The sequence below is a fragment of the Marivivens aquimaris genome (assembly GCF_015220045.1).
GTDB classification, from domain to species: domain Bacteria; phylum Pseudomonadota; class Alphaproteobacteria; order Rhodobacterales; family Rhodobacteraceae; genus Marivivens; species Marivivens aquimaris.
On record NZ_JADBGB010000001.1, the window covers coordinates 669,883 to 725,458 of the forward strand.

58 protein-coding genes and 1 tRNA gene (2 of these 59 running past the window's edge) are annotated in these 55,576 nt (G+C 60.6%); 31 read left to right on the forward strand and 28 right to left on the reverse strand.

The genetic code is table 11. The annotated features are described in order from the left end of the window. The 5 genes from IF204_RS03415 to IF204_RS03435 form a co-directional block, all read left to right on the forward strand. Positions 1-18: the end of a hypothetical protein gene (locus IF204_RS03415; protein ID WP_194094680.1), read on the forward strand. The gene continues 348 nt to the left of window position 1, outside the view; only the last 18 of its 366 coding nucleotides appear in the window; its start codon lies off the left edge, out of view; it ends in the stop codon at positions 16-18. Between the two features lie 73 nt (positions 19-91). Continuing rightward, a complete protein-coding gene (locus IF204_RS03420) occupies positions 92-1,168 on the forward strand; it encodes a peptidoglycan recognition protein family protein (protein ID WP_194094681.1) in 1,077 nt (358 codons plus the stop codon). After that, the gene (locus tag IF204_RS03425) at positions 1,165-1,410 is read left to right on the forward strand and encodes a hypothetical protein (protein WP_194094683.1); all 246 of its coding nucleotides are present in this window, start codon (positions 1,165-1,167) and stop codon (positions 1,408-1,410) included. The genes IF204_RS03420 and IF204_RS03425 overlap by 4 nt, the downstream gene beginning before the upstream one ends. Then, complete coding sequence (locus IF204_RS03430) at positions 1,343-1,591, forward strand: hypothetical protein (RefSeq protein ID WP_194098258.1); 249 nt, start codon at positions 1,343-1,345, stop codon at positions 1,589-1,591. The genes IF204_RS03425 and IF204_RS03430 overlap by 68 nt, the downstream gene beginning before the upstream one ends. Next, positions 1,591-2,016 carry a hypothetical protein gene (locus IF204_RS03435; protein WP_194094685.1) on the forward strand — a complete coding sequence of 142 codons (426 nt, stop codon included), beginning with the start codon at positions 1,591-1,593 and terminating at the stop codon, positions 2,014-2,016. The genes IF204_RS03430 and IF204_RS03435 overlap by 1 nt, the downstream gene beginning before the upstream one ends. A gap of 48 nt (positions 2,017-2,064) precedes the next feature. Here the strand turns inward: IF204_RS03435 and IF204_RS03440 are convergent, their stop codons facing one another. The 3 genes from IF204_RS03440 to IF204_RS03450 all read right to left on the reverse strand — a co-directional run bounded on the left by IF204_RS03440 (position 2,065) and on the right by IF204_RS03450 (position 5,041). Further along, positions 2,065-3,399 carry a class I SAM-dependent methyltransferase gene (locus IF204_RS03440; protein ID WP_194094687.1) on the reverse strand — a complete coding sequence of 445 codons (1,335 nt, stop codon included), beginning with the start codon at positions 3,397-3,399 and terminating at the stop codon, positions 2,065-2,067. A gap of 67 nt (positions 3,400-3,466) precedes the next feature. Next, entirely contained in the window at positions 3,467-3,826 is a 360-nt protein-coding gene (locus IF204_RS03445; RefSeq protein WP_194094689.1) for a hypothetical protein, read from the reverse strand. A 99-nt stretch (positions 3,827-3,925) separates the two neighbouring features. Continuing rightward, the gene (locus IF204_RS03450) at positions 3,926-5,041 is read right to left on the reverse strand and encodes a tyrosine-type recombinase/integrase (protein WP_194094691.1); all 1,116 of its coding nucleotides are present in this window, start codon (positions 5,039-5,041) and stop codon (positions 3,926-3,928) included. Positions 5,042-5,158: 117 nt separating this feature from the next. Between IF204_RS03450 and dusA the strand changes: the two genes are divergently transcribed. The 3 genes from dusA to IF204_RS03465 are packed head-to-tail and all read left to right on the forward strand — an operon-like array spanning position 5,159 to position 7,759. Next, a complete protein-coding gene (dusA, locus tag IF204_RS03455; protein ID WP_194094693.1) occupies positions 5,159-6,172 on the forward strand; it encodes a tRNA dihydrouridine(20/20a) synthase DusA in 1,014 nt (337 codons plus the stop codon). Between the two features lie 25 nt (positions 6,173-6,197). After that, a complete protein-coding gene (locus IF204_RS03460; RefSeq protein WP_407658883.1) occupies positions 6,198-7,016 on the forward strand; it encodes a sulfite exporter TauE/SafE family protein in 819 nt (272 codons plus the stop codon). Further along, positions 7,013-7,759 (forward strand): phytanoyl-CoA dioxygenase family protein, encoded by a 747-nt coding sequence (locus IF204_RS03465; protein ID WP_194094695.1) that lies wholly within the window; start codon positions 7,013-7,015, stop codon positions 7,757-7,759. The genes IF204_RS03460 and IF204_RS03465 overlap by 4 nt, the downstream gene beginning before the upstream one ends. On the opposite strand, the gene IF204_RS03470 is transcribed toward IF204_RS03465, so the two are convergent. From IF204_RS03470 to ccmI, 3 genes are read right to left on the reverse strand one after another with little or no spacing between them, the layout of a single operon-like run. Next, positions 7,749-7,994, reverse strand: a complete 246-nt coding sequence (locus IF204_RS03470) for a DUF1289 domain-containing protein (protein ID WP_194094697.1) — start codon at positions 7,992-7,994, stop codon at positions 7,749-7,751. The genes IF204_RS03465 and IF204_RS03470 overlap by 11 nt on opposite strands. Beyond that, positions 7,995-8,465 (reverse strand): Holliday junction resolvase RuvX, encoded by a 471-nt coding sequence (ruvX, locus tag IF204_RS03475; protein ID WP_194094699.1) that lies wholly within the window; start codon positions 8,463-8,465, stop codon positions 7,995-7,997. It lies immediately after the preceding gene. Continuing rightward, positions 8,462-9,670 carry a c-type cytochrome biogenesis protein CcmI gene (ccmI, locus tag IF204_RS03480; RefSeq protein WP_194094701.1) on the reverse strand — a complete coding sequence of 403 codons (1,209 nt, stop codon included), beginning with the start codon at positions 9,668-9,670 and terminating at the stop codon, positions 8,462-8,464. The genes ruvX and ccmI overlap by 4 nt, the downstream gene beginning before the upstream one ends. 215 nt (positions 9,671-9,885) lie before the next feature. On the opposite strand from ccmI, the gene IF204_RS03485 reads away from it, so the two are divergent. From IF204_RS03485 to IF204_RS03525, 9 genes are all read left to right on the forward strand, one after another. After that, positions 9,886-11,130 carry a sarcosine oxidase subunit beta family protein gene (locus IF204_RS03485; protein WP_194094703.1) on the forward strand — a complete coding sequence of 415 codons (1,245 nt, stop codon included), beginning with the start codon at positions 9,886-9,888 and terminating at the stop codon, positions 11,128-11,130. After that, the gene (locus IF204_RS03490) at positions 11,130-11,408 is read left to right on the forward strand and encodes a hypothetical protein (RefSeq protein ID WP_194094704.1); all 279 of its coding nucleotides are present in this window, start codon (positions 11,130-11,132) and stop codon (positions 11,406-11,408) included. Before IF204_RS03485 ends, IF204_RS03490 begins: the two co-directional genes overlap by 1 nt. Positions 11,409-11,422: 14 nt before the next feature. Next, on the forward strand, positions 11,423-11,752 hold the full coding sequence (locus IF204_RS03495) for a sarcosine oxidase subunit delta (RefSeq protein ID WP_194094706.1): 330 nt from the start codon (positions 11,423-11,425) through the stop codon (positions 11,750-11,752). Then, positions 11,749-14,748: a sarcosine oxidase subunit alpha family protein gene (locus tag IF204_RS03500; RefSeq protein ID WP_194094708.1), complete on the forward strand. Its 3,000-nt coding sequence runs from the start codon at positions 11,749-11,751 to the stop codon at positions 14,746-14,748. Before IF204_RS03495 ends, IF204_RS03500 begins: the two co-directional genes overlap by 4 nt. Then, on the forward strand, positions 14,741-15,307 hold the full coding sequence (locus IF204_RS03505) for a sarcosine oxidase subunit gamma (RefSeq protein ID WP_194094710.1): 567 nt from the start codon (positions 14,741-14,743) through the stop codon (positions 15,305-15,307). The genes IF204_RS03500 and IF204_RS03505 overlap by 8 nt, the downstream gene beginning before the upstream one ends. A 200-nt stretch (positions 15,308-15,507) precedes the next feature. Beyond that, positions 15,508-16,107: a superoxide dismutase gene (locus IF204_RS03510; RefSeq protein ID WP_167638443.1), complete on the forward strand. Its 600-nt coding sequence runs from the start codon at positions 15,508-15,510 to the stop codon at positions 16,105-16,107. A gap of 148 nt (positions 16,108-16,255) precedes the next feature. Next, on the forward strand, positions 16,256-18,163 hold the full coding sequence (locus tag IF204_RS03515; protein ID WP_194094712.1) for a methyl-accepting chemotaxis protein: 1,908 nt from the start codon (positions 16,256-16,258) through the stop codon (positions 18,161-18,163). Between the two features lie 121 nt (positions 18,164-18,284). After that, positions 18,285-18,500, forward strand: coding sequence for a hypothetical protein (locus tag IF204_RS03520; protein WP_167638445.1), 216 nt, complete (start codon positions 18,285-18,287; stop codon positions 18,498-18,500). Between the two features lies 1 nt (position 18,501). Then, positions 18,502-18,966, forward strand: a complete 465-nt coding sequence (locus IF204_RS03525; protein ID WP_194094714.1) for a host attachment family protein — start codon at positions 18,502-18,504, stop codon at positions 18,964-18,966. 31 nt (positions 18,967-18,997) lie between these two features. Here IF204_RS03525 and IF204_RS03530 read toward each other — a convergent pair whose 3' ends face one another. After that, positions 18,998-19,543 carry an LOG family protein gene (locus IF204_RS03530; protein ID WP_194094716.1) on the reverse strand — a complete coding sequence of 182 codons (546 nt, stop codon included), beginning with the start codon at positions 19,541-19,543 and terminating at the stop codon, positions 18,998-19,000. Between the two features lie 151 nt (positions 19,544-19,694). On the opposite strand from IF204_RS03530, the gene IF204_RS03535 reads away from it, so the two are divergent. The 3 genes from IF204_RS03535 (at position 19,695) to IF204_RS03545 (ending at position 24,389) form a co-directional block, all read left to right on the forward strand. Beyond that, on the forward strand, positions 19,695-21,251 hold the full coding sequence (locus IF204_RS03535; protein WP_194094718.1) for a LysM peptidoglycan-binding domain-containing protein: 1,557 nt from the start codon (positions 19,695-19,697) through the stop codon (positions 21,249-21,251). A 56-nt stretch (positions 21,252-21,307) separates the two neighbouring features. Further along, positions 21,308-23,128: an ABCB family ABC transporter ATP-binding protein/permease gene (locus IF204_RS03540; RefSeq protein WP_194094720.1), complete on the forward strand. Its 1,821-nt coding sequence runs from the start codon at positions 21,308-21,310 to the stop codon at positions 23,126-23,128. Positions 23,129-23,195: 67 nt separating this feature from the next. Beyond that, the gene (locus IF204_RS03545) at positions 23,196-24,389 is read left to right on the forward strand and encodes a multidrug effflux MFS transporter (RefSeq protein ID WP_194094722.1); all 1,194 of its coding nucleotides are present in this window, start codon (positions 23,196-23,198) and stop codon (positions 24,387-24,389) included. Positions 24,390-24,441: 52 nt separating this feature from the next. Here the strand turns inward: IF204_RS03545 and IF204_RS03550 are convergent, their stop codons facing one another. Continuing rightward, on the reverse strand, positions 24,442-28,053 hold the full coding sequence (locus IF204_RS03550; RefSeq protein WP_194094724.1) for an efflux RND transporter permease subunit: 3,612 nt from the start codon (positions 28,051-28,053) through the stop codon (positions 24,442-24,444). Then, a complete protein-coding gene (locus IF204_RS03555; protein ID WP_194094727.1) occupies positions 28,050-29,144 on the reverse strand; it encodes an efflux RND transporter periplasmic adaptor subunit in 1,095 nt (364 codons plus the stop codon). Before IF204_RS03555 ends, IF204_RS03550 begins: the two co-directional genes overlap by 4 nt. Positions 29,145-29,375: 231 nt before the next feature. Here IF204_RS03555 and IF204_RS03560 point away from each other — a divergent pair, with 231 nt between their 5' ends. Genes IF204_RS03560 through der form a run of 3 tightly spaced genes read left to right on the forward strand, consistent with a single transcriptional unit; the run spans position 29,376 to position 32,848 of the window. After that, positions 29,376-30,011, forward strand: a complete 636-nt coding sequence (locus tag IF204_RS03560; protein WP_194094730.1) for a hypothetical protein — start codon at positions 29,376-29,378, stop codon at positions 30,009-30,011. A gap of 20 nt (positions 30,012-30,031) precedes the next feature. Beyond that, positions 30,032-31,342, forward strand: coding sequence for an outer membrane protein assembly factor BamB family protein (locus tag IF204_RS03565; RefSeq protein WP_194094732.1), 1,311 nt, complete (start codon positions 30,032-30,034; stop codon positions 31,340-31,342). 48 nt (positions 31,343-31,390) lie between these two features. Continuing rightward, positions 31,391-32,848 (forward strand): ribosome biogenesis GTPase Der, encoded by a 1,458-nt coding sequence (gene der, locus IF204_RS03570; RefSeq protein ID WP_194094734.1) that lies wholly within the window; start codon positions 31,391-31,393, stop codon positions 32,846-32,848. Here der and IF204_RS03575 read toward each other — a convergent pair. Continuing rightward, a complete protein-coding gene (locus tag IF204_RS03575) occupies positions 32,841-33,542 on the reverse strand; it encodes a tryptophan-rich sensory protein (protein ID WP_194094736.1) in 702 nt (233 codons plus the stop codon). The genes der and IF204_RS03575 overlap by 8 nt on opposite strands. 94 nt (positions 33,543-33,636) lie before the next feature. Next, positions 33,637-34,929, reverse strand: a complete 1,293-nt coding sequence (gene serS, locus IF204_RS03580; RefSeq protein ID WP_194094738.1) for a serine--tRNA ligase — start codon at positions 34,927-34,929, stop codon at positions 33,637-33,639. A gap of 312 nt (positions 34,930-35,241) precedes the next feature. Between serS and IF204_RS20040 the strand changes: the two genes are divergently transcribed. From IF204_RS20040 to IF204_RS03605, 6 genes are read left to right on the forward strand one after another with little or no spacing between them, the layout of a single operon-like run. Further along, positions 35,242-35,544, forward strand: a complete 303-nt coding sequence (locus IF204_RS20040) for a DUF6525 family protein (RefSeq protein WP_228069047.1) — start codon at positions 35,242-35,244, stop codon at positions 35,542-35,544. Between the two features lie 44 nt (positions 35,545-35,588). Next, positions 35,589-36,158 (forward strand): ZrgA family zinc uptake protein, encoded by a 570-nt coding sequence (locus IF204_RS03585; protein WP_194094740.1) that lies wholly within the window; start codon positions 35,589-35,591, stop codon positions 36,156-36,158. A 3-nt stretch (positions 36,159-36,161) separates the two neighbouring features. Beyond that, complete coding sequence (locus tag IF204_RS03590) at positions 36,162-36,857, forward strand: ABC transporter ATP-binding protein (protein WP_194094742.1); 696 nt, start codon at positions 36,162-36,164, stop codon at positions 36,855-36,857. Then, positions 36,854-38,104, forward strand: a complete 1,251-nt coding sequence (locus tag IF204_RS03595; protein WP_194094744.1) for an ABC transporter permease — start codon at positions 36,854-36,856, stop codon at positions 38,102-38,104. The genes IF204_RS03590 and IF204_RS03595 overlap by 4 nt, the downstream gene beginning before the upstream one ends. After that, a complete protein-coding gene (locus IF204_RS03600) occupies positions 38,101-38,610 on the forward strand; it encodes a DUF3299 domain-containing protein (protein ID WP_194094745.1) in 510 nt (169 codons plus the stop codon). The genes IF204_RS03595 and IF204_RS03600 overlap by 4 nt, the downstream gene beginning before the upstream one ends. Next, entirely contained in the window at positions 38,610-39,095 is a 486-nt protein-coding gene (locus IF204_RS03605) for a DUF3299 domain-containing protein (protein ID WP_228069049.1), read from the forward strand. The genes IF204_RS03600 and IF204_RS03605 overlap by 1 nt, the downstream gene beginning before the upstream one ends. A 67-nt stretch (positions 39,096-39,162) precedes the next feature. Here IF204_RS03605 and IF204_RS03610 read toward each other — a convergent pair whose 3' ends face one another. The 13 genes from IF204_RS03610 to IF204_RS03670 all read right to left on the reverse strand — a co-directional run bounded on the left by IF204_RS03610 (position 39,163) and on the right by IF204_RS03670 (position 49,672). Further along, positions 39,163-40,542, reverse strand: coding sequence for a protein adenylyltransferase SelO (locus IF204_RS03610; RefSeq protein ID WP_194094749.1), 1,380 nt, complete (start codon positions 40,540-40,542; stop codon positions 39,163-39,165). A gap of 35 nt (positions 40,543-40,577) precedes the next feature. Continuing rightward, entirely contained in the window at positions 40,578-41,027 is a 450-nt protein-coding gene (locus IF204_RS03615) for a GNAT family N-acetyltransferase (RefSeq protein ID WP_194094751.1), read from the reverse strand. Continuing rightward, entirely contained in the window at positions 41,024-41,965 is a 942-nt protein-coding gene (locus tag IF204_RS03620; RefSeq protein WP_194094753.1) for a nucleoside hydrolase, read from the reverse strand. Before IF204_RS03620 ends, IF204_RS03615 begins: the two co-directional genes overlap by 4 nt. A gap of 138 nt (positions 41,966-42,103) precedes the next feature. After that, the gene (gene rimK, locus IF204_RS03625) at positions 42,104-43,519 is read right to left on the reverse strand and encodes a 30S ribosomal protein S6--L-glutamate ligase (RefSeq protein ID WP_194098132.1); all 1,416 of its coding nucleotides are present in this window, start codon (positions 43,517-43,519) and stop codon (positions 42,104-42,106) included. Positions 43,520-43,735: 216 nt separating this feature from the next. After that, entirely contained in the window at positions 43,736-44,809 is a 1,074-nt protein-coding gene (locus IF204_RS03630; protein ID WP_194094755.1) for a 2'-deoxycytidine 5'-triphosphate deaminase, read from the reverse strand. A 51-nt stretch (positions 44,810-44,860) separates the two neighbouring features. Beyond that, positions 44,861-44,937 (reverse strand) — tRNA-Pro (locus IF204_RS03635). A 77-nt stretch (positions 44,938-45,014) separates the two neighbouring features. Continuing rightward, a complete protein-coding gene (gph, locus tag IF204_RS03640; RefSeq protein WP_194094757.1) occupies positions 45,015-45,662 on the reverse strand; it encodes a phosphoglycolate phosphatase in 648 nt (215 codons plus the stop codon). A gap of 4 nt (positions 45,663-45,666) precedes the next feature. Beyond that, positions 45,667-46,230: a MerR family transcriptional regulator gene (locus IF204_RS20045; protein ID WP_228069051.1), complete on the reverse strand. Its 564-nt coding sequence runs from the start codon at positions 46,228-46,230 to the stop codon at positions 45,667-45,669. Positions 46,231-46,241: 11 nt separating this feature from the next. Next, positions 46,242-46,544, reverse strand: coding sequence for an integration host factor subunit alpha (gene ihfA / locus IF204_RS03650; protein ID WP_167638468.1), 303 nt, complete (start codon positions 46,542-46,544; stop codon positions 46,242-46,244). Positions 46,545-46,633: 89 nt separating this feature from the next. Next, positions 46,634-47,605, reverse strand: a complete 972-nt coding sequence (locus IF204_RS03655) for a beta-ketoacyl-ACP synthase III (RefSeq protein ID WP_194094759.1) — start codon at positions 47,603-47,605, stop codon at positions 46,634-46,636. 5 nt (positions 47,606-47,610) lie between these two features. Continuing rightward, positions 47,611-48,708: a phosphate acyltransferase PlsX gene (gene plsX / locus IF204_RS03660; protein ID WP_322743251.1), complete on the reverse strand. Its 1,098-nt coding sequence runs from the start codon at positions 48,706-48,708 to the stop codon at positions 47,611-47,613. Between the two features lie 40 nt (positions 48,709-48,748). Next, positions 48,749-48,955, reverse strand: a complete 207-nt coding sequence (gene rpmF / locus IF204_RS03665) for a 50S ribosomal protein L32 (RefSeq protein WP_167638470.1) — start codon at positions 48,953-48,955, stop codon at positions 48,749-48,751. Positions 48,956-49,123: 168 nt separating this feature from the next. Further along, complete coding sequence (locus tag IF204_RS03670) at positions 49,124-49,672, reverse strand: YceD family protein (RefSeq protein ID WP_194094761.1); 549 nt, start codon at positions 49,670-49,672, stop codon at positions 49,124-49,126. A gap of 81 nt (positions 49,673-49,753) precedes the next feature. Between IF204_RS03670 and IF204_RS03675 the strand changes: the two genes are divergently transcribed. After that, positions 49,754-50,227, forward strand: a complete 474-nt coding sequence (locus IF204_RS03675) for an outer membrane protein assembly factor BamE (protein ID WP_194094763.1) — start codon at positions 49,754-49,756, stop codon at positions 50,225-50,227. An 84-nt stretch (positions 50,228-50,311) separates the two neighbouring features. Beyond that, a complete protein-coding gene (locus IF204_RS03680) occupies positions 50,312-51,052 on the forward strand; it encodes a GNAT family N-acetyltransferase (protein WP_194094765.1) in 741 nt (246 codons plus the stop codon). 70 nt (positions 51,053-51,122) lie between these two features. Here the strand turns inward: IF204_RS03680 and ilvN are convergent, their stop codons facing one another. From ilvN to IF204_RS03700, 4 genes are all read right to left on the reverse strand, one after another. After that, on the reverse strand, positions 51,123-51,686 hold the full coding sequence (gene ilvN / locus IF204_RS03685; protein ID WP_167638473.1) for an acetolactate synthase small subunit: 564 nt from the start codon (positions 51,684-51,686) through the stop codon (positions 51,123-51,125). Between the two features lie 108 nt (positions 51,687-51,794). Beyond that, on the reverse strand, positions 51,795-53,537 hold the full coding sequence (locus IF204_RS03690) for an acetolactate synthase 3 large subunit (protein ID WP_194094767.1): 1,743 nt from the start codon (positions 53,535-53,537) through the stop codon (positions 51,795-51,797). Positions 53,538-53,806: 269 nt separating this feature from the next. Next, a complete protein-coding gene (locus tag IF204_RS03695) occupies positions 53,807-54,445 on the reverse strand; it encodes a response regulator transcription factor (protein ID WP_194094769.1) in 639 nt (212 codons plus the stop codon). After that, positions 54,442-55,576: the 3' portion of a cache domain-containing protein gene (locus IF204_RS03700; protein WP_194094771.1), read on the reverse strand. The gene runs 293 nt beyond the window's last position; 1,135 of the gene's 1,428 nt are visible here — the last part of the coding sequence; its start codon lies off the right edge, out of view — the gene reads right to left on this strand; it ends in the stop codon at positions 54,442-54,444. Before IF204_RS03700 ends, IF204_RS03695 begins: the two co-directional genes overlap by 4 nt.

Here is a 55,576-nt window from a genome sequence, read left to right on the forward strand (position 1 = left end):
GGTCCGCGTACCGACTGATCAAACCATCATTAACGATCACCCAGAGGGCGGCACTTCGGTGCCGCCCTTTTTCCTGTTTACGGAGGCCGATATGGCAACGGAAATGAAGCGCATCATTGCGCACTGGACGGGCGGCGCTAATCGCGCTTCCTCGCTCGACCGAGAGCACTACCACAAGATCGTCGAAATCGACGGAACGGTGGTCACTGGAAACGAGACCATTGCCGACAACATTGTCACGTCCGATGGCGATTACGCGGCTCACACGCTGCACCTGAACACCGGCAGCATTGGTGTTGCGGTCTGCGGCATGGCTGGCGCTGTGGAAAGCCCGCTGTCCTGTGGCGACCACCCCATCACCGAGACGCAGTTCGATGCCTTCTGCGAAACGATTGCGCGCCTCTGTCTGGACTACGACATTGAGGTCACGCCCCAGACGGTCCTGACCCATGCCGAGGTCGAGACCAATCTCGGCGTGAAGCAGCGGGGGAAGTGGGACATTACCGTGCTGCCGTGGCGCTCCGATCTGCGCGGTGCACGGGTCTGCGGCGACTACATGCGCGAGAAGGTCAAGCAGACGCTCGGCGCACGTCCGCAGCGTCAGGCTGACCCGCGTCCGATCCTCCGCACCGGCGATCAGGGCATTGCAGTTGCAGAGCTTCAGCACGACCTCGAACAGCTCCGCTACTTCGTCGGCCGCGTCGACGGGATCTTCGGCCCGCGTACCCGCGACATGGTGCTGGCTTTCCAAGCCGATCACGGCCTGCCCACCACGGGTGTGGCCGACCATGCTACGCGGCAGGCGCTCGATCACGCTGCTCCTCGCCCCGAGCGGGACGTGTCGCAGGAGGAAATCGACCAGAAGTCCGGCACCTGTCAGGACGCCCGCGTTACCGAGGCGGTCGGCGGTGTCGTCGGTGTCGGAGGCCCCGCTGTAATCGCCACACAGATCGACGACGTAAGCGCATCCATCGACACCGCATCCAACACCATGACGGGCCTGAGCGGGGCGCTCTCGCGCGCCTCCGAGCTGGTGACTGCGAACTGGCCCGCGCTGCTCCTGATCGGCGGCTGTGTCGCGGTCTGGTTCATCCTCCGCGCCAATGCTCGTCAGACCCGCGCCCGTCGCCTTCGCGATGCGCGTGAAGGCCGGAACCTGGCACGATGATGGGGGTGATCGTTGCCCGCATCTTCGGATCGCGGCTGGGCCGCTCCGTTACCCTCCTCCTCGGCCTCGTGGTCGCGGTGTTGGGCTACGGCGCGAAAGAGAAACTGAACGGGCGGCGCGAGGAACAGATGCGCCGCCGTATTCGTGACCTCGAACGCATGAAAGGAATGCAAGATGCGGGGAAAGCTGTGGATCGTTCTCGGGCTGGCATTGATGGCCGGCTGCGAGATGGTCGGTTCTGAAAAACCTATCGGCACGGCCTCGGTCGTGACCTCTGAGCCGTGGAAAATTGTCGACTATGACCCTGCGTTTCAGATCGCGGTGGCCGACGAGCTAATGGGGCTGCCGGAGGGCAGCCCCATTGCTGTGATGATCGCTGATTATGCTGTGCTGCGCGCTGAGCTGCGTGGCGATGCTGACTGATGATCACGCTGGCGTTCTATAAGGATGACAGTCGGTGGCTGGATAAGATTATCCAGCTCGCCACCGGCGGTCCCTATAGCCATGTCGAAATGATAGCAGGACCGGCGGAGGTGGACGAGTGCCACCTCTGCCTATCCTCGTCATGGCGGGATGGTGGGGTAAGGTCGAAGTATATCCGCCTGCGCAGTGAGGCGTGGGACGTGGTTCAGCTTCCCGTTCCCGCAGAATGCACGAGTTTCATTGAGACCCGATTGGGCCTCAAATACGACGTCGCGGGCGTACTTTTATCGCGCGTCTGTCCTTTGGACATTTTCGGTCCGAACCGCTGGTTCTGTAGCGAGATCATCGCTGCTGCGCTTGGCATGTCTCGGTACCACGCAATCAGCCCGAACGGGCTGTATGACATTGTGACCTATGACCCGTGATGGGTTGATGCCCCCGCTTTCGAGCGGGGGCTTTTTTGCGTTTCTGGGTCAGCGATACGCGCCGCATGTGAACAGTCCGGTAGGAACATTTGTGCCCGAGGCAGAGAACGAACCCACGGGGAGGTCATCCCATCTTCCGTCCGGCAATTTGCCGTGGTCGTAGTGCGCCGTGGCTGGCAGCACCGAAACCAGCCTGCCGGATGGTTTGAGGAACTTTCGGGCGTGGGCCAAGTGTTTGAGGTAGTGCTGACCATAGAACGGGGGATTCATCAGCACGAAGTCGTAGATCGGGTCGGGGTGAACCTTCAGGAAATTGGCGACCTGAACCGCATAGCCCTTCTGGCGGCACACCATCGCCCGCGCCTCGAAATACTCGATGCCGTCGACGATCACCTCGCAGGACCGCATCCGGGTTTCCTTCTGCATCGCGAGAAAGCTGTGCAGCGCGTCGATCAGGTGGCCCTCGCCGCAGCTCGGTTCGAGTAGGCGCACCGTTCCTTGGTGTGGCAGGTCTAGACGAGACACGGCTTTCATGGCGGCCTCCTGAGGTGTCCAGTAGAATTGCAGGTCCGTGGAGACTTCGCGCGAGCCTTCTGGTTTCATCCCCTCCGGTGCAGGGGCGTCCGGCAGCACTTGGCCGTAATACTCGGCCAGCGCCTCATTGATCTGACGCTGGGCGGTGCGGTCGAAGAGGATGTGCATATTCCCGTTTTTGAATCCGCGACATGTGCAGCCGAATATCACCGCTTCCTCGTCTGATTTTGCAAGCGCCAACAGCGCGGCCTTTTCCTTGTACTCCAGCTTTGGCTGATCGTTCAGGCGCGCCATCGCGTCGATAACGTTCCAGAACTGACCCGCGCGCCAACGGTCCTCGACATAGGCAGTGCACGCGCCGGAAATCACCATCCGTTTCGGCAATCCCTTCACCCCGATCGCCACCTTGCTGTGAGACTTGTAGGCCGGATCGAGGTCGGTGAATGCCTCGGCTACACCGCGCAGCATCTGAGCCCGCTCGTTGATGAGGAAGTCACCGAACAGCTCGACGATCTTTTCCTTCGTGAACTCGGGCGGGTTTTCGAGCATCCGGTCGAACTTGTCTTTGTCCTTGGCGGTGCAGCGGTCCCAGATTTTCAGATACGACATGGTGTACCGCCAAGCCGAAAGCAGCAGGGCGGCATTGGCTTGGCGCGCCTCGTATTGCGAGAGGAGGCTTGCTGCCGTCCAACTCCCTGACTGTCCGCTGACCTGCACCGCCTCGTTCATCCGCTTGGCGGCTGCGTTGTAGGTGTCGAACTCCTCGGATAACGCCAGCAACTTGGCGTCGTACTCCGCGACAATCTCTGAGGGCATTTTCTGGGGCGCAGGGACGCTATGTTGGTTCATTCTGGTCTCCGTACTAGGGAAAAAGAAAGCCCCGCCTGAGCGGGGCTGTTTTCGGGGTCTGAGGGGATCAGATGAACGCTGCTTCTTCGCCGGAGCAGAACTGCCAGTACATTTCCAAGCCGTGAACCATTCGCGTCAGAACCTTGCTGCGCGCAGTCTCTTCGAGGCCGATCCAGACCAAGCCGATTTTCTCGTCCTCGGTCATGAAGGCATCGTCGGCGTAGAAGTCGTCCTCGTCGTCGTGGTCGATAGGCTCGATGCTCAACGAGGTCATGTGATCAAGGTCGAGCGTGCTCTCCAGAGCAGCACCTACATCGGGGATGAGGGAAAAGTGCTCGGCCATCTTCACGGTGACTGTCTCGAAATCGTCCAGACCGATGATGGTGCTGAGGTTGATCGGGGCGGGGGTTGCAGCGACTGCGTTCATCAAAATCTCCAATAGCAACTGAGGAAAGCTCCTCTGAAATTGGAAATTAAGGTGTGATTCCCGCCCTGTAAACACTTCTGTTGGATTTTTTCCAACTATTTACTGAGGCGCGATCACATCCAGCCAGGGCCAGTCCGCCCATTTGTCCCCGATGGCGCGGAGGTGGCTATATCGCTGGAGCGATTGCCACGACTTGTGACCCGTCACCATGGCGATCTGCGGCACCGTTCTCCCCATCTCGGCCAGACGTGAGGCGCACTCGTGTCGTAGGGAGTGGAAAACCAGCTCTTCGTCATCCCCAAGGCCCAGCGCCTTCTTCGCGCGGGTGAACCGCGCCGACATGCTCTCCGTGTTGAAAGGGAATATGCGCTCGTCGTCACGCGGCATAGCGGCGATGATGCGCTGCGCCTCGGGTAGCAGCTCACACCACACGTCGTTGCCGAGCTTCTGGCCGGGATGTTTCATGTCTCGGACCAAAACCCGATCACCATCAAGGTCGGACCACCTGATGCGGCAAATCTCGTCGATGCGCCGCGCGCTGAATAGCCCGAACGCGGCCAGCTTCGACATTGGCGCCGACTGGGGATAGGCTCTCTCGCTGGCGTGGAAATGGTTCATGAACAGATCCATTTCCTCGACCGTGATCCGGCGCTCACGGGTGCCGCTCTTGCCGACCAGTTTCAGCGACTTCGCGGCCTCCATTCCATCCTGAAACTGGTTGCGGTCGAACTCGAAACCCCACGCGGATCGCGACACGCGGATCACGGCCCCGAGGTGGCTCAGGTAATTCTGGACCGTCTGTGGTGATCTCATTTCGCCGTGCTTGTAGTTCCGGTCCAGCTTCACGCCGTCTCCGTTCCGCAGGGATCGAGCCAAAGACACGACCTGCTGACTGTTGAAGTCGCCCGCGGGCATGTCGGCCACGGGTAGGGTGCGAAGCGTCCGCAACACCTGCGCCTTGGTGTCACCCATCTGGCCGGTCATGAACTCGGTGTAGAGGTCGATCGCCTCTCCAATGGTGCGACCCCCAGACTTGGACCGCGCCGCGCTCAGCCCCTCGTCGGTCGCCGTTTCCTTTTCGAGCTTCTTTATCCACCGCTTTGCCATGGCCTTCGAATTGAATGTCTGGCTTTTCCGAAAGACGATCCTGCCACCTTTCTTTCGCGTAACCTGAGCGGTATAGCTAACCGACCCGTCAGCACGGGTCCGTTCCATGATATTTCCCATATCGAGTCCAACAAAAGCAAAACCAAGTCCAACATTGTTGGACCGAGGGCGAAAAATAGTCAAGAAACCGCCGAAAAAGGTGGTGAATAGTGAAGGTGGATACTGATGCAACCAACTGATGATGCTCGGAAAACCCTTGTTTCTAAGGCCGCTCGGCTTTCTTTGGCTCCGATGATGGACTGGACCGACCGTCATTGCCGTTATTTCCACCGGCTGCTGAGCAAAGAGGCGTTGCTTTACACAGAAATGGTGACCTCGCCCGCTGTGGTTCACGGGAAGCGCGATCAGTTGCTGGCGTTCAACGATGCCGAGCATCCCGTTGCGGTTCAGCTAGGCGGATCGGACCCAAAAGAGCTGGCAGAGGCGACGCGGATTTCGGCGGAGTATGGCTACGACGAGGTTAATCTGAACTGTGGTTGTCCGTCGGACCGCGTGCAGTCGGGTGCTTTCGGCGCTGTTCTGATGAAATCGCCTGATCTGGTCGCGGCGTGTGTGGCCGAGATGATCGCCGCGTCTCCCGTTGAGGTCACTGTGAAGTGCCGCATCGGTGTGGACGATCAGGAACCGCATGAGGTGCTGCCTGACTTCATCGAAAAGGTCAGCGTCGCTGGTGTCCGCCGGTTCACCATTCACGCGCGGAAGGCTTGGCTGCAAGGGCTGTCGCCCAAGGAAAACAGGGACATCCCGCCGCTCGATTATCCTCTTATCCACCAGATAAAACAGACGTGGCCGGACCTCCATATCTCGATCAACGGCGGCATTGCCACGCTGGACGAGGCGGAAAAGCATCTGGCAGACGGACTTGATGGAGTGATGATCGGGCGCGCGGCCTATCACAATCCGGCCGATGTGCTGTGCGAAGCGGATCGGCGCATCTACGGCACGGGGGAGCATACCGACGCGGCGCAGGCTGTGCGTGATATGCTGCCTTACATCGAAAACCACCTGTCGCAGGGCGGGCGTCTGCACCAGATTACGCGCCACATGCTCGGCGCGTTTGCAGGCCGTCCCGGTGCGCGGGCGTGGCGGCGCAAACTGTCGGAGGAAGCCAATCGCGATGGCGCGGGGCCGGAGCTTGTCTTGGCCGCGCTTTCGGAAGTAACTGGCGTTGCCGAATAATTTCTGACCGAACTGGAGAGTGCCCGTGTCCGATCCGACGACTTTGATCATGGCGGCCGCGCTGCTCGCGGTTATCGGGGCCTTTGCGGGCGTGCTCGCGGGATTGCTCGGCGTCGGGGGCGGGATCGTGCTCGTGCCGGCGTTCTATTACACCTTCAATGCGCTCGGTTACGGGTCAGAGCAGCTCATGCAGGTCTGCCTCGCGACCTCGTTGGCGACCATCATTGTGACCTCTGCGCGGTCGGTGCTGAGCCACCACCGCAAAGGCGCGGTCGAATGGCCGATCTTACGCCAGATGGCGCTGGGCATCGTGATTGGCGCGATCATCGGCGTGTTCGTTGCGTCGCAATTGCGGACCCGTGAGCTTCAGCTGATCTTTGGCGGTCTGGCGACGTTCATTGGCCTTTATATGGCGTTCGGGCGCAATGACTGGCAGATCGGTGACACGATGCCGAAGGGACCCGTGGGCTTCATTTTCTCGCCTCTGATCGGGTTCCTGTCGGTCCTCATGGGTATCGGTGGCGGAAGCTTTGGTGTGCCGACGATGACTCTGTTCGGCGTGCCGATCCACCGTGCGGTAGCGACGGCTGCGGGCTTTGGATTTGTCATCGCGGTACCGAGTGTGATCGGATTTATGTTTGTCGATATGCCCAATGCACCGCCGTATTCGATCGGCGCAGTGAACATTCCGGCATTCCTCGTGGTGATCGCGATGACGACGCTGACTGCTCCGCTGGGCGCGAAGCTGGCGCACATGACGGACCCGAAACGGCTCAAGCGCATCTTTGGTGTGTTCCTGATCCTTGTGGCGCTCAACATGCTGCGGAAGGCGCTGGGCGCATGATCGAGGGCGGTTTCATCCAGTTCGAGGCGACACCCGAAACGACGGCTTGGGCCAAGGCGGCGAAAGTCGAGGCGGACAAGGTGCTCGCCGATCCCGCAATGCAGGCCAAGTGGTTGCGTCATGGCAAAACGTGGTTCGTGGGCGTTGATGCGCTGCCCAATGACGAGCAGGGCGCGATCAATGGCGTCCCTCTTCGCGGTCCGTGGGAGGGCATGATCCCCGGTCTGCCGCTGCATCCCGCGCAGCTATCGGTGGTCTACGACGGTTACCCGAAAAAGGACGAGGGCGAGAGCGACAAGGCCCACCAGTTCCGCCTGAAGCGCGACGCTGCCCATTTTGACGGTTTGCTGGCCGAGGGACCGCAAAAGCGTCGCTTTATGAAAGAGCCGCACGCCTACATCCTCGGGATCGCGCTGACCGATGCGGAGGCTTGTCCGCTCGTGGTCTGGCCGGGATCGGAAGAGATCATGCGCGAGGCGTTCACAGTGGCCTTTGCAGGAATGCCGGCCGCGATGTGGTCCGACATCGACGTGACCGAGATCTATAGTGATGCGCGGAACGAAGTGTTCGAGTGTTGCGAGCGTGTGGAGTTGCCGATGAAGGCGGGGCAGGCGGTGCTACTCGACCGTTTCGTCATTCACGGCACCGCGCCTCAGGGCAAATCGAAGCCGCCGAAGGACGGACGTCAGATCGCGTTCTTCCGACCGCAGATGGCGTCGATCCGCGACTGGCTCAGAGACTGAGACGGGCAGCGCGGCCACCGCGGCGCTGCTTGAGTTCCTGGTTGCGCTGCGGGAGTTCGTTCATGATCTCGCGGCGCTTTTCGGGCGTGTAGCGGCTCCAGTTACCGATCTCTTCCATCGTGCGCTTGCAGCCGACGCAGGTTTTCGTTTCCGGATGGATCGAGCACAGCTTCACGCAAGGGCTTTCGATCTCGGCCCGTTTCCAGATGTGGTCGGTGTTGTGCGGCTTGTTCACTCAGCTCTCCAGAAAACGCAAACGGTCCAGCATTCCCTGCAAGATAAAGCCCGCAGCGACGTGGTCGATCACCTCTCCGCGACGCTTTCGTGACGTATCCGCCTCCAAGAGCGCTCTTTCGGCGGCAACGGTGGAAAGCCGCTCATCCCAGAAGGTGATCGGGATGTCGGTCAGTTTCTCAAGGTTGCGGGCGAATGCACGGGTCGACTGGACGCGCGGGCCCTCTGAACCGTCCATGTTCAGCGGCAGGCCGAGCACGATACCGGCGAGGTTGCGCGCCTTGATGATCTCAAGGAGCCGCTGTGCATCCAGCGTGAACTTCTTGCGCTTGATCGTCTCCAGCGGGGTCGCGACAGAGCGCATCCCGTCCGACACCGCAACACCGATGGTCACGGTGCCAAGGTCGAGGCCGCAGATCGCGCGGAACGGGGGCAGGGCAGTCGCGAATTCTGCCGTGTCGTTGAGGATCATTCTGCGACACCTGCGGAAATGGCTGCATTGCGGATTTGGGCGAGGGCGTCGTCGCGGCCAGCAAAGACCTGCTGCGCTTCGCCCCAGATAGCTGCGGCGCGGTCGGTCTGGCCAAGAACGCCGAGCGCGCTGATAAGCTGCGCCCATTCCGCAGCAGAGCCGCCTTCGGTCGCCAGTCGCTCGGACAGGCCGTCGACCATGCCTTGGATCATCGCGGCTTGGCTTTCGGCGTCCATTCCGGCGGCGTCGTTGATCTGGTCCTGAGTCGGTCCACGCAGCGACGGCAGTTCGTAATCGGCGCCCGCGAGTTGCGCCGCTTCCATGATCTGGGAGCGTGCCCATTCGACGTAGGGCGCGTCAGAGCCGCTCTCCACGACTTCGCGCCACAAGCGGAAGGCGAGGTCGGGGCGGTCAGTCTGGCCGTAGAGCAGGCCGAAATAATAACGGGCAGCGATGTCGTCGGGGTCGCGGTCAACAAGGGTGCGCAGGACTGTCTCTGCCTCGGGCGAGACGAAACCGTTTGCCGCGCCGACCATCAGATCGGCCAGCGTGGTCAGCTCGCCTTGGGTTGCATCGGCGCCCTTGCGGGTGACGAGCTCCTGCTGGGCGACACGGGCGGCGACATAGTTGCCAAGGGCGGCTTCGTGGCGGGCGAGAAGCGCCCAGCCTTGCAGGTCGTCGGGGCGGGTCGGCACGATCTCGCGAAGCTGCGCGACCATGTCGATGTAATCCTGAGGGGCCTCAACCGGCGGAAAAGCGGACTGATCGATGAGGCTTTCGGCCTCTTCCTGACTGATGCGGTTCTCGCGCATCTCTCGGCCGAACTCGATCCGGGCCTTCTGCGGCATGTCGGGATACCCCGGCGCGCCGAGCGACCAGTAACCGTAGGCGGTGCCGGCAATCAGCAACCCGAAGGCGATAACCGACATAACAATGGCCGGAGTACGCGGCGCTTTGGGCGTGGCGCTCTGTTCGGCCTGATCGGCGGCAAGCAAGCGGCGGGCGATCTCTGTGCGGGTGCGCTCTGCCTCTTCGGCATTCAGGACACCGCGGGCAAGGTCGCGCTCAACCTCTGCGAGCTGGTCCTTGTAGATCGTCATGTCGTTGCGGTCTTCTTGGACCGCGGGCGCGCTGCGCCACAGAGGCAGGAGCAGCATAATCGCGACAACTGCCGCAATCGCGACTACAATGATCCAGAACAGCATGGTGCCTCCGATTTCCCTTGCCCCTCATTAGCGGGGGTCAGACCTATGTAAAAGAGGGAGAGCAAGGATGCACCCTTTGCTCCTGCGACAAGCTGTCCTCCACCTATGTCGCAAAGATGCAATATTACGGCGCCTCCAGTCGCCATTTTGTAACGGGTTCAGTCCACTTACGGGGCAATGGGACGCCCATGACTAACACTAGGGATTCGGTGCCGATGAAACGTTATTCCGTCTTTGCGGTCGCCCGAGAGGGCCTGCGCTATCACACGGGTTGGGGACGCGCATGGCGATCGCCAGCGCCGAAAAAGAAATACGATGTCATCATCGTCGGTGCCGGTGGGCACGGGCTCGCGACAGCGTACTACTTGGGTAAAAATTACGGCATCACCAATGTCGCAATTATCGAAAAGGGCTGGCTCGGCGGTGGTAACACCGGTCGTAACACGACCATCATCCGCTCGAACTACCTTCAGGACCCGTCTGCTGCGATCTACGACAAGGCGCTGAGCCTGTACGAGAACCTGTCGCAGGACCTGAACTACAACATCATGTTCAGCCCGCGCGGTCTCATCATGCTGGCCCAGACCCATCACGAGGTCCGCGGCTACAAGCGTACCGTTCGCGCCAACGAACTTCAGGGCGTGTCGACCAAGTGGATCAATGCCGAGCAGGTCAAAGAGCTCTGCCCGATCATCAACATCGATGGTCCGCGCTATCCGGTCATGGGTGGCCTCTATCAGGAACGCGGCGGCACCGCCCGTCACGACGCTGTGGCTTGGGGCTATGCCCGCGCTTGTTCCGACATGGGCATGGACATCATCCAGAAGTGCGAAGTCACCGACGTGCGCCGTGAAAACGGCAAGGTAGTTGGCGTTTCGACCACCAAGGGCGACATCGATTGCGACAAGCTCGGTATGGTCGTTGCTGGTCACACGTCGGTTCTGGCTGAAAAGGCTGGCTTCCGTCTGCCGATCGAATCCGTTGCGCTTCAGGCGCTCGTGTCCGAGCCGATCAAGCCGTGCATGGACGTTGTCGTCATGGCGAACACCGTCCACGGCTACCTGTCCCAGTCGGACAAGGGCGAGATGGTCATCGGTGGCGGCACCGACAGCTTTAACAACTACACTCAGCGTGGCTCTTTCCACCACGCAGAGGAAACCGTCCGCGCACTGGTCGAAACCTTCCCGATGATCTCGCGTCTGAAGATGCTGCGTCAATGGGGCGGTATCGTCGACATGACCGGTGACCGTTCGCCGATCATCTCCAAGACGCCGGTCGACGGCATCTTCGTCAACTGCGGCTGGGGTACCGGCGGCTTCAAGGCGATCCCGGGATCGGGTTGGGCGATGGCCGAACTGATGGCCAAGGGTCACAGCCCGCTGGCCGAAGAATTCGATATGTACCGCTTCCGCGAAGGCAAGTTCATCGACGAGTCGGTGGCTGCCGGGGTTGCACACTAATGCGAACGTTCGACCGTTTTCTCTTCATTGCCTACATGTTTGGCTACGGTTGCTTTTTAGGTGCGGGTCACGTTTATCGCGACCTAGATTTCTTCAACGTGGCCGGGACGCTTCTTATCGGCTTCGCTACTTTGTACGGCCTCATGCTGAACCGCCGCGCTGTGGTCGGCGAGGAAGATACCACGCCGACCAATCAATCTAGGCTGATTATTCTACAATTCGTCCTGATTGCGATCGGTACCGCAACGCTCGTGATCCCTCCTCTGGTTTACGGCTAAATAAGGTCAACAACATGCTCATCCTGCATTGCCCCTATTGCGGCATCGATGCCGAAGAAACCGAACTGGCCGCTGGCGGCGAGGCGCACCTGAAGCGTGCGACTGTCGGCGACAGCGACGCTGCCTTCGAAGAATACCTGTTCATGCGCGAGAACAAGAAAGGCGTTCATCTCGAACGCTGGCGCCATGCCTACGGCTGCGGCAAGTGGTTCCTTGCCGCCCGTGATACCGCCACGCTCGAAGTCTTCGGGACCTATCCGGCCCAGACCCAAGAGCCTCCGCAAGAAGTCAAAGACGCCATCCGCGCCAAACACCCCGGCTGGGCTTGGAAGGAAAACGCATGAGCACTCGTCTCTCCACCGGTGGTCGCCTGATCAACCGTAACAAGCCGGTCGAATTCCAGTTCAACGGCAAGCGCCTGAAGGGCTACGAGGGCGACACGCTCGCGTCGGCTCTGCTGGCCAACGACCAGATGATGGTCGGCCGCTCGTTCAAATACCACCGTCCGCGCGGCGTTGTCGCGTCGGGTGCGGAAGAGCCGAACGCGCTGATGAACCTGAACTCGGGCGGTCGTTTCGAGCCGAACCAGCGTGCCACCACGCAGGAAGTCTACGACGGTCTGACCTCGACCTCGCAGAACCACTGGCCGAGCCTCGAATTCGACATCGGCGCGATCAACCAGCTGTTCGCACGCTGGCTGCCCGCCGGTTTCTATTACAAGATGTTCATCCACCCGCGCGCTTTCTGGAAGCACGTCTATGAACCCTTCATCCGCCAGTCGGCCGGTCTGGGTCAGGTGCCGCAGGAAAAGGACGCGGACGTCTACGAACACTTCTACTTCTTCTGTGACGTTATGGTTGTGGGCGGCGGTGTCGCCGGTCTGACCGCTGCGATGGAAGCTGCGAAGTCGGGCAAGAAAGTGCTCGTGGTCGAACAGACCGCAGCATGGGGCGGCCGCGCTGTCGTTGACGGCGGCCTGATCGACGGCGAGAGCACCGAGGCATGGATCAACCAGACCCTCGCCAAGCTCGCCGATATGCCGAACGTCACCCTGCGTGATCGCACGATGGCTTCGGGCGTCTATGACCACGGCTACGTGCTGGCCTACGAGCGTCTGACTGACCACCTCGCTGACAAGTCCGGTGCCCGTCACCGCCTGTGGCGCATCCGCGCCGGTCAGATCGTCACTGCAACCGGTGCTATCGAACGTCCGCTGTCGTTCGCCGGCAACGACATTCCTGGCGTTCTGCTGGCTGCTGCCGTTCGCGACTACGTCGTGAACTGGGGCGTGTCTGTTGGCGACCGCACCGTTGTTGTCACCAACAACGACGACGCCTACCGCACTGCGCTCGCGCTCAAAAAAGCCGGTCTGTCGGTGCCCGCAATCGTCGACGCCCGCGAAGGCGGTGCAGGCGCGATTGGCGCCGAAGCCGAAGCTGCTGGCATCCGTGTCCTCAAGGGCAAGGGCATTGCCAAGGTCAAAGGCGGTAAGCGCGTCACCGGCGTCGCGATCTGCTCGCAGGCTGGCGAAGGCGCTGTCCTCGAAGAGATCGCGTGTGAATGCGTTGCGATGTCGGGCGGCTGGTCGCCTGTCGTGCACCTCTGGTCGCACTGCGGTGGCAAGCTGGTCTGGGACGACGCCAAAGTCATGTTCCGCCCCGACGTCGACAAGGGCCCGACGGGCGCTGACGGCAAACCGTTCGTCATCGCTGCCGGTTCGGCAAACGGCTACCTCGGCATGGCCGAAGGTCTGGCTGACGCTGCTGCCGCTGGCCGCGCTGCTGCGGGCGTCAAAGGCGAGGGTGCTCCCTCCGCCACCGACGCTGCCGAAAAGGCCGTCGCTCCTGTCTGGCTCATGCCGCAGGGCGCAGGTCCGAAGAAGCGCATGAAGGCGTGGCTCGACTACCAGAACGACGTGAAGGTGTCGGACGTCATGCTCGCCGCTCAGGAAGGCTACGAGTCCGTCGAACACACCAAGCGTTACACCACGCTGGGTATGGCGACTGACCAAGGCAAACTGTCGAACATCAACGGTCTGGCCATCCTGTCGAAATCGCTCGACGCGCCGATCCCTGCTGTCGGCACCACCACGTTCCGTCCGCCGTATACCCCGATCTCGATGGGCTCCATCGGCGGTTCGGCACGCGGCGATCTGTTCCAGCCGCTGCGTCGCACTCCGATGCACGACTGGCACGACGGCAACGGTGTGGATTGGGAGCCCGTCGGTCACTGGCGCCGTGGCTATGCCTTTGTTCGCAATGGCGAAAAGGTCCACGATGCGGTCAACCGCGAGATCCTGAACGTGCGTGAGAACGTCGGTCTGCTCGACGCTTCGACCCTCGGCAAGATCATTGTCAAAGGTCCGGACGCGGGCAAGTTCCTCGACATGCTCTACACGAACATGATGAGCACCCTGCCGATCGGTAAGTGCCGCTACGGTCTGATGTGCAACGAGAACGGCTTCCTCTCGGACGACGGCGTTGTCGTGCGTCTGAACGAGGACACCTGGCTCTGCCACACCACCACCGGCGGTGCGGATCGTATCCACGGCTGGATGGAAGACTGGCTCCAGTGCGAATGGTGGGATTGGAAGGTTTACACCGCCAACATCACCGAACAACTGGCGCAGGTTGCCGTTGCCGGTCCGAAGGCGCGCAAGCTGCTGGAAAGCTTCGGCGGCGACATGGATCTGTCCAAGGAAGCCTTCCCGTTCATGGAATGGCGCGAAGGCAAGCTGGGTGAGTTCGACGCACGCATCTACCGTATCTCGTTCTCGGGCGAGCTGTCCTACGAAGTCGCGGTTCCTGCATCGCAGGGTGCGGCCTTCTGGAACGCGCTGCTGGAAAAGGGCCAAGAGTTCGGCGTCATGCCGTACGGTACCGAAGCCATGCACATCATGCGTGCCGAGAAGGGCTTCATCATGATCGGCGACGAAACCGACGGCACGATCATTCCGCAGGACCTCAACCTTCAGTGGGCGCTGTCCAAGAAGAAAGAGGACTACCTCGGCAAGCGTGCGCAGGAACGTTCGCATATGGCCGACCCGAAGCGCTGGAAGCTCGTCGGTGTCGAAACGGTCGACGGTTCGGTCATTCCGGACGGCTCGCACGCTCCGGCTCCGGGCACAAACGCCAACGGTCAGCGCAACACGCAGGGCCGTATCACGTCGACCTACTACTCGCCGACGCTCAAGAAGGGCATCGCGATGGCTCTGGTCGCAAACGGTCCGGACCGCATGGGTGAAACCATCGAGTTCCAGGATGAAAACGGCGGCCTGATCAAAGCCAAGATCGTCGATCCGTGTTTCTACGATAAGGACGGGGAAAAGCAGAATGTCTAATGCAGTCAGCGCTCTGAACGGCAAAGTTGCTACCGCGAACGGCGTGACCGTCCGTGATTGCGGCCTGCAGGGAATGATCTCCATGCGCGGCACGTTCGAGGATGAGAACTTCTTTACCGTCCTGTCGCACATCATCGGGCTGGAAATTCCCGACGTGCGCACGATCGTATCGAATGGCGACCGCAGCGTGGCGTGGATGTCTCCGGACGAACTGCTCGTTCTGGTGCCCTATGCCGACGTAAACGGTATCGTGGCCCAGATCGAAGAGGCGCTTCAGGGCAGCCACTTCCTCGCGGTCAACGTATCGGACGCCCGCAGCCTGATCGCCGTCGAAGGCGAGGGCGCAGCAGAAGTCATCGCCAAGAACGTGCCTGTCGACCTGTCGGCTGGTGCCTTTGGCGAAGGCATGGTGCGCCGCACCCGTATGGCGCAGGTTGCTGCGGCTGTCTGGTGCGACGGTACCAACAGCTACAAGGTCATCTGCTTCCGTTCGGTATCGACCTATGTGTTCGACCTGCTCGCGCAGTCAGCCAAGGACGGTCTGGTCGGCGCTCTCTGATCCGACCAAAGTATGAGATGGGAAACGGTCGCTTCGGCGGCCGCTTTCTTTTTCTGATGGTAATTGTCGGGTACGCGCTCTGGTGCACCCACTCTGTCCGCATAGACACACGGTCTTGAGGTGCATTCGGGGTTGACGTGGGATGCCGTTGCGCTTTGTTACAAGGCAGCGAACACAAATCTTTAAAGAGGATTAGATCAATGGCTTTTGAACTTCCCGATCTTCCGTACGCCCACGACGCACTCGCTTCGAAGGGCATGTCCAAAGAGACCCTCGAGTATCACCACGACCTGCACCACAACGCCTATGTCACCAACGGCAACAAGGCGATTGAAGGCACCGAGTGGGAAGGCAAGTCGCTCGAAGAGATCATCAAGGGCACCTACCAGCAGGGCGCAGTTGCCCAGAACGGTATCTTCAATAACATCTCGCAGCTCTGGAACCACAACCAGTTCTGGGAAATGATGACCCCGAACGACAGCAAGATGCCGGGCGAGCTGGAAAAGGCTCTGACCGAGTCCTTCGGTTCGGTCGACAAGTTCAAGGACGAGTTCTCGGCCGCTGGCGCAGGTCAGTTCGGTTCGGGCTGGGCTTGGCTCGTGAAGGACGCTGACGGCTCGCTCAAGGTCACCAAGACCGAGAACGGCGTCAACCCGCTGTGCTTCAACCAGACCGCTCTGCTCGGTTGCGACGTGTGGGAACACTCCTACTACATCGACTACCGCAACAAGCGTCCGGCCTACCTGACCAACTTCCTCGACAACCTGGTCAACTGGGAGAACGTCGCTTCGCGCATGTAATCGCTGCGAATGCCGATACGAAAAGCCGCCTTCGGGCGGCTTTTCTGTTTTTCAGGGGGGCGCATCGGGATAGCGCGGCCATATCCGCTAAACGATCCTATCATCCGACCGTTGTGACTTTGGAGAGATCACTCCCAAGGCTGCGCGTATGTCCCGACTGTTTCGTCACATCACCCTGAACTGGAGCACGTTCTGGCGGCATATGCTGCTGGGAGGGCTTCCGCTTGTATTCGGCATCATTGTCGCGCTGTCCTATTCGGGCATTCGCTACAAGGAAGTGGCCGATGTTCAGGGCCTTGAAGAAATGCTCGAAACGGTCACGGTCGTGAATGCGGTCGTCCATGCAATGCAGGCGGAGCGCGGACGATCCGCTAGCTTCCTCGCGAGCGGCGGACACAGTGGCCGCGACGAATTGATCGCACAGCGCGCTGTCGTGGATGAAAAAATCGAGGCGTGGCAGGCGTTTGAGCTTGGCGCAGTGCCGCCGCTCTTTGCGGCTTACTACGACGAAGTGAAAGCCGTCGACGAGGAAGTCGCCCGCATCCGCAGCAAGGTTGATGGCAAGATCATCACCGGTCCCGAAATGGTCGAGGTCTACAAGGACATCATCGCGCGGCTCCAGCATCTGTCGGACCTGATGGCGCAGCTGACGCAAGAGCCATCGCTCGCCGTCTATCTTGACGGCTACAACGCGCTCCTCCGCGCCAAGGAGCAGACCGGACTGCAACGGGCGATTGACACGCGCATTGCCACGCAGCTGTCCTTTACTAATTCGGACTATGATCTGTTCATCATCCATCGGACGCTGTTCCAAGCCTATTTGGATCAGTACAACCAGATCTCCGACCCGTTGGTGCAGAAGTCCTATGAGGACTTCATAAACTCGCCAGAAAACCTCGCGGTTCTCGAAATTCAGGAACAGGCCAAGCGCTACACGTTTAACCTCACCCCAGCCGAGGTGTTTGCCCTTCACACCAAACGCGTGAACCTGCTGTTCGATGCGGAGCGTCAGCTTTGGGACATCATCATGAAGAAAGAGGCCGCGCTGTCGGTCGCGGCTTGGCGCTCTCTGATCCTGACTGTCATGGGCGGGCTGTTGTGCATCATGCTGTCGGCTTTGATCATCTACGGGTTCACCAAGTTCAATTCCGAGGTGATGGGAGAGATCGTCGGCGCAGCGGTCAATATGACCGAAGGTGACTACGACGTTGAACTTCCCAAGCCGGGCACCAACGGCATATCGACACTGATTTCGACGCTCGTCGTTTTTCGCGACACGATTAAAAAGAACCGCGACGAGGCTCTGGCGCGTCAAGCGGCGCGCCAGCGTGAATTGGAAGCCATCAAAATTCGCGCCGAGAATGGCCGCTCCCGTTCGGACCGGATCAGCCGCGATATCGAACACACTGCCCAATCGACTGAGGAACTGGCCCAGTCGGTAAACAGCGCGCTGAAATCGACCGAAACCGCGAATATCCGCGTCGGCGAAATGCGCGATATGGCTTACGAGGGCACACACATCACCCAGAACGCCATCGAGGCGATGGACCGTATCCGCAAGGCGTCGGACAAGATTACATCGATTATCAAGATCATCGACGAGATCGCGTTCCAGACCAACCTTCTGGCCCTTAACGCCCGTGTCGAAGCGGCAAGGGCAGGGCCTGCAGGGCGCGGTTTTGCCGTGGTTGCGACCGAAGTGCAGCAGCTCGCCGCCCGCTCTGCACGTGCGGCGGGTGACGTCTCCGAACTGATTGAGGAAGCCGCGAAAGAGATCAGTGATGGTGTCGTTATCGTGGAGCAAAGCGGCTCCGCCCTCGATGAATTGGCGGCCGGTGCGGGAGAGATCGCGGCACTGGTTGAATCGCTGACCTCCGTCAGCCGCCAGCAGTCGGCAACGCTCAATGAAATCAACGACGCGACCATGCGGCTTGAAACCGAGATGCGCAGCCTGTCACGCGAATTGACCAGCGAAGACAGCGCGGAGGACGACCCGATCGACCTCACACCCGCGAACGATTGGCCGGACGATGCTGCACATGCACAGTTCGCATAACTGACCAAGGGCGCCCATGTGGCGCCCTTTCTTCTTTCAATTCAAAGGTTTTGTGATTGCCCGCCGGTGGAACGGATACGGGTTTTTGCGCGTTGGTTTCTCAAATGAAAGGAGGCTCATTATGGCCGAACGCTATAGATCCCAAGATGGTCGCAGCGAGACCGAAGAGCTGATCGGTGATGTCGAGGAAGCACCCTCCAAAGCCGGTCGCGAAGGCGGAAACCTTCAACGCAAAGTTGGCACCCGTGACGAAGAGAAAGCGGTAGAGCAGGGACGTCCCACGACGACCCGTGTCCGCAAATCCGACGAAATCGAAACCGGTAACGAGGAAAAATAAGATGGCTGTACTGACACAAGGCACCTGGGTCGTCGTTGCCGATGGTGAAAAGGCGCTTTTCCTTCGTAACGATATGGATGCGCACAACCCCAATCTGAACGTGGTCAGCATCGACGAGCAGGAAAACCCGTCGGACTACGAACAGTCGGCCAACCGCCCCGGCCGTATGAACGACAACGGTCCGGGCCAAAAGTCGGCTCTTGATGACACGGACTGGCACCAGCTTGCCAAGGATCGCTTCGCTTCGGACATTGCCGACAAGCTTTACAAGCTGGCGCACAAAGGCAAATTCGACCGTCTGGTGCTCGTCGCATCGCCGAATACGCTCGGTGAGGTGCGCAAGTCGCTCCACAAAGAGGTGAGCGACAAGATCGTTGCAGAACTGGACAAGGATCTGACAAATCACCCGCTCGATAAGCTGGAGCAGATGCTCCACAAAGAGCTGGACGGTGACACGGTCCACTAAATGAAAAGAGCGCCTCGCGGCGCTCTTTTTCTTAGGTGAAGGCGGTCTCTAAGATCGCTTCGGCCTCTTCAACCGTCGTGGCCACGCTGATGAAATCCTTCAGCGACGCATCCGCGAAACCTTCGCTGATGAAATGGTCGATGAGCGCGATAAGCGGCTGCCAGTAGCCTTCGACATCCAGCAGGACGATGTGCTTCTGGTGCAGACCGAGTTGCCGCCATGTTAGTGCTTCAAAGAACTCGTCCAGCGATCCGCCGCCGCCCGGCAGCATCAGCACCGCGTCGGCGTTCATGAACATGACCTTCTTCCGCTCGTGCATCGTTTCGGTCACGATGTAGCTGTCGAGGTCGCTCTTGCCGACTTCCCAACGCACCAGATGTTCGGGGATGACACCGAAGGTCTTGCCGCCTGCCAGTTGGGTAAAGCGCGCAACCGTCCCCATCAGACCCACATCACCAGCACCGTAAACGAGTCGCCAATCGCGCTTTGCGAGCATCTGACCTGTCTGTTCGGCGGCCAGATTATACTCAGGGCGCTTTCCGCTGCGCGATCCGCAGTACACACATACCGATTTCATCGCAGGGTCTCACATATTTGTTATGGTAGTCTTTGACCCTGAATAGACCCGTTGATAATGTCCGACAACAGATTTTGCCGCTCTGCGGCAATTGCGCAGGGAAGGGACAAACTTGTCGCAAGATCAAAGTACAACAGGCCGCAGCGGCCTGATGACAACCGTTGCCGTCGGGGCGGTCGTGGTTGTCGGCATTCTGGGCGCAATTTTTCTGGCACCGGGAGAGGACACTCCCGAACCGCAAGACCAGGTTGCCGTTGCACAGACGGATACCGAAGAACCTGCGGAGGTTGTAGCGGAACCTGAGGCTGTGCCGGCAGATGAGCCGGAAGTTGCCGAAGAGCCTGCGGTCGAGCAGCCGCCCGTCGTGGACGCTGCGCCTGTGGTGGATGACGAGCCCGCGCCCGAGCCTGAAGCAGTTGATGAGCCGGAAGAGCCTGTTGCCGCTCCGGTCGAAACCGATACCGCCGAGGCTCCCGCAATTGCCGCACCGACCATCGAAGATGTGCGTATCGAGGCCGACGGCATGGGCACCATTGCGGGCCGTTTCACTGCCGGCGGCCGTGTGGATGTGATGCTGGACGATGTGATCCTGCAATCGCTTGAAACCGATGGTGACGGCAGTTTCTTTGCGTTCTTCACGCTTGAACCGTCCGATCAGCCGCGCCAGCTGTACCTCGTGGCCGATCCCGAAGGCGAAGCGATCGTTTCCGAGGAAACGGTGCTCATCGGTGCGGACGTGGTCAAGCGCCCGGAGACTGCTGACGAAACCGCTGAGCCCGCGGAAGAGCAGCAACTCGCACTAGCTGAGGTTAATACGGACCAACCCGAGCGCCCTGCAACGCCGGAGACCGAAACTCCGGTTGAACTTGCGAGTGACGAACCCGCTGCGGAAGAGCCTGTAGAGATTGCGGCTGTTGAAGAAGAACCGATCGAAGAGGCTGCCGAGCCTGCCGAGGCCACCCAAGCCGAAGAGCCTGTGACCGAAGAAAGCACCGAGGTGACCGAAGTCAGCGCTGATGAACCGGCAGCTCCGGCAAACGAAGCGACTGAGGTCGCCGAAGCCTCTGAACCTGCGGTAACCGAAGAACAGCCGACCGCAGAGCTTGCGGAGGAACAGTCTACCGAGCTCACCGGCGTTGAAGAGGTCGAGGACACGACCTCCGACACCGTTCTGCTGGCCGACAACGACGGCGTTCGCGTGGTGCAGTCGGGTGACGAGGAGCGCTCGCCTTCGGTGACCGTCGACACCATCACCTACAACGATGAAGGCAACGTCAGCGTTTCGGGCCGTGCGTCGGGGCAGGCAGGTAATGTACAGCTGTACCTCGACAACAGCCCGCTCGTGTCCGCTCCGATCGAGCAGACTGGCGACTGGCGCACCGACCTGCCTGAAGTCGAAACGGGCGTCTACACGCTCCGCGCGGACGAAACCGACGAGGCTGGCGAGGTCGTCAGCCGTATCGAAACCCCGTTCAAGCGCGAAGACCCTACCGATATCGCCACCGCGATTGGAGTGGACCAATCCGACGACGGCATCTCGGTCAAAGTCGTACAGCCGGGCAACTCGCTTTGGCGGATCGCCCGTGCGGCCTATGGCGACGGCGTGAAATACGTCTACGTTTTCGAGGCGAACAAAGACCTGATCCGCGATCCGGATCTGATCTACCCCGGTCAGGTGTTCGTCCTGCCGGAACTCGAACAAGAGTAAGTCTGGTCTTCCCCTACCGGCGCGCCTAGGGTGCGCCGGTAGCCACGGGAGTCTTGATGCAACGTCTTCAAAAAACCGACGCCAATCTGAGTGGAGAGCCCATCGAAGGCTGGTCCATCATCCGCCGCGTCGCGCCTTATCTCTGGCCCAAAGACAATCTGAACTTCCGTATCCGCGTGGTCGCGGCGCTGTTCGTGCTGCTCTTGGCCAAGTTGATCGCTGTCGGCTCCCCGATCCTTTATAAACAGGCTGTTGATGCACTTGCCCCTGAAGGCGCGGCGGGCGGCACCTTCCTTGCGCTTGGCGCGGTCGGTCTGACGCTCGCCTATGGCCTCGCGCGGCTCGGCGACACCGGTTTCCAGCAGCTGCGTAGCGTGATTTTCGCGAAGGTCGGGCAGGGTGCATTGCGCAAGCTCGCCATCGAGACCTTCACCCACATCCACCGCCTGTCGATGCGCTATCACATCACACGCAAGACGGGAGGGCTCAGCCGCATCATCGAACGCGGGGTGAAGGGTGTCGACTTCCTGCTGCGCACCATCCTCTTCAGCCTCGGGCCGCTTGTCCTGCAACTGATCCTGATCGGCATCGCACTGATGGCGTTCTTCGACGTCTGGTATCTCGTCGTCGTAGCGATCACGATTGCGCTCTATGTGGCCTTCACGTTCTCAGTCACCGAGTGGCGCGTAAAAATCCGCCGCGAGATGAACAAGCAGGACACCGATGCGAACCAGAAGGCCATCGACAGCCTGCTGAACTTCGAGACCGTGAAGTACTTCGGCGCGGAGACGTGGGAAGCCAATCGTTACGACCGTTCGATGGAGCGCTACGCCGCCGCTGCTGTGCGCACCACCAACTCGCTGGCACTGCTGAACTTCGGGCAGGGACTGATTATCACGGGCGGCCTTGTTGCCGTCATGGTGATGGCGGCTGTCGGCGTGCGGAACGGCTCGCTCACCGTTGGCGATTTCGTCATGGTGAACACCTACATGATCCAGATCACCATGCCGCTCAATTTTCTCGGCACGGTTTACCGCGAGATCCGTCAGGCGCTGATCGATATGGGCGATATGTTTGGCCTCCTCGATATGCCGCCCGAGATTACGGACAAGCCGAACGCTTCCCTGTTGCACGTGCGCGGCGGTGAGCTGACGTTCGAGGATGTTCACTTCGCTTACGAGCCGGAGCGTCCTGTTCTGAAAGGCATTTCTCTGACCGTACCAGCGGGGAAAACCGTTGCGATCGTCGGCTCGTCCGGCTCCGGTAAATCGACCATCGGACGTCTGTTGTTCCGTTTCTACGACGTCACTGGCGGCGCGATCCGCATCGACGGACAGGACCTGCGCGACGTGACGCAGGACAGTCTGCATCAGATGATCGGCGTGGTCCCGCAGGACACGGTGCTGTTCAACGACTCCATCCGCTACAACATCGCCTACGGCAATCCCGAAGCGTCCGAGGACGAGGTCATCGCCGCCGCCCGCGCAGCCAAGATCCATGACTTCGTGATGAGCCTTCCACGTGGATACGACACTGAAGTCGGTGAGCGCGGCCTGAAGCTGTCGGGCGGCGAAAAGCAGCGTGTAGGCATCGCCCGCACGATCCTGAAAAACCCGCCGATCCTGCTGCTGGACGAGGCAACTTCGGCGCTCGACACGGATACGGAGCGGTACATCCAGGCGCAGCTTCAGGAAATGGGCGAAGGGCGGACTGTGATCACTATCGCACACCGACTGAGCACAATTGCAGAGGCCGACGAGATTATCGTGCTCGAACATGGTGAAATCGTTGAAAAAGGCCGTCATGAAGCGCTTCTCTCACGAGGAGGGCGCTATGCGCAGCTCTGGAGAAAACAGGCATCGGAGGACGCCGCCTGATTGCGCCGCAGCGCAGCAAGGCCTAGACAGACTGCATTGAGATAAAATGTCGCAGTTTGGATAGATAATGCAACCTTCATTAGCCCGCGCCGCATTCGTGCTTGGCCTCCTGTCATTGGTCGGTCCATTCGCGATCGACATGTTCCTTCCTGCGCTTCCGACGATCGCTGCCGAACTTGGTGTGACCGAGGCCGAAGCGCAGATCACCCTCGTTGCCTACTTCGTCACGTTCGGCGTGGCGCAGCTCATCTACGGTCCGTGGGCCGACCAAGCGGGCCGTAAGGTGCCGCTTTACGTCGGTCTGGCCATCTTCCTGCTGGCTTCGGTCGGCTGTGCGCTGTCGAACGATCTGACGTCGCTCGCCATTTCGCGCGCGCTTCAGGGCTTTGGCGCTGCGTCCTTCGGCGTCATTCCCCGCGCGATCATCCGCGACATGCACACCGGTCCCCAAGCAACCAAGCTGATGTCCATGGTCATGCTGGTCATCGCGGTGTCCCCGATGCTCGCGCCTCTCGCAGGTAGCGGCGTTCTCGCGTTCGGTGAATGGCGTGATGTGTTTTGGGTGCTGGCGGGTGTCACCATCCTCAGCATTTGCGCGCTGCACTTCATGCAGCCCGAGACGCTGCCGAAAGAGCGCCGGATGCCGTTCCGTGTTGCCTCGCTCGGCCGTGCGGCCAAGGTGCTGGTCCGTGACCCGCGTTTCATGGGCCTGACCTTCATCGGCGCGTTCGGTTTCAGCAGCTTCTTCATCTTCATCGCCAGCGCGTCGTTCGTTTACACCAACCAGTTCGGCCTGACGGAAACCCAGTTCTCGCTGGCTTTCGCGGCCAATGCGCTGGGTTTCTTCGGCACCTCGCAGATCGCGGGTCCGCTGGGTGCGCGTCTGGGGGCAGAGCGCCTGATCCGCTACGGTGTGATGGTTTTTGCGACCTTCACCATCGGTCTGGCACTCGTAACGCTGGCTTTTGGCGGTCACCTCGTCGTCATCATGGCGATGCTGATCGGCGCCAATGCCGGCCTTGGTGTCGTCATTCCGTCGAGCATGGTTCTTGCGCTTGATGACCACGGGGAGATTGCCGGCATGGCCTCCTCGCTCGGCGGTGCATCGCAGATGATCACTGGCGCCGTTATGGTCGCGATCATGGGGCCGTTCTTTGATGGCACTGCCACGCCGATGGTCGTCGCGATTGGTTTCTGCGGTGCGATCTGCCTGACGCTGACCCTGCTGACGGTCCGTGCGCCGCGTGTCGGCTTCGCATAAAAGAACGCGATACGTTTAACTGAAAAGGCCACCCCGCGGGGTGGCCTTTTTATTATTCTGCCGCCCTCAGGTGCGGTTTCGGCGTGCTCACGGCCGCCGGAGGATCGGTCCAGATGAGGTCAGTGGACGCCTCATCCTTCGCCCACTTCCGCAGTGACCGTGCCAGGCGCGAACGCTGACCCGAACGGGCGAAGACAGCGGCAAGCGCCCGAGCAACCCACACGCGCAGCGCCAGCATGGCAGGTGTAAAGATCAGCGTCAGGACCGTCGCGATACCGAGGCCGAAGACGACTGCGGTTGCAAGCTGCTTCCACCAGAGCGCGGTCGGGCTGTCGATGGAATACCCCCCGTTGATGAAGTCGAGGCTGAGGCCGAACATCATCGGCGCAAGGCCCGCCATAGTGGTGATCGTCGTCAGCAGCACGGGGCGGATACGGTCCTGCGCGGTGCGCACAATCGCCTCCAGCTTCGGCATGTAGCGCGTGTATTCCTGATAGGTGTCGATCAGAACGATGTTGTTGTTTACCACGATCCCCGCCAGTGCGACGATGCCAGTACCAGTCATGATGATCGAGAAAGCCTGATCCATAACCAGCATCCCAACCAGCACACCGGCGGTCGACAGGATGACCGCGAGCAGCACCAGCACCGAGTTGTAGAAGCTGTTGAACTGGGCGAGCAGGATGATGAACATCAGGACCAGCGCACCGGCGAAGGCGGTTTGCAGGAAGGCTTGGCTTTCTTCCTGATCGGCCATGTCGCCGGCCCATTCGAAACTTACCGAAGCGGGCAGGTTGCCGTCCGTCAGTAGCCACTCTTCGAGCGCGGTGATACGTTCGTTGCCGTTGACGACAGCGCGCGTGAGTTCACCGCGGTCGATCATGCGCTGCTGCTCGGCAGTCAGTGCATCTTCGGCGATGTAGGTCTTTTCTTCGGTTTCGACGTTGGTCAGCACGACCATCCCGTCAGTGACGCCAGCCTTCAGATCGAAGTAGCGTTTCTGGTCGATCCGGTCGATCTGTGCGAGCTTTGGCACGGGCTGCCGCGTGATGAAGTTCGACAGCGGAACCAAGCCGTTTTGCGTGCGAACCTTCAGGCTGTCGAGCGTCGCAAGGACACGGTCTTCTTCGGGCAGGCGCACACGAATTTCGATCTCTTCGTCAGAGCTATCGACCCGCATCGTGTCGAGCAGAATGCCGCGCGTGACGAGTTGCACCATCGCGCCAACAGTGGCGACGTCGGCGCCGTAGCGACCTGCCTTCTCGACATCGACATTGATCTCCCAGTCGATCCCGGGGAGGGGGCGGCTGTCCTCGATCTGGGTGAGGGCAGGCATCGTCTCCATGTGCGCGCGGGCCGCAGCGGTGGCTGCCAGCAGGTCGTCCCAGTCGTCGGACTTGAGGCGCAGGTTCACCGGCTTGGCCGACGCAGGGCCCATAGCAAGGCTCAACGTTTCCGTGCGGATACCCGGCAGCTGATCAAGGCGCGACTGCAGGTTGGCCATGACAGCATTGCCGTCGAGTTCTTCCAGCGGAATGTCGTTTGCGATGGCATAGGCCGGACGGTCGTCCCACGGGATCAGTTCAAGCTGAAGCTGACCGATGGCGTCACGCGGGCTTTCGGCACCGGCCGTGTTCGCGTTGAGGCCGCCAGCGCCGGAGAAAGCAAAGACCGACTCGATGCCGGGCGTGCTTAGGGCGATATCCTCTGCCTGCGCGACGAGGGCGTCTTTTTCAGCGAGGCTGAGGTTACCGCGCGCCTGCACGTAGACGATGGATTGCTCCGGTTCGGTTTCGGTAAAGAATTCGACCCCGTTGTTGTTCTTGCCGAAGTAATCGAAGACCACGACCACGAAGCCGATGATCGCCACGATGGTGATGATCGGCATCACGGGGTTATTCGTGATCGCCCACATGAACCAGCCGAACGGCGAGCGGCGATAGCTGGTGTCGACGCGCTTGGCCTTACGTTGGTACTTCAGCGACCCCATCGTGATCGACATGGCCGCCGAAGCGACGCAGAAGATCAGGAAGCCGAGCATGAAGCTCTGTTGTCCGATTAGCGCGGGGTTCACGGCCGAAAGTGCCCCTGCGAGCATCGCTGCGACAGCAGTCAGCCACATCACCGCGCGAATGATCCACGGCAGCTTGCGCAAGCGGTCGGAGGCGTGTCCGAAGCTGCGGCTGATACGGCCAAGAACACCGCCCAGTACGGGCATGAAAATCAACGCGACGACCAGCGAAGCCGACAGAACGAAGATCAGCGTGACGGGCAGCATCCCCATGAACTGACCAGGGACGCCGGGCCAGAAAAGCATGGGAAGGAACGCGCAAAGCGTGGTCGCGGTCGAGGAGATGACTGGCCAGAACATGCGCTTGGCTGCCTCGGTGTAGGCGTGCATGGGGCCGAGGCCTTCGTCGATGCGCTTGTCGGCGTATTCCACGACTACGATGGCGCCGTCGACGAGCATACCGACCGCGAGGATCAGGCCGAACATCACGATGTTCGAGATTGTCACGTCCATCGCGCCGAGCAGCAGGAAGGTCAGCAGGAACGACGTCGGGATCGAGAAGCCGACGAGCAGGGCGGAGCGGGTGCCGAGCGAAGCGAGCACCACGATCATCACCAGCGCGATCGCCGTCAGAACTGAGCCTTCAAGCTGTTTGACCATCGAATCCACGGTGCGGCTCTGGTCGTTCGAGGTGCTGACCTGGATCGCTGCGCGGAGGTCTTCGGGCCAGTTTGCACGGGCTTCCTCGACGGTTTCGCGGATCAGTGTCGCGGTGTCGATAAGGTTGTAGCCGCGGGCTTTTACAACCTGCAAAGCGACCGTTTTTACGCCGTTGAAGCGGGCGGTACTTTCGGCGTCTTCGAACGTCAGACGGATCGTGGCGAGGTCACCGAGCGTAACAACGCGGTCGCCGTTCGTCTTGACCGGCAGGTCGTAGATGTCGGAGGGCGTGTCGAAGGACGAGGGGATCTTGACCGCGAAATTACCCTGATCGGTTTCGACTTCACCCGCTGCGATCAGCAGGTTGTTCTGGGTGACCACGTTGATGAGCTCGCCAGCCGTGACGTTGTACGCCTCAAGGCGCAGCGGATCTATTTCAACCTCTAGCATCTCGTCACGCTGACCGCTCAGATCGGCGGACAGGACGGCGTCAATACCTTCAACTTCTTCCTGCAAGTCTTTGGCGACGTTGATCAAAGTGCGCTCCGGCACGTTGCCGGTGAGGCTCACGATGATGATCGGGAATTCGGAGAAGTTGATCTCGTTGATCGAGTAGTTGTCGGCACCAGCGGGGAACTTGCCCTCGACGCTGTTCATCGCGTCGCGGACGTCGGCCATTGTCTTGGTCTTGTCCCAACCGAATTCGAATTCCAGCGCGACACCGGCATAACCTTCGGCGGCGTTGGAGGTCATCTTTTTCAGCCCGTCGAGGTCACCGAGTTCGGTTTCCATCGGCTTGACCAGCAGCGTTTCGGAGTCGGCTGCGGAAATGCCGGGGAAGGGCACTGACACGAAGAGCGCCGGAATTTCGATATCCGGTTCGCCTTCTTTCGGGAGCGAGGTGTAAGCGCCCCATCCTGCCACGATAGAAAGCAGGATGAAGAGGATCACCATGCGGGCCCGTGACGCGGCCCAGTCGATCATTCCGGTCATAACGCATCCTCACGGAAGGTCGGTGCTACGGTGACGCCTTCAACAACATATTCCTGACCGACGACGATGATGTCGGCCTCGGGTTCGAGGCCCGCAACCCAGATACCGTCGATGGTATCGCGCACGGCCTCGACCGGAGCGAACTCTACCACGTTTTCGGCTGTGAGGATACGCAGGCCCAGAATGCCATCATCGTTGAGCGTGAGCGCGGATTGGGGAACGAGGTGCGCCTCACGTCCGTCGGTGGCGATCATGATCTCCGCTGTCTGGCCGTCGCGGATCGACAGGTCGGCGTTCGGAACCTCGATTTCCACACGGAAGGTGCGGGTGGTCGCATCTGCGGAGCGGGCGATGAAGTTCACGCGTCCTTCGGTTGTCAGGCCCGAAGCGAGCTCTGCCGAAGCGCGCGAACCGATCTGTACCTGCTCGACCTCGGTTTCGGGCAGGAAGCCCACAAGCTTGATCGGGTCGAGCTGGATGATCGTTGCGCATTCGCCGCCGGTGCTGAGGAGGGTGCCCAGCTCTGCGGTGTCGGTTTCCAGCAGGCCGCCGAAGGGGGCGGTGATTTCGGTGTTGCGGATGTCGCGCTCTGCGTTGTCCAGCGCAGCGCGCGCGGCAGACACGGCGGCTTCGGCGCCGCGGAGGCGTGTTTCCGAAGCGTAGCCTTCGGTGTTCAGCTTCTCTGCGGCGGATAGGCTTAGCTCGGCTTCACTCAGCGCGGCTTCTGCTTGGGCAAGCGACGCCTCGCGGGAGGCCATGTCAATGCGGCAAAGGACGTCGCCTTCGTTGACATAAGCACCCTTGCGCAGCGGATCGGAGACGACCTGACCGGCGGTTTGCGCTCGAACCGTGACCTGCCGTGCGGCTTCGGTCTGGCCGCGCAGGATCACGGCATTGTCAATCGCCTCGGCCACGGAATGCTGTACGACAACGCGAATGAGGCTCGGCGCCTCAGTGGTTTCAATGACCTCGGTTTCCGCTTCGTCCGGTTCTTCGACTTGGGCGAAGGCCAGAAGTTGGTCGCGCTCCGCAATTGCGAAGTAAAGAGCAGCTGTCACCAACGCCGATGTCATCAGCGGTAAAATACGCATTCGTGTTCCCCCAAAGGCCTTTGATGGCTGTTCCCAGCCGCATACCCGCAACGGGCTTAGTCCGTATAGTTTTCTTTACGGTAAACAGGCCCGTTCAGATTAAATTCCACGCAAAGTTGCTGCAAGGCAGCATTCCCCGACCTTTCCGTAGGGCTTGGCAATTGCGCCCGCTTCACGATAAGACGTTGACCGAATTGAAAGTGACAGGCGGGCCGACCGTCGGAAGGCGAAATGAGCAATAACGATAGTTTCGTAGACGAGGTGGCGGAAGAGCTTCGCCGCGACCGTCTTTATCACATGATCCGCCGTTATGGTTGGATCGCTGTTGTCGCAGTTGTCGGTTTGGTCGGTGGTACCGCCTATTTCGAGTATACCGGCGCGCAGGAACGCGCTGCTGCGCAGGCCAAGGGCGATGCGATCCTCGCGGCGATGGAGAACAACGACTCCGCATCGCGTAGCGCAGCACTGAACGAACTGCCGCAGGGCGTTGTTGCGCTTATGCTCGAAGCATCGACCGCAGTTGACGCAGGCGACCGCGAAGCCGCGATTGCCGCGTACCGCAAGATTGCCGACGTCGAGGGCGTGCAGAGCATCTACGTGAACGTCGCGGCGTTCAAAGCCATGCTCCTCGATGCGCAGGACATGACCGCCGAAGAGAAAATTGCGGCATTTGAACCCTTTACGGACGTCTCCAACCCGCTAAATCTGCTTGCACTGGAGCAGATCGCTCTGGCGCATGTCGAAGCAGGTGAGCGCGAGAAAGCTCTCGAAATCCTGACGCGTATCGAAAACGATGCATCGACGACTCGGGGCTTGCGTGACCGCGCAGGAACGCTGATTGTTTCTTTGGGCGGCGACGCCGAATAACGCGATAGAGGGGGCAGCCAATGTCGATCCGGACACTACTTAGCAGCTCGGTCCTGCTGGCTGCTCTGGCAGGTTGCGGCGGCACCGACGTCATCCTTCCGGGTGAACGCGTCGATTTCCGCGATGGCACCTACGCTGCGCCTCAGGCCGAAGCGAATATCGCGCTGGCGGCTTCGATCCCTGCTGCAACGAACAACGCCGACTGGGCGCAGAACGGCGGCAACGCCCAGCACAATGTCCAGAACGCAGCCTTTGGCGGAACGCCGCAGCTTCTGTTCTCGGCCGATATCGGTGCGGGCAACGAAAAGCGCGCCCGACTGGCCGCCGACCCCATCGTTGCGGGCGGTGTGGTCTACACGATTGATTCCGACTCGCAACTGGTTGCCACCTCCACCGTAGGTGCGCGCCTGTGGCAGTCGAACCTGAAGCCCGTTGGTGAGCGCGTCGCCGGTCCCGCAGGCGGTATGGCCGTTGCAGGCGGCATCATCTACGCGACCTCCGGTTATGGCGAAATCATCGCGCTCGACACATCGAACGGCGGCATCGTCTGGCGTCAGGATCTGAACTCCGCCGGTGCAGCCGCGCCGACCGTTGCTAACGGCATGGTTTATGTCGCGAGCCGTGATAGCCGCGGCTGGGTGCTCGACGCCGCGAATGGCCGCGTGAAGTGGACCGTCGACGGCATCACATCGGAAACCCGCTACGGTTCTGGCGCGAGCGTTGCGATCGGCAGTGACCTGTCGCTGTTCCCGTTCCCGTCGGGCCAGATCATCGCGACCTTCCGCAACGGCGGCACAAATCGCTGGAATTCGGCTGTCGCGGGTGAGCGCCTCGGCTACGCTGTCGGCACTGTATTTACTGGTGTTTCCAGCTCTCCGGTCATCGACGGCGGTACCGTGTACGCCAGCAATCCGGTGGGCCGCATTGCTGCGATGAACCTTGCAACTGGCGCAATCGAGTGGACCGCCAAAGACGGTGCCATCGGTCCGATCCAGCTGACGGGCAACTCGCTCTACTTCGTCAATGATGTGAACGAGCTGGTCCGCCTCGACAAGAATTCCGGCAACGTCATCTGGCGCCAATCGCTGCCCGATATGATCGAGCGTCGCTTCGGTCTGTCGAACGCGGCTTACGCTCATTACGGTCCTGTCATGGCGGGCGGTCAGCTTTATGTCGCATCGTCCGACGGCAACCTGCGCCAGTTCGATCCGGCATCGGGCGCGCTGGTCGGTCAGACCGAGGTTCGTGGCGGCGCAGCATCCAATCCGGTAGTCGCCGGCGGTGTACTTTACGTCGTGTCCCAAGACGGCAAACTGTTGGCTTTCCGTTGACGCGATAATGGTGTATCGCCCCTTTTCTGACTAGAAAGGGCATTTGCCATGACATTCACGCTCGCTATCGTCGGTCGCCCGAACGTGGGCAAATCGACACTGTTCAACCGTCTGGTTGGTAAGAGACTCGCTTTGGTCGACGACCAGCCGGGTGTGACTCGCGATTTGCGTGAAGGCGAGGCAAAGCTCGGCAACATCAAGTTCACGGTCATCGATTCTGCCGGTCTTGAAGAAGCCACCGACGACAGCCTTCAGGGCCGTATGCGCCGCCTGACAGAGCGCGCGGTGGAGATGGCCGATGTATGCCTTTTCCTCGTGGATGCCCGCGCCGGTATCACCCCGTCCGATGAAGTGTTTGCCGACATCCTGCGCAAGAAAAACGCGCACGTGATCCTCGCTGCGAACAAATCCGAAGGGCGTGCGGGTGAGGGCGGTTACCTCGAAGCGTTCTCGCTCGGCCTTGGCGAGCCGATCCGCCTGTCCGCCGAACACGGCGAGGGTCTGGACGAGCTGTATCACATGCTGCTGCCGCTCTCGGAACAGTTCGAAGAACGCGCCGCTGCCGATGCGCCCGAGGTCGACGTCGATATCGAGGACTGGGACGAGTTCGAAGAGGGCGAAGAGCCCGAGATCATGATGCCGACCGAGAGCAAGCCGCTCCAGATCGCCGTCATCGGTCGCCCGAACGCGGGTAAGTCCACGCTTATCAACAAGATCATCGGTGAAGAGCGTCTGCTCACCGGTCCGGAAGCAGGCATCACCCGCGATGCAATCTCGGTCCGCACCACGTGGGAAGACGTGCCGATGCGTATCTTCGATACCGCCGGTATGCGCCGTAAAGGCAAAGTGAATGAGAAGCTGGAAAAGCTCTCGGTCGCTGACGGTATTCGCGCGGTCAAGTTCGCCGAAGTCGTGGTCGTTCTGCTCGACGTGTCGATTCCGTTCGAACAACAGGACCTTCGCATCGCCGACCTCGCCGAACGTGAAGGCCGCGCGGTGATCGTCGCCGTCAACAAGTGGGACGCCGAAGACAACAAGCAGGAAAAGCTGAACGATCTTCGCGAGAAGTTCGGTCGCCTTCTGCCGCAGCTGCGCGGCGCTCCGATGGTGACCGTCTCGGCCAAGACCGGCAAAGGCCTCGACCGTCTGCACGCAGCGATCATGAAGGCCTACGTGACGTGGAACCGCCGCGTGTCGACCTCCGCGCTGAACCGCTGGCTGGTTGGGATGCTGGAGCAGCACCCGCCGCCCGCACCGCAGGGCAAGCGCATCAAGATGCGTTACGTCACTCAGGTGAAGACGCGTCCTCCGCAGTTCGTTGTCATGACCTCGCACCCCGATAAGGTGCCCGAGAGCTATGAGCGTTACCTGATTAACGGTCTGCGCGAAGACTTTGAAATGCCGGGTACCCCGATCCGCCTTTACCTGCGCGATCAGGGTGAAAAGAACCCGTATAAGAACAAGAAGAAAAAGCAGCCGTCCAAGCTGTCCAAGCACCTTAAGTAAAGGCGCGACGGGCCAGACGGCTGAGCAGCAGAACGATGCCGATACCGGCAAGCGCCGACATAATCCAATTGTCGGCGCCGTTCTGCACGATGATCCCGACCAGCGCCCAAATCACGGCAATCCCGTAGGCAGGGCCGCTGGGCGGCATCATCTGCACAAGGATCGCAGCCGACATCGCAATTGCAAGGAACAGGATCGACGCGGCCTGGTAGCTCAGGATGCCGTAGCCTGCGACCGCGATGGCCAGCGATACGAACGACGCAGCCGTCAGCCAGCCTGCGTAGAGGCCGAGCGGCACCTTCAGCCACCAGAAATCCTTGTCAGGCGAGCGGAGTAGGGCGAGCACGGTGACGCCTGCCATCACCAGAATGACCACCGTCGCCCAGATGACCGTCGCATTCGCAATCGCGAGCCAGAGCGTGCCGAGCGCGAGGCTCAGCGCGAGCGGGCCGCGCACCAGTTGCCATTGGTAATCGTCACGCCGTTTCCAGAGGCCATAGACCGCCGAAACGATCAACCATGTGTAGATGACGCCCCAGATGCTGAACGCGTATCCCGCGGGCTGGATGGGCGGCTGATCCATGAAAACGGGGATCTGGCCTTCCTCGTAGCCGGTGAACGGCTCTGTCACGAGCGGGGCAAAGACAAAGGTCAGCGAGAAGAAGGCGGTCAGCCAAGGAAGATAGCGTTTCATGCGAAGTCCTACGTCCGGCGGAGTACACTAGATCAACGCTGCACCCGAAACGCTTGTTCCGCAAAATAAAAAAGGGCGCCGAAGCGCCCTTTTCTTATTCCAGATCACCGGCTGCGTTCAGCACCGTCTTGCCCCGCAGATACGGATGAAGCGAGGCGGGCAGCGTGACCGAACCGTCTTCGTTCTGGCCGTTTTCCAGAACCGCAATGAGCGTGCGGCCAACAGCAAGGCCCGAGCCGTTCAGCGTATGAACGAACTGCGGCTTGCCGCCTTCGGTCGGCTTGAAGCGGGCGTTCATGCGGCGCGCCTGATAGTCACCAGCGGTCGATACCGACGAAATCTCGCGGTACTTGTCCTGACCGGGCAGCCAGACTTCGAGGTCGTGGGTCCGCTTCATACCAGCGCCCATATCGCCCGCGCAGAGCTTCATGGTGCGGTAGGGCAGTTCGAGCGCCTCGAGGATCGCTTCGGCCTGACGGGTCATACGCGCGTGCTCGTTTTCCGACTCGTCGGGGTGGACGATCGATACCATCTCGACCTTCTCGAACTGGTGCTGACGCAGCATACCCGAGGTATCGCGGCCGGCCGAACCCGCTTCCGAACGGAAGCACTGGGTATGCGCGGCGTAGCGCATCGGCAGGGTCGACTCTTCGATCGTGTCGCCGTTGACGAGGTTGGTCAGCGTGACTTCGGCGGTCGGGATGAGCCACCAGCCGTTGGTGGTCTGGTAGCTGTCCTCGCCGAACTTCGGAAGCTGGCCGGTGCCGTACATCATGTCTTCCTTGACCATCACGGGGGTGATGGCTTCGGTCAGACCGTGATTTTCGACGTGGAAGTCCAGCATGAACTGGGCCAGCGCACGGTGGATGCGAGCAACGCCGCCAGTCAGCACAACGAAACGGCTGCCCGAAAGCTTGGCGCCCGCTTCGAAGTCCATGCCCTTCTTCACACCGGCAAGGTCGTAGTGCTCCACCGGTTTGAAGTCGAACGAACGCGGGGTGCCCCAACGGCCGATTTCGACGTTGTCGTTTTCGTCGGCACCATCGGGCACATCATCATAGAGCATGTTCGGCAGCGTCAGGAGGAGCGTGTTCAACTCTTCGTCCTTCTGCTTGGCCTGCTCCTGCATCTGCGCGATTTCTGTTTTCTTTTCAGCGACCAGCGCGCGGAGGCGTTCGAACTCGGCCTCGTCGCCTTTGGCCTTGGCCGCACCGACTTCTTTCGACGCCTTGTTCTGCTCGGCCTGCGCGGTTTCGGCAGCGAGGATCAGCGCACGGCGCGCTTCGTCGATGGCAAGGATTTCTGACGAAACCGGCGATGCTCCACGACGCGAGAGGGCGGCATCAAAGGCTGCCGGATTTTCGCGGATAAAGCGGATGTCATGCATAGTTCCGTCTCCTTGGTTTGAATGACGCGGTGCTTATTGCACGGCCTCTAACACGAGGGAAGGGCCAAGGTGACTGTGAAACTTTCAAGACACCCCTTGCGGGATGATATGATATAACATAACAGTTAGCCGACCGAAGCAAACGGAGCCTCGTCACGCCTTTGTCCAACGCCGAATTGCGGCCGGCTCTGTCGGTCTGCTGATTTGAAAATCCCTTTTTAGTCCGCTCAAGAATACTCGGCGCATCCGTTGCCGGGACCGAAGAGGTCATGCCGTGTCCCAACTACGCCAGTGCACAGGATCGTTCTCAAGATGAATGGAAACCTCGGCCGGAATGGCCTGCGCAAACGTAGACGGCGCAATGACCCTATGCGTGACTTCGACGCTCTTCCTCTCGCGCTGCGTCAGTGGATGGCTGGCGCTGCGATGCCATGGTCGCCTGCATCGTGCCGCCGCATCTGGCTCCGCGCGAGGTCCAAAGGGGAGAGCGTCGAAGCCGTACTGGAAAGGCTGGACAGGGCAGAGCGGCAGTGCCTCGGTCGCGAGCGAATGGGTCTCGTGGCCCAAAATTTGCCAACGCAGCCCGTAGCGGGTCGCAGCATATCAAAAAACTGACATACTGGGCGCGTATTGCGCGCCGAATACCGAAAGGAATTACAATGAAAACCATTGGTCTGGCGGTTCTCGCCACTGTCGCCGCCGCTCCGCTGTTTGCCGAAGACGGACACCGCGAAATGGGCGCGCACGTTCACGGCGTCAGCAAGCTGGAGATGGCCGTCGAAGGCACCACCGTTGAGATGCACCTAGAGGCGCCTGGCATGGACATCGTCGGTTTCGAATACGAGCCGAGCACGGATGTCGACCTTGCAGCTGTTGAGGACGCGATTGCCCAGCTCATGCGCGCTGACGAGCTGTTTGTTTTCAACGACGCGGCGGGCTGTGCGCCTGTCGACGCAATGGCCGAGCTGCACATTCATGACGGCGAAGAGCATGAAGAAGGACATGATGACCACGACGAACACGAACACGAAGAAGAAGGTGCGCGCCATACCGAATTCGAAGCGCACTACGTGTTTGACTGCGAAGATACCTCTGCTTTGACCAGCATCGAGTTTCCGTTCTTCACTCGGTTCGAGAACGCCCACGAGATCGAAGCGCAATACGTCACCGATGCAGGTGCCGGTTCCGCCGAGATTGACCACCACGTCGCCAAACTGACCCTGAACTAAGCCATGACCAAAGCCGCTTTAAAACTCTCCGATGTCCGATTTTCATGGCCGGGAAAGGGCGGCTTTGCACTGACGTGTCCGTCGTTTGCCTTGGGGCAGGGCGAAAGGGTCCTGCTCCTTGGTGAAAGCGGGTCGGGCAAATCCACTTTGCTGTCATTGATCTGCGGGATTGTTGCCGCCAATCAGGGCGAGGTGCAGGTCTCCGGCACTGACCTCGGAAAGCTACGGGTCGGTGCGCGGGACCGTTTCCGCTCCGAAAATATCGGGGTGATTTTCCAGCAGTTCAATCTGCTTCCCTATGGCCGCGTGGTTGATAACATCTTGCTTCCACTCAGGTTTTCGCCCGAGCGGCGCAAGCGTGCGGGTGATGGCAACGCCGAAGCTGCCCGCCTTTGCACTGACCTTGGTCTGCCTGATGGCGTGATGAATACGCCTGCGGGGCGTCTGAGCGTTGGCCAGCAGCAACGTGTCGCCGTGGCGCGTGCGCTGATCGGTCGCCCGCCTTTGATAGTCGCGGACGAGCCGACTTCTGCGCTGGATGCGGCGACACAGGACACGTTCCTTGAACTCCTGTTCCGTCAGACACGAGAGGCTGGATCGGCGGTGCTCATGGTTAGTCACGACGAACGGCTCGGCGACAGGTTCGACCGCGTCATCCGCCTTGAGGACATCGTCAAAACCGAAAGGGCCGCCGCATGATTTTCCGTCTCGCTTTCGGCTCGCTTATCGCCCGCGCCCTGACGGTCGGTATGACGATCATCGCCATTGCTCTGTCGGTCGCGCTCTTCCTCGGGGTAGAAAAAGTCCGCACCGGTGCCCGCGATAGCTTTGCCGATACGATTTCGGGCACCGACCTGATTGTTGGCGCGCGGTCGGGTTCGGTACAGCTGCTGCTCTATTCCGTGTTCCGCATCGGCAACGCAACGAACAATGTGACGTGGGAAAGCTACGAGGACATCGCAAACCGTGAAGAGGTCGACTGGATCGTGCCGATCTCGCTGGGCGACAGCCATAAGCAGTTCCGCGTGATGGGCACGACCAACGAGTTCTTTGACCGCTACAAATTCCGCGGTGGCCGCTCGCTCGAATTTGCGGACGGGCAGGGAGTTGGTGACCTTTACGATACTGTCGTCGGCGCCGACGTGGCCGAAACGCTCGGGTACAAAGTGGGCGACCCGATAGTGGTGGCACATGGCCTTGCGTCGTTTACCGAACATGACGACCAGCCGTTCCGTATTGCTGGTATCCTCGCCAAGACCGGCACGCCCGTTGACCGCACGGTGATTGTCAGCTTGGAGGCAATCGAGGCTATCCACATCGACTGGCAGACGGGCGCGAAGTCCGGCGGACCCGCAACGCCGGTCGAGCAAATCCGCCAGATGAACCTTCAGCCGCAAGCGATCACAGCGGCGCTGGTCGGGGTGAAATCCCGTCTTCAAATATTTGGACTACAACGGTGGATCAACGAATACGCCGAAGAGCCTCTGCTCGCAGTCCTTCCCGGTGTCGCCCTGCAAGAGCTCTGGCAGATCGTCGGGGTAGCCGAAAACGCACTGATCGGCGTGTCCGCGATGGTCGTGCTGACCGCGCTAATCGGGATGATGGCGATGATCTTCTCCAGCCTGAACGAGAGGCGGCGGGAGATGGCGATCTGGCGTGCGGTTGGCGCGAGCCCCGTGACGATCCTCGGCATGCTGGTGCTGGAGGCAGTCCTGATGGCAGCCATCGGCGCGGCGCTCGGTGTTGTAATCCTCTACGCCGGACTGATGGTTTTCCAGCCGTGGGCCGACGCCGCCTATGGCATCTGGCTCCCGATTGAGGCACCCTCGCTCTATGAAATTCAATTGCTCGGCGCGGTGATTTTGGCGGCGGCACTCGCCAGCCTCGTTCCGGCGCTGCGCGCCTACCGCCTCTCGCTCGCAGATGGCATGATGGTGAGAATATGATCCGACTTTCCCGCAGACAGCTTTTGTTAACGACCACCGCGGCGGCAGTTTTGTCTCGCGCTGCTCTCGCTGCCGACTATCAGGAGATCACGTGGGACGACCTGATCCCGCCCGGCGTGCCGTATTCCGAGATTATCGGGAACGGCGAGATGGACGTGATGAATGATACGTGGAACCCGGTGTTTGATGAGAACGGGGTGAAGCTCAACATGGCTCTTGACGGCATGGCGGTGAAGCTGCCGGGCTACATCATCCCGATCGATGTGGGGACGGAAGGTGTCACGAGCTTTGTCTTTGTGCCTTACACTGGTGCCTGCATCCATGTACCGCCGCCTCCGCCCAATCAGGTGGTGTTCGTGATGAGCGAGACCCCTTGGCCAAACGATCAGTTGTTCGATGCCGTGTGGGTTTATGGGACCATGTCCGCCAAGCTGCAAAGCAACGAGCTGGCGCAGATGGGCTATGAAATTAAAGCCGAGAAGATGGAAATTTACGAATGGACGTAATGCAGCCCACCCGCCGAGGCGTGCTTTTGACTTCGGTTGCGTTGATGGCTTTCGGCCTTCCCGGGATGGCCGACGAGGTCTTCGATATCGAGTGGAAAGACCTCATGCCCGAAGGCGAAGCAACCGGACCCAGCGGCGTTGTCGAACACGACGGCGCGGCGGCGATCAGTCAGCCCGCATCGACCGGCGTTCGCACGGACTGGAACGGTCAGACAGTCCGCCTGTCTGGCTTTGTGATCCCGATGGAGTACGACGGCACCGCAGTAAAAACCTTCATGCTTGTGCCTTACGTTGGCGCATGCATCCACGTCCCGCCGCCGCCTGCGAACCAGTTGGTGCTGGTCACGACTGATCGCCCTTATGAGTCCGGTGGGTTATTCGAGCCGGTCACGGTCACAGGTATGTTCGGCGCGGCCTCCAATTCCACCCAGCTGGCCGAGGTCGGATATGCACTCTCTGCTGACAGGATCGTGCCTTACGAGTAAGCGCGGAGGGGCTCTGCCCCCGCGGCTTTGCCGCTCCCTCGGGATATTTTTTGCACAAAGGCGGGCGTCAGGTGCCGCAGAAGGTTTGACGGACGCGCTCGGTTTCGGTTGGCGGCGACATGTAGGCCTCGTTCTTGGTGAACGGGTTTGTCGCGGCTGAGAGGAGCGCGTTGAAGGGGCCGTAGTCCTCGTAGATCGCGCTGGCGATGGCGGCCTCGATGTGGTGAAGGCGCGGGATGACCTGCGGGTTGGTCTTCGCCGCGAAGTCGAGGTTGGGATTTTGCGCGGACCAGTCCTTGAGCCATTGTGCGTGGTCAGGATGGTCGAGCGGCTGACCGAGTGTGGCGAAGGTGTTGGTAAAATCTGCGCTGACTTCTGCCATCATCGTGAGCAGACGGTTGGTGAGGGCAAAGGATGCTTCGTCGGGCTGGAGGCCGAGCTTGGCGGCGAAGATGCGGCGCCATTCGGCCTGATAGAGGTCGGCGAATTTGTTGACGATGCCTGTGAACTCTTCGATCGCGGCGTCCTGATCGGGCATTAGCGGGATCATCGAAGAGGCGAACTGCGCGATGTTCCAGACCGCAATTTGCGGCTGGTTCGAATAGGCATACCGGCGCTGGTGGTCAATGGACGAGAATACCGTGTGCGGGTGGTAGGCGTCCATGAACGCGCAGGGGCCGTAGTCGATGGTTTCGCCGCTGATCAGCATGTTGTCAGTGTTCATCACACCGTGGATGAAGCCGAGGCCGATCCACTGGGCGATCAGTTTGGCTTGGCGGGTCATCATGTCGCGCAGGACCATGGCGGGGTTGGTTTCTCCGCCAAAGTGGCGCTCTGCCGTGTGTTCGAACAGCGATTTGAGGCCGTTGATGTCCTGATGGTAGGCGTAAAGCTGGAAGGTGCCGACGCGGATGTGGCTTTGTGCGACGCGTGTCAAAACAGCGCCGGGGAGGGCGGCTTCGCGGACGACGGTTTCGCCGGTCGTCACCGCAGCGAGGGCGCGCGTGGTCGGGACACCGAGGGCGTGCATCGCTTCGGACATGATGTATTCGCGAATGACGGGGCCGACCCACGCTTTGCCGTCGCCAGCACGGGAATAGGGCGTGCGGCCCGAGCCTTTGAGCTGGAGGTCGAAGCGGTCGCGTTTGGGGGTTACGATTTCGCCCAGCAACACAGCACGGCCGTCGCCAAGGCCAGGATTCCATTGGCCGAACTGGTGGCCGCCGTAGGCTTGGGCGATGGGTTCTGCACCGTCAGGAATGGTATTGCCAGCGAATACCTCTGCGGCCTCGGGGGACTTCAACGCCTCAAGATTGCCGCCGAGCTCACGCGCGAGGCTTTCGTTCAGCGCGATCAGTTTCGGCGCGGGAACCTTGGCTGGTTCCTGACGGGTAAACATATGCGGCAGCAGGCGGGCGTAGGAATTGTCGAAGTCGAAAATCTGCATGGGACCTACATGGGGGCGCTGCCCGCAAAGCGCAATCAGAGGCGGTCGGTCAGGACCAGAATGTCGTCTTGTGCGCGGAAGCCGACCTTTTCGCAGAACCGGCGGAGGCCGTCCTGATCCTGCGGAAGGTGGACATGCAGAGCGCCGACGCCGCCTTTGCCGAGGGCGACGGCCACGGCGTGGAGCACCTCTGTGCCGATGCCGCGATTGCGAACGCTGGGGCGTATGTAGACCTCTTGCACCCAGCCCTCTGTCTCTGCCGTGGTGACGGACCAACTGAACGTCACGACCACATAGCCCAATGGCGCGCGCTGCGGGCCTACCAGCCAGACGGCGCCGTACGGGCCGCTTTCGAGCAGCGGAGCCACGGCGCGGTCATGGAGTTCGGGGTCAGACACGTGGCCTGCTTCTTCCACGGCGCGAGCCATGAGCGCCAGAAGCGGCGCTTTGTCGTCTGGCGTGGCGAGGCGGATCGACGTCGTCATAGGCGCGCGAGCCTTTCGGTCAGCAGGTCAAAGAAACCTTGGGTGTCGATATCCTTCATGAACATCGCATTCGCGGGTCGGTCGGTGACGCGCCACCAGTCGGCGACGGTCATGCCCAGCGTGAGGTCGGACGTGGTTTCGATCTCCACGTTGATGTGGCGTCCCGAGAAAAGCTCGGGCTTGATCAGGTAGGCGATGGTGCAGGGATCATGGAGCGGCGCGCCTTCGGAGCCGTACTTTTCCTTGTCGAAACGCTCGAAGAAGTCGGTCCATTCGGCGACCATCGTGCCGACCTTGCTGCCCATGTTCCGGAAGGCATCGACGCGGGCCTTGTTGGTCAGCGCTTTGTGGGTCACGTCGAGCGGCATCATGGTAATCGGGACGCCGGATTTGAATACGATAGAAGCGGCTTCGGGGTCCACGTAGATGTTGAACTCGGCGGCGGGCGTGATGTTGCCGACCTCGAAATAGGCGCCGCCCATAAGGACGATTTCCTGCACCTTTTCGATGATGTCAGGGGCTTTTTCGAAAGCCGCTGCGACGTTGGTCAGCGGTCCGATGGGGCAAATCGTGACGGTGCCTGCGGGTTCTGCACGTAGAGTGTCGATGATGAAGTCGACGGCGTGCTGGTCCTGAAGCGGCATGGTCGGGTCAGGCATGACGGGACCGTCGAGGCCGGTTTTGCCGTGGACATGTTCGGCAGTGACGAGCTTGCGCGAAAGCGGGGCATCGCAGCCTTGGAACACTTTGATATCAGGGCGCCCAGCCAGTTCGCAGACAATACGGGCGTTCTTTTGCGTCAGTGGAAGCGGTACGTTCCCAGCGACCGCCGTCACGCCGAGGAGGTCAATCTCTTCGGGGCTGGCGATGGCAAGGAGGATGGCGACCGCGTCGTCCTGACCGGGGTCGGTATCGATAATGATTTTACGGGGTGACATAGAGCCCTCTTCAAATTTGCGAGCACTGTGGCTGGCATGGAAAGGGCGTGCAAGGCCAATTCGGGGAGGAGGGGCGCTGCCCCTCTGGCCTGCGGCCATTCACCCCGAGGTATTTTTGTCAGAATGAAAATCGGCGGGTCACTTGGTCGGCGTCTGTGATCCGTCGTCATCGTCGACGGTGCGGCCACGGATCGGGGTCGGTCGGACGCGGTCTTCGATGTGATCGATCAACATGCCGGCGATGTTTTTCTTGGTGGCGACCTCGATGCCTTCGAGACCGGGGCTGGAGTTTACCTCAAGCACTTTCGGGCCGGATTCAGAACGCAGCAAATCGACGCCCGCCATGTTCAGCTTGAACGCTTTGGCTGCGCGGACGGCAGTTTCGCGTTCCTCTTTGCTGATGCGGACTGACTGCGCGGAGCCGCCGCGATGCAGGTTGGAGCGGAAGTCACCATCAGCGCCTGTGCGCTTCATTGAGGCAACGACCTTGCCGCCCACAACGAAGCAGCGGATATCCTCGCCTGCGGCTTCCTTGACGAAATCCTGCACGAGGAAGTTGGCCTTGAGACCACGGAAGGCGTCGATGACCGACTGGGCGGCTTTCTTGGTTTCGGCAAGGACGACGCCTTTGCCTTGGGTCGACTCGAGTAGTTTCACGATCAGCGGCGCGGTGCCGACGAGGCGCATGAGCGAGTCCGTGTCCTTAGGGGAGGCGGCGAAGGCTGTGTTCGGCATGCCGATCTTATGGCGGGCCATGATCTGGTGAGCGGCGAGCTTGTCGCGGCTCGCGGTGATGCCATCGGAGCCGTTGAGGCAGAACACACCGATCGTTTCGAACTGGCGGATTACGGCGGTGCCATAGGAGGTAATCGACGCGCCGATGCGCGGGATCACGGCGTCGTAGCGTGGCAGGCGCTTGCCGTCATAGTGCACCTCGGGCGACATTGCGTTGATGGCCATATAGCAGCGGCTGGTGTCGATTACCTCGACCGTGTGGCCGTGTCTTTCGCCCTCTTCGACGAGGCGGCGCGTGGAGTAGTTATCCTCGCGGCTGAGGACAGCGATGCGCAGCGCGCGGTTCGGCGCGGCGTGGCGGACACGGGCGGTGGTGTAAACGTCGTAGCTGAGCTTGGGTTGCTGGTAGCGCTCCGTCGCGACGATGGTGATATGATCCTTCAGGGCCTCGCGGCCAAGCAACATACGAGAATGCATCCCCGAGCGGTCGGTCAGGGTCAGTTCGATCGGCCAGCTTTCATCGCCGACCTGCATCTTCGAGGCGATGACATAGCGCATTTCGGATTCGCCATTGGATGACGTGACGCTGCGCCTGTCGACGATCTTGGCTGAACAGGGGATCATCAGGTCCTCGCGTCCGGGAACAGGCTGCACGGTAAAGCGGACTTTGGGTGCGGAGGCGGGGCCGAAGGTTTCGATGTCGAAGGCATGGAGCGCCGATGTCCGTGCGCCGGTATCAACCTTCGCCTTGATCGCAGGCAGTCCCAGATCGGGCAGGGCGACCCATTCTTCCCAGCCGAAACGCATGAGGTTCTGCATGTCGTCGGTGTCGTTGGTCATGGAAGGACTCCTGCGTCTATTTGCCCCCTGCGTTAACAAGGGCTGGCGGAAAATAACAACGGATGATGACGGAAATACTGCGGAATTACGCCGATGCTTGGCATCGGTCGTTGTGGTGTTGAGCGCGATTGGAGGGGCGCTGCCCCTCTGGCGCTGTGCGCCATTCACCCCGAGGTATTTGGGTCAGAATGAAGATCAGGCGCGGAAGTGTTTGGAGAGCTTGAGGCCCTGACCCTGATAGTTCGATTTGATATCGCGGCCGTAGAGTTGTTCGGGCAGTTCGGCCATTTGTTCGTATACGAGGCGGCCGACGATCTGGCCGTGTTCGAGGACGAAGGGCGCCTCGTGGCAGCGGACTTCGAGGACGCCGCGCGAGCCTGTGCCGCCAGCGCTTTCGTGGCCGAAACCTGGGTCAAAAAAGCCTGCATAGTGGACGCGGAATTCGCCGACCATGGCGAGGTAAGGAGCCATCTCGGCGGCCTGCATCGGCGGGATGGTGACGGCCTCGCGGCTGACGAGGATGTAGAACGCACCAGGATCGAGGATGATCTGCTGGTTGTCCGAGTGGACCTCTTCCCAGAATTCGCGCGGATCGTAGTGGTTCAGGAGGTCGAGGTCGATGACGCCGGTGTGCGGCTTGGCGCGGTAGCCGACGAGGGTTCCGTTCTGCGGCGCGAGGTCGACAGAAAAGCCGAGGCCGTCATCAATGACAGGTTCGCCGTTAACGAGCGGGGTTTCCGCGTGGAGCGCTTGCAGTTCGGCATCGTCCAGCACTGCGTGGCCGGAGCGGAAACGGATCTGGTTCAGCCGCATTCCAGGGCGGACGAGGACTGAGAACGAGCGCGGGCAAATCTCTGCGTAGAGCGGGCCTTGGTAGCCCAGTGCGATACGGTCGAATTCGACGCCGCCGTCGGTGATCGTGCGGGTCAGCAGGTCGAGGCGACCGGTGGAGGATTTGGCATTCGCGACGGCTTGAATGCCAGCGGGCAGCGCGAGGCTTTCCATCAGCGGCACGACGTAGACGCATCCCTTTTCAAGGACGGCGCCATTCGTCAGGTCGACGCGGTGCATCTCGAATTCGGTGAGGCGGTCGGCGACGGAGCGACCCTCGCCAGCAAGGAAAGATGCGCGGACGCGGTAAGCGACAGTGCCGAGACGCAGGTCTAGGCTTGCGGGCTGGATCTGACCTTCGACGTAGGGTGTCGCGGCCGAGATTGCGCCATCGTCGATCAGCTTTGCGATCTGCTGGCTTGCCAATACTCCGGTCATTCTTTCCTCCCAAAAACAAATCGCCCGCCCAGTGAGGGCGGGCGATTTTGATGGTCGGGCTAGCAGGACTCGAACCTGCGACCTTCCGTCCCCCAGACGGACGCGCTACCAGGCTGCGCTATAGCCCGACGTGTGGGCCTTCTTACCGTTTTTGCGGGCAAGAGCAAGACGCAATCTGGGGAAAATTCCGTCGATCTGTCAGGAGTTAGCCAAGGATCAGGTCCGGCAGTTCCGACCAGTGGTCGAATGACCAGCGTTTGGGGACCTGCGCGACCGTTGTCTTGTGGTAGCCGACGGTGAAAAAGGCAAAATCGATCTGTGCGTTCTGCGCTGTTTCCGCATCGACTTCACTATCACCGACGTAAAACTGACGTGTGCGGCCAAGCATCGTGAACGTGGTGTCGAGCGGAAGGGGATCGGGTTTGCGCTTTTCCAGCGAATCGCCGGCGATCATCGCGTCGAAGTAATGCGCGAGGCCAAGCTGCGCGAGGACGCTTTTCATCGGAGCCGTCGGCTTGTTTGTGCACAGACCAAGGACACAACCCGCAGATTTGAGACGGTCCAGCGCGTCGGTGACGCCATCGTAGATCGTCGTCAGGTCGTGCGCATCCACGTAAGTGTCCATGAAGGTCTTATACGCTTGATCGCGTTCAGCTTCGGGGACATCGCGCACGTCGCAGACGCGGCTGAAGAGGAAAGCGGTGCCATTGCCGACGAAGCTTTGCACGGTGTCGCGGTCCAGCGGGTCGAGGCCGTAGCCTTGAAGCATCGTGTTCACGGACGCGGCGATATCGGGAACGCTGTCGATCAGCGTCCCGTCGAGGTCAAAGACCACGGCAGTTTGTTCGGACATAAAATCAGTTTCCGGTCATGCGACCATAAAGCGCCGCGAGGTTATCAAAATGGGGTCTGATCAAACCGGACTTGCGCGCCAGCGCGCTCCGGTCGCCCCGAGAGATAAGCGACAAGACTCCGATAGGTTCCGGCTGGGCAGGGGGCTCACTGACATTTGCAGGGATGGACGAGAACAGATCACCGATGGCAGCGATCTCGCGATCTTCGGGCTGCGGCTTTGTCTCGGACACTGCCGGCACGCCTTCGATCACATCATCGGTTTGATGCTCGGGCGCCGTCTGCTGTTCATCGGTCAGCGATTTGCCAAGGGACGCGACGTGCTTCACGCCCATCTCGCGCAGCAGTTTTTGCGCGCCCTTGATGGTCATGCCGTCGTCATGCAGGAGTTTCTTGATACCGCCGAGCAGTTCCATGTCGACAGGGCGGTAATAGCGGCGGCCGCCCGCGCGCTTCACAGGTTTGATCTGCGTGAATTTGCTTTCCCAAAAGCGCAACACGTGGGCTGGCGTGTCCAGCCACTCCGACACCTCGCTGATGGTGCGGAAGGCATCGCGTGATTTGCCCATGGGTTAAGCCCTTAAGATTTGTTACCGTCCGAAACGCGGTCTTTCATAAGGTGGCTGGGACGGAATGTCAGCACACGGCGCGGAGAAATCACCTTCGGCTCACCGGTTTTCGGGTTCCGGCCAACGCGTTCCGCTTTGTCGCGGACGGTGAAGGTGCCGAAAGAGCTGATCTTGACGGTTTCGCCTTCGACCAGAGCGTCCGAAATGTGCTTGAGCACGCTTTCGACTAGCTCCGCGCTATCATTGCGAGAAAGCCCGACTTCAGCGTGTACCGCTTCGGCAAGATCCATACGTGTCAGAGTCTTTTCGGCCATGCCATTCCCCCTCAGGTTTTGAGAATGTTACGCAGGCTCGAATTTACCTGTCAATAACAGGGGCTTGGAAAGAGCAGTAATAGTCCACCTTACCAGCGGATTACGACCGAACCCCATGCCAGACCGCCGCCAATCGCCTCTGTCACGACCAGATCGCCCTGTTTGATCTGACCGCTCTGCACGCCTACGGAGAGCGCGAGGGGAATCGATGCCGCCGAGGTGTTGCCGTGGTCCTGAACGGTCACGATCACCTTATCCATGCTGACGCCGAGCTTTTTGGCGGTCGACTGGATGATGCGGATGTTCGCCTGATGCGGCACGACCCAATCGACATCTTCGGATGTCAGACCAGCGTCGCCGAGCGATTTGTGCGCGGTTTGCGCTAGTTTTTCGACAGCGTGACGGAAGACTTCCTTGCCTTCCATACGCAGACGGCCGGTGGTCTGGGTCGAAACACCGCCGTCCACATAGAGCAGATCGCGGTAGGTGCCGTCGGAATTCAAATCGGTCGCCAGAATACCGCGGTCGGTATTCGCGCCGGTGCCGTCTTGCGCCTCAATGATCAGCGCACCAGCGCCGTCACCGAACAGAACGCAGGTGGAGCGGTCTTCCCAGTCCATGATGCGGGTGAAGGTTTCCGCGCCGATAACCAGAACACGCTTCGCGCTACCCGACTGGATCAGGGCGTTGGCGTTGGTCAGGGCGAAAACGAAACCGGCGCAGACAGCTTGGATATCGAAAGCGAAACCCTTGGTGTTCCCGATGTTGTGCTGAACCATGGTTGCAGCGGACGGGAAAGTGAAGTCGGCGGTCGAGGTCGCAAGGACGATCGCGTCGATGTCGTTACCGGTCAGACCCGCGTTTTCGAGCGCGGCATTGGCAGCGCGGGTCGCAAGATCGGAGGTCGTCTGGCCTTCGGCGGCGAAGTGGCGGCGTTCAATTCCGGAACGGCTGACAATCCAGTCGTGGGACGTGTCCAGCTTGTCTTCGAAGTAGGAGTTGGGAACCACGCGCTCGGGAAGATAATGCCCTACGCCGGTAACCACCGCTCTGATCGTCATTGAAATTACTCGCTTTTTGCGCTTGTGGGCGCAGCTTCCGCGCCGTCATTCTGGGCATCTTGCGCAAGTGCGGTGGCAGTTGCAACCCGTGCAGCCAGTTTCTGTGAGAAGCCGTTCTTGCCGAGGCGGCTCGCAAGGGCGAGCGCGGCAGCAACGCCGGTCGAGTCGGCAGAGCCGTGGCTTTTGATGACCGAGCCGTTCAGGCCGAGGAACACACCGCCGTTGACGCGGCGCGGGTCGATCCGCTTTTTCAGGCGCTGGAGCGAGGTATAGGCAATTGCCGCCGCGATACGCGACAGGAACGAATTGTTGAATGCCTCGCGTAGCGCGCTGGAGATCAGGTTCGCAGTGCCTTCACCAGTTTTCAGCGCGACGTTCCCGGTGAAACCGTCGGTGACGATCACATCCACACGGTCGGAGGGCAGGTCGTTGCCTTCGACGAAGCCGACATACTCGAACTCGCCGCGGTCGGCGGCAGCAGCGATCAGCTCGTGCGCGACCTTCAGTTCGGCGCGGCCCTTGTGCTCTTCGACGCCGACGTTCAGCAGGCCAACGCGGGGACGGGCAAGGCCCATACCGTTGCGAGCGTAAGACGTGCCCATCAGCGCGTAGGTCAGAAGGTCGTCCTGATCGGCGCGAATATCGGCGCCCGCATCGAGCATGACATTGAAGTTGCCCGCGCTCATCGACGGCCACATGCAAGCGATGGCCGGACGGTTCACGCCGTCGACCTTGCGCAGGATGAGCATCGACATCGCCATCAGCGCGCCGGTGTTGCCGCAGGAGACACAGACATCCGCATCGCCGGTCTTCACCGCAGTGATAGCCGACCACATAGACGTCTTTTTGCCCTGACGCAGAATCTGCGAGGGCTTATCGGTCATCTGGACCACGTCGGGGCAGTCGCGGATTTCAACGCGGTCTGCAATGCGGCGCTTGTTGACGAGCGAAGTCAGGTCTTGCTCGCGGCCATGCAGGATGGCGCGTGCTGACGGATCCTTTGCCAGAAAACTGGCAAGGCCCGCGACAATAGCCGCAGGCCCTTTATCACCGCCCATGGCATCTACGGACAAGACTACGGATTTTTCCGAGGTATTGGTCACGTCAGACCCGTCCGTTTGCCATTAGTACCACTGGAGATGCTTATGCAGCGTCTTCGTCCAGATCGACTTCGTCGGCCTGAGCTACGATTTCTTTGCTATCGTAGTGACCGCAGGACGGGCAAACGTGGTGCGGACGCTTCAGTTCGCCACAGGACGAGCATTCGTTCGGGTTGGCAGCAACCAGAGCGTCGTGTGCGCGGCGCATGTTGCGGCGCGATTTGGAGACTTTGTTCTGCTGAACGGCCATGTCTCTACCTATCTAGTTCGGGGGCGCATGGCCCGGTGTTTCGTGTTTCGCTTACGAGTATCGCGGGCGTCCTAGACGATTAGACGCGGCCTGTCGAGTATCGTTTGAAAGAGGCCGCGAACATACTGCGATTTCGCGTTTGCGCAAGCCCCGTATCGGGGCCTTTTGTCATTCTTTTTCTGGTTTTTCCAGAGAGTCGCGCAAGGATTTTAGGCCCGCGAACGGTTTTGTGTCCTCGTCCCGCATCGGAGCGATTCCTTTTTCGGTGTAAACCGCTTCGCCAAGCTCTACTCCCTCCGCGCGGGGGAAGGGCGGAAGGGCGAGACTGAGCGCTTCGGACATCACTTCATAGAGATCGATAGCGGTCGGCAGCGGCTCGATGGAATCATCGTCGGGCATTTCGACTTCACCGATGACGGTCTCTTCGTAGTCGTGCACATAGGCGCGCACGATGCTCTCGTCGATGCGGGTGGTGACCGGCTCCAGCGTCACGACACACTCCTGGACGACGGTCGCGCCCAGTTTTGCATGGAGATGCCAGTCGGTTTTGCCGCGTGCGAGCAGCTGACCCTCGAAGCGGAGTTTGCGGATTTTCGGAATGTCGAGCACGCGAGCCAGCTTGGCGCGGGCGTCCGCGTCGGGCTCCAGCGTGAAGGGAACTTCGGTGCGTCCGGACAATTCGGACAGACGGTAGATATGTTTGTCGGTAGAGCCCATTACGCTTCCATTCTTGAACAACGGCCTTAGGGTGATGTAAGCCAACTAAAAGCCAAGGCAAAGCGATACAAGGGGGCATTCATGGGCAAGACGGCAGGTATCATCCGCGGTATGCGGATCCTTCCACTTGCGGTAGCGGCCCTGCTTGCTACCAGCGCCTGTGTCGAGCGCATCGACTATCACGGGTTCACACCGAGCCAGGAAGCAATCGCGTCGGTCGACGTCGGCAGCGACACCCGCGCCACGGTCATCGAAAAGCTGGGTCGTCCGTCGATGGGCGGCATCACCGGCACCGATAGCCTTTACTACGTATCCTACGCGGTCCGTAACTACGGCCCGCTCCCGCCCAAAGAGGTTGACCGCACCGTTCTGGCGCTCGATTTCGACGCGGCCGGTATCGTGCGTAACGTAGAGCTCTTCGGGCTTGAGGATGGCAACGTCGTATCCCTGTCGCGCCGCGTGACCGATGATGGTCTGCGTGACAATACGCTGATGCGCCAGATCCTCGGTTCGATCGGTCGCTTCAACGCTGCCGATTTCATCGGTTCGGACTAAGATCAAAGTCAGCGCAAAAAAGACAATACACCTGTTACATGCCTCGGTTAATGTAGCAGGTGTCTTTGTTTGCTGGGTACCGCCATGCGCCTGAGCCTGACCCGCGGCCGCTACATCGCCCGACTAGCCGAAACGCCTGAGGACATCCTGCGGGCGCAGCGCTTGCGTCACCGCTGTTTCATTGGCGAACACGACGGGCATGACGCTGATCATTTCGACGAAGTCTGCCAACATGTGCTGGTCGAGGATACGCGGAGCGGGGAGCTCGTGTGCTGTTTCCGCCTCCTGCCGTTGGCGAGCGGGTCGGAGATCGGAAAAAGCTATTCCGCGCAGTATTACGAACTGTCATCGCTCGGCGCCTTTGACGGTCCGATGGTCGAAATGGGCCGGTTCTGTATTGCGCCCGAGGTCCGCGATCCTGATGTCCTGCGCGTCGCGTGGGGTGCGATGACGCAATACGTCGACGAGGCTGGGGTAGAGCTGCTGTTCGGCTGCTCGTCCTTCCATGGGATTGAGGCGGACAGCTACGTCGATGCCTTCGATATGCTGGCAGAGCGTCACCTCGCACCCAAGCGTTGGCTGCCGAAGGTGAAAGCGCCGCGTGTGTTCCGCTTTGCCAGCGAACGCCTACGCAGGCCGCTGGACCGCAAGGCTGCGATGCTGCGGATGCCGCCGCTGCTCAAGACCTATCTGGTGATGGGGGGATGGGTGAGCGATCATGCAGTCGTGGATACCGACCTCAACACGCTGCATGTCTTCACCGGCCTCGAGATCAAGGCCATTCCGCCAGCCCGCGCAAAGGCATTGCGGGCTGTGGCGGGGTGAGGGGCGCTGCCCCTCTGGCGCTTTGCGCCATTCACCCCGAGGTATTTTCGTCAGAATGAAGAGCGGGCGCTTATTTTGCGCCGCGCGACAGGGCTGCAACGCCGGTGCGAGCCACTTCCACGAGGCCCAGCGGGCGCATCAGGTCTGCGAAGGCGTCGATCTTTTCCGGTGTTCCGGTCAGTTCGAACACGAAACTTTCGAGGGTGGTGTCAACGACGCTGGCGCGGAAGATATCGGCCAGACGCAGTGCTTCGACGCGCTGGTCGCCTTGGCCTGCGACCTTGAAGAGGCCCAGTTCGCGCTCGACGCTCGGACCTTCGACGGTGAGGTCATGCACTTCGAGGACGACGACGATGCGGCCCAGCTGCGCTTTGATCTGTTCGATGATCTGCGGGGTGCCCGAGGTCACGATGGTAATACGCGACTGGTGGCCCTGATGATCGACCTCGGCCACGGTGAGGCTTTCGATGTTGTAGCCACGACCTGCAAAGAGGCCGATGACGCGCGCCAGAACGCCGGGTTCGTTGGCGACGAGGCAGGCAAGGGTGTGGCGTTCGACCGTATCTCCGTAGCCGGAGCGTAGGTTGTAGGCGGAGTGGCTGGTCGAACCCTTTTTAATGTTTAGCGGAGACATCTTATTTCCGTTTCTGCTTGGCCTTCGCAGGGCGAGGCTTGGATACATTGACCGCTGCGATGCGCGCAGCGTGGGGGCAGGCGGGCCGCGGTGGCCCGCCGAGGGGCATCACACCAGCGCGGCGCCCGATTTGAATGCTTCGGCATCGGCAGAGAGCAGCATTTCGTTATGCGGCTTGCCCGACGGGATCATGGGGAAGCAGTTTTCGTGCTTCTCGACCAGACAGTCGAAGATCACCGGACCGTCGTGCTTGATCATTTCCATGATCGCGTCGTCGAGGTCCTTGGGATCCTTACAGATGATACCTTTGGCACCGAAGGCTTCTGCCAGCTTCACGAAGTCGGGCAGGGCTTCCGACCAGCTCGACGAGTAGCGTTCGCCGTGCAGCAGTTCCTGCCACTGGCGGACCATGCCGAGGCGCTCGTTGTTCAGGATGAACTGCTTGACCGGCAGGCGGTACTGAACCGCGGTGCCCATTTCCTGCATGTTCATCAGCCACGAGGCTTCGCCTGCGACGTTGATCACGAGCGCTTCGGGGTGTGCCATCTGCACACCGACCGATGCGGGGAAACCGTAGCCCATGGTGCCGAGGCCGCCCGAGGTCATCCAGCGGTTCGGGTCCTCGAAACCGAGGAACTGGGCTGCCCACATCTGGTGCTGACCGACTTCGGTCGTGATGTAGCGGTCCATGCCTTTGGTCAGTTCTTCGAGACGCTGGAGCGCGTACTGCGGTTTGATGACCGATTCCGAGTTGGTGTAGGCGAGGCAGTTGACCTTGCGCCAGCCGTTGATCTTTTCCCACCACTTCGACAGCGACTCTTTGTCGGTGACGCGGCCACGCGATTTCCAGACCTTCAGCAGGTCTTCGAGAACGTGGGCAACATCGCCGATGATCGGGATGTCAACGTGGATGATCTTGTTGATCGACGACGGATCGATGTCGATGTGGGCCTTCTTTGACTTCGGCGAGAACGCATCGGTGCGGCCGGTGATACGGTCGTCGAAGCGTGCGCCGACGTTGATCATCAGGTCGCAGTCGTGCATCGCCATGTTGGCTTCATAGAGACCGTGCATACCCAACATACCGAGCCACTTGTCGCCCGACGCGGGATAGGCGCCAAGACCCATCAGGGTCGAGGTGATCGGAAAGTTGGTGGCTTCAACCAGTTCGCGCAGCAGTTGGCTCGCCGCATCGCCCGAGTTGATGACGCCGCCGCCGGTATAGAACACGGGGCGCTTGGCCTTTTCCATCAGCTTGACGAGGTCGTTGATGCCCTCGATGTCGCCTTTGACCTTGGGCTGGTAGCGCGGCTTGATCTTGGTCTTTTCGGTATAGGTCGCAGAAGCGAACTGGACGTCCTTGGGGATGTCGACCAGAACCGGACCCGGACGGCCCGAAGAAGCGATATGGAACGCTTCGTGGATGCGGCCCGACAGCTCGTCCGCATCGCGAACCAGCCAGTTGTGCTTGGTGCAGGGTCGGGTGATGCCGACGGTATCGGCTTCCTGGAACGCGTCCGAACCGATCATGAAGGTCGGAACCTGACCGGAGAACACCACGAGCGGGATCGAGTCCATCAGTGCGTCCGTCAGACCGGTCACCGCGTTCGTCGCACCCGGGCCCGAAGTGACCAGCGCAACGCCGACCTTACCGGTCGAGCGGGCGTAGCCTTCGGCAGCGTGGATCGCTGCCTGTTCGTGGCGCACGAGGACGTGGCGGATATCGTTCTGCTGGAAGATTTCGTCGTAGATCGGTAGCACAGCGCCGCCGGGGTATCCGAATACCGTGTCCACGCCCTGATCCTTCAGAGCTTGAACCACCATTTTCGCGCCGGTCATCTGACGAGACATCTGCGTTCTTCCTTATACTGCGTCGTCGTTATCTCACAAAAAAGCCCCCGAAGGTTTTTCGGGGGCGCATGGGGTGCCGATATGGCTTCCGTTACCGGACCATGCGCCTTTCGACCACCACTACCACTAGAAGGTTGTGCATTTCGGAGCCTTTCGTTTACGGGCCTGACTTATGCACGATCAAAAAAGGAGGTCAACAGCCCCTTTGGAGAAAATGTCGTGGGGGGGGCTATTTTCGCAACTTTCTTTCAAATTGCCGTGGCAAAGCGTTACACGCTGCGTCCCGTACCCTGCAGGACGCCGTGTTCCAGCGCATATCGCGTGAGGCCAGCGGTGGAGCTAATGCCCAGTTTGCGCTTGATATTCTTGCGGTGGGTTTCCACCGTCCTGACGGAGATGTCGAGGGCTAGCGCGACTTCTTTATTCGATTTGCCGGTCGCAAGTTCCAGAAGGATGGTCTGCTCGCGATTGGTCAGGGGCTCACGACCATCGGCAATCTTGGGTTTGAGCGATCCTTTGGCGCCGGTGCAGAGGTAAGTCTCGCCTGCCATCACTTTGTCGATAGCCGTGCGGATTTCCTCGGTCGGCACGTCCTTCAGTACATACCCGCGCGCGCCGTGGTTCAACGCGGTCGAGATATATTCGGGGCTGTCGTGCATCGACAGGATGAGAATGCGCGTGTCGGGCTGGCGTTCGAGGATCATCTCCGTCGCCGATAGCCCTCCGATCCCCGGCATGTTCAGGTCGAGCAGCATGACATCGGGGTTTAGCGTATCGACAGCCGCAATCGCTTCTTCGCCGCTGGTCAGCGCGCCCACGACTTCGATATCGTCGTAAGTCTCCAAGATGGCTTGGATACCTTCGACGACCATCGGGTGATCGTCCACGATCGCGATGCGAATGCTCATGTCTCGTCCTTATTGCGCGAATCCGGCGGAAGCATGTGGGTCAGCGGGACAACGGCGCGGATCGTTGTGCCTTTGTCGCTGCTCTCAATGGTCAGCGTCCCATCAAGCTGTTCGATGCGCTCCTGCATGTTCCGTAGGCCCAGCCCTGATTTTGCACGTCGGGGTGGCATTGGCCAGTCCATCCCGCAGCCATTGTCCGAAATGTGGAGGTTCGCGCCATTCCGCGTGCCGCGCAAATGGACGTGAACATGGGTCGCGCCCGAATGTCGCTCGATATTGGTGAGGGCTTCCTGCGCGATGCGATAGAGCGCGATGCGCGCTTCGCGGTCGAGGCGGCCGCGGAACACCACCGTTTCGAAGTCGGTTTCAATGCCCGTGCGGGTCGAGAATTCATCGGTGAGCGCCTGAAGGGCAGGGCCGAGGCCGAGGTCATCGAGCACACCAGGGCGCAGATCGCGGCTGATGCGGCGAACCTCCTGAATGGCGCCTCCAAGCCCGCTGATCCCTTTGTCGAGGCTTTCGGCAGCGCGGTCGTCACCAGTCGCCACACGCCGTTTTGCCAGCTCCAGCACATAGCGCACGCCCACCAACATCTGGCTGATGGAGTCGTGAAGTTCCCGCGCAACGCGCCCGCGTTCCTCTTCTTGCGTGTCGATGATGCGCTCGGTCAGTTCTTTCAGTTTCGCATCGGCAAGGCGGCGTTCGCGGATGTTGAGACCCACGCCCGTGGCGAAAACCAGCACCAGCGCGCCTGTTGCAATAAGAAGGATATAGAGGGACGTACGGCGGATACGGGCCGACACTTCAGATTTCGCAGTCGCCACCGCATCAACGGCGTCGTCGATAAAGATGCCCGTGCCGATGACCCAGCGCCAATCCTGAAGGCCGTTCACAAAGACGACCATGCGCCCGATCTCTCCGGTCGACGGGCGGGGCCAGTCGAAGGTGTGATAGCCGCCGCCGTCGCGGGCGATACGGATCAACTCATCAACGATGGGCGTGCCGTTGCGGTCCTCCAGCCCGATCCAGTTGCGCCCGATCAGCTCCGTCTGGCGCGGGGCGACAAGATTGTTGCCGTCGTAGTCGTAAACAAAGAAGTAGCCGTCCTGACCATAAAGCATCGCCGAAAGG

Bases quoted from the DNA above. Each gene is read 5' to 3' on its own strand.
- IF204_RS03465 (WP_194094695.1), top strand. From the start codon at position 7,013: ATGATCGAGGGCGGTTTCATCCAGTTCGAGGCGACACCCGAAACGACG.
- der (WP_194094734.1), top strand. From the start codon at position 31,391: ATGACATTCACGCTCGCTATCGTCGGTCGCCCGAACGTGGGCAAATCG.
- IF204_RS03500 (WP_194094708.1), top strand. From the start codon at position 11,749: ATGAGCACTCGTCTCTCCACCGGTGGTCGCCTGATCAACCGTAACAAG.
- ilvN (WP_167638473.1), bottom strand. From the start codon at position 51,686: ATGTCTCCGCTAAACATTAAAAAGGGTTCGACCAGCCACTCCGCCTAC.
- IF204_RS03595 (WP_194094744.1), top strand. From the start codon at position 36,854: ATGATTTTCCGTCTCGCTTTCGGCTCGCTTATCGCCCGCGCCCTGACG.
- IF204_RS03440 (WP_194094687.1), bottom strand. From the start codon at position 3,399: ATGAACCAACATAGCGTCCCTGCGCCCCAGAAAATGCCCTCAGAGATT.
- ihfA (WP_167638468.1), bottom strand. From the start codon at position 46,544: ATGGCCGAAAAGACTCTGACACGTATGGATCTTGCCGAAGCGGTACAC.
- IF204_RS03690 (WP_194094767.1), bottom strand. From the start codon at position 53,537: ATGTCTCGTCAGATGACCGGCGCGAAAATGGTGGTTCAAGCTCTGAAG.
- IF204_RS03600 (WP_194094745.1), top strand. From the start codon at position 38,101: ATGATCCGACTTTCCCGCAGACAGCTTTTGTTAACGACCACCGCGGCG.
- IF204_RS03525 (WP_194094714.1), top strand. From the start codon at position 18,502: ATGGCTGTACTGACACAAGGCACCTGGGTCGTCGTTGCCGATGGTGAA.
- IF204_RS03425 (WP_194094683.1), top strand. From the start codon at position 1,165: ATGATGGGGGTGATCGTTGCCCGCATCTTCGGATCGCGGCTGGGCCGC.
- IF204_RS03585 (WP_194094740.1), top strand. From the start codon at position 35,589: ATGAAAACCATTGGTCTGGCGGTTCTCGCCACTGTCGCCGCCGCTCCG.
- IF204_RS03535 (WP_194094718.1), top strand. From the start codon at position 19,695: ATGACAACCGTTGCCGTCGGGGCGGTCGTGGTTGTCGGCATTCTGGGC.
- IF204_RS03670 (WP_194094761.1), bottom strand. From the start codon at position 49,672: ATGGGCTCTACCGACAAACATATCTACCGTCTGTCCGAATTGTCCGGA.
- IF204_RS20045 (WP_228069051.1), bottom strand. From the start codon at position 46,230: ATGGGCAAATCACGCGATGCCTTCCGCACCATCAGCGAGGTGTCGGAG.
- IF204_RS03555 (WP_194094727.1), bottom strand. From the start codon at position 29,144: ATGCGTATTTTACCGCTGATGACATCGGCGTTGGTGACAGCTGCTCTT.
- IF204_RS03655 (WP_194094759.1), bottom strand. From the start codon at position 47,605: ATGACGATCAGAGCGGTGGTTACCGGCGTAGGGCATTATCTTCCCGAG.
- IF204_RS03545 (WP_194094722.1), top strand. From the start codon at position 23,196: ATGCAACCTTCATTAGCCCGCGCCGCATTCGTGCTTGGCCTCCTGTCA.
- gph (WP_194094757.1), bottom strand. From the start codon at position 45,662: ATGTCCGAACAAACTGCCGTGGTCTTTGACCTCGACGGGACGCTGATC.
- IF204_RS03610 (WP_194094749.1), bottom strand. From the start codon at position 40,542: ATGCAGATTTTCGACTTCGACAATTCCTACGCCCGCCTGCTGCCGCAT.
- dusA (WP_194094693.1), top strand. From the start codon at position 5,159: ATGCAACCAACTGATGATGCTCGGAAAACCCTTGTTTCTAAGGCCGCT.
- IF204_RS03540 (WP_194094720.1), top strand. From the start codon at position 21,308: ATGCAACGTCTTCAAAAAACCGACGCCAATCTGAGTGGAGAGCCCATC.
- IF204_RS03695 (WP_194094769.1), bottom strand. From the start codon at position 54,445: ATGAGCATTCGCATCGCGATCGTGGACGATCACCCGATGGTCGTCGAA.
- IF204_RS03520 (WP_167638445.1), top strand. From the start codon at position 18,285: ATGGCCGAACGCTATAGATCCCAAGATGGTCGCAGCGAGACCGAAGAG.
- IF204_RS03450 (WP_194094691.1), bottom strand. From the start codon at position 5,041: ATGGAACGGACCCGTGCTGACGGGTCGGTTAGCTATACCGCTCAGGTT.
- IF204_RS03565 (WP_194094732.1), top strand. From the start codon at position 30,032: ATGTCGATCCGGACACTACTTAGCAGCTCGGTCCTGCTGGCTGCTCTG.
- IF204_RS03485 (WP_194094703.1), top strand. From the start codon at position 9,886: ATGAAACGTTATTCCGTCTTTGCGGTCGCCCGAGAGGGCCTGCGCTAT.
- IF204_RS03490 (WP_194094704.1), top strand. From the start codon at position 11,130: ATGCGAACGTTCGACCGTTTTCTCTTCATTGCCTACATGTTTGGCTAC.
- IF204_RS03495 (WP_194094706.1), top strand. From the start codon at position 11,423: ATGCTCATCCTGCATTGCCCCTATTGCGGCATCGATGCCGAAGAAACC.
- serS (WP_194094738.1), bottom strand. From the start codon at position 34,929: ATGCATGACATCCGCTTTATCCGCGAAAATCCGGCAGCCTTTGATGCC.
- IF204_RS03420 (WP_194094681.1), top strand. From the start codon at position 92: ATGGCAACGGAAATGAAGCGCATCATTGCGCACTGGACGGGCGGCGCT.
- IF204_RS20040 (WP_228069047.1), top strand. From the start codon at position 35,242: ATGAATGGAAACCTCGGCCGGAATGGCCTGCGCAAACGTAGACGGCGC.
- IF204_RS03680 (WP_194094765.1), top strand. From the start codon at position 50,312: ATGCGCCTGAGCCTGACCCGCGGCCGCTACATCGCCCGACTAGCCGAA.
- IF204_RS03675 (WP_194094763.1), top strand. From the start codon at position 49,754: ATGGGCAAGACGGCAGGTATCATCCGCGGTATGCGGATCCTTCCACTT.
- rimK (WP_194098132.1), bottom strand. From the start codon at position 43,519: ATGCAGAACCTCATGCGTTTCGGCTGGGAAGAATGGGTCGCCCTGCCC.
- IF204_RS03615 (WP_194094751.1), bottom strand. From the start codon at position 41,027: ATGACGACGTCGATCCGCCTCGCCACGCCAGACGACAAAGCGCCGCTT.
- IF204_RS03620 (WP_194094753.1), bottom strand. From the start codon at position 41,965: ATGTCACCCCGTAAAATCATTATCGATACCGACCCCGGTCAGGACGAC.
- rpmF (WP_167638470.1), bottom strand. From the start codon at position 48,955: ATGGCCGTTCAGCAGAACAAAGTCTCCAAATCGCGCCGCAACATGCGC.
- IF204_RS03560 (WP_194094730.1), top strand. From the start codon at position 29,376: ATGAGCAATAACGATAGTTTCGTAGACGAGGTGGCGGAAGAGCTTCGC.
- ccmI (WP_194094701.1), bottom strand. From the start codon at position 9,670: ATGCTGTTCTGGATCATTGTAGTCGCGATTGCGGCAGTTGTCGCGATT.
- IF204_RS03630 (WP_194094755.1), bottom strand. From the start codon at position 44,809: ATGACCGGAGTATTGGCAAGCCAGCAGATCGCAAAGCTGATCGACGAT.
- IF204_RS03445 (WP_194094689.1), bottom strand. From the start codon at position 3,826: ATGAACGCAGTCGCTGCAACCCCCGCCCCGATCAACCTCAGCACCATC.
- ruvX (WP_194094699.1), bottom strand. From the start codon at position 8,465: ATGATCCTCAACGACACGGCAGAATTCGCGACTGCCCTGCCCCCGTTC.
- IF204_RS03575 (WP_194094736.1), bottom strand. From the start codon at position 33,542: ATGAAACGCTATCTTCCTTGGCTGACCGCCTTCTTCTCGCTGACCTTT.
- IF204_RS03430 (WP_194098258.1), top strand. From the start codon at position 1,343: ATGCGGGGAAAGCTGTGGATCGTTCTCGGGCTGGCATTGATGGCCGGC.
- IF204_RS03550 (WP_194094724.1), bottom strand. From the start codon at position 28,053: ATGACCGGAATGATCGACTGGGCCGCGTCACGGGCCCGCATGGTGATC.
- IF204_RS03590 (WP_194094742.1), top strand. From the start codon at position 36,162: ATGACCAAAGCCGCTTTAAAACTCTCCGATGTCCGATTTTCATGGCCG.
- IF204_RS03530 (WP_194094716.1), bottom strand. From the start codon at position 19,543: ATGAAATCGGTATGTGTGTACTGCGGATCGCGCAGCGGAAAGCGCCCT.
- IF204_RS03510 (WP_167638443.1), top strand. From the start codon at position 15,508: ATGGCTTTTGAACTTCCCGATCTTCCGTACGCCCACGACGCACTCGCT.
- IF204_RS03605 (WP_228069049.1), top strand. From the start codon at position 38,610: ATGCAGCCCACCCGCCGAGGCGTGCTTTTGACTTCGGTTGCGTTGATG.
- IF204_RS03515 (WP_194094712.1), top strand. From the start codon at position 16,256: ATGTCCCGACTGTTTCGTCACATCACCCTGAACTGGAGCACGTTCTGG.
- IF204_RS03435 (WP_194094685.1), top strand. From the start codon at position 1,591: ATGATCACGCTGGCGTTCTATAAGGATGACAGTCGGTGGCTGGATAAG.
- IF204_RS03505 (WP_194094710.1), top strand. From the start codon at position 14,741: ATGTCTAATGCAGTCAGCGCTCTGAACGGCAAAGTTGCTACCGCGAAC.